Origin of the sequence: Alsobacter ponti, assembly GCF_024294805.1 — a bacterium.
GTDB lineage: Bacteria > Pseudomonadota > Alphaproteobacteria > Rhizobiales > Beijerinckiaceae > Alsobacter > Alsobacter ponti.
The window spans coordinates 51807-108945 of sequence record NZ_JANCLU010000009.1 but is presented as its reverse complement, the minus strand read 5'-3'; the positions used below and the strand labels follow the sequence as shown (position 1 = coordinate 108945).

Genomic DNA, 57139 nt, shown 5'->3' with positions numbered 1-57139 from the left:
CGCTGCGCCCGCCACGTCACCTGCGCGTGGAAGCGGTCCTCGATCATGCCGATGACGAAGAAGAGATCGTGGATGCCGATCCCGGCGGCGAGGCCGACGAGGCGGCGCACCCCGGCTTCCAGGTCGCCGTCGCCCGCGCGGGCGACGGGCTCGCCCCGGATCGGCAGGGCCGGGTTGACGACGCCGAGGCTGGCGGAGATGCGCAGCCCGAGCCGGTCCGCCTCCGCCCTCGCCTCGCGCAGCTCGCCCGCGTCCAGCGTCGGGCTGAGTTCCCACAGCGAGTTGAAGAGCACGCCGGCGAGGCCGAGGTCGGCCGCCGCGCGCAGCGCCTGCGCCGCGCCCATCTCGCGCCCGCCGGGCAGTGAGCTCTTGACGATCCCGATCATGCTTCGGCCTCCAGAAGCGTGCGACGCGGCGGCTGCAACAACTTCGTGTATCAGAAATTGCTTGTCAATGGATACAATCTTTGCGACACACGGAACCTGCCGGACGGCCCCGCGGTCGCGTTCGCCTGCGCCGCGCAATCAGCGCTGGGATGCGCGTGCGACCGCCGGTAAGCTGGCGGCAACACCGGCCCGGCCCCGCGCCGGCCCCTTTCGTGCGAGGAACGCCTGGAATGACCACCGATCGTTACGACTCCATCGCCGGCCTGCGCGTGCATCCCGCGCTGCGCGCCTTCGTCGAGCAGGAGGTGCTGCCCAGCGCCCGCATCGCGCCGGCCTCCTTCTGGGAGGGCTTCGCCGCCATCGTGCGCGACCTCGCGCCGAAGCATCGCGAACTTCTCGCCCTGCGCGACGAGATGCAGGCCAGGATCGACGCGTGGCACCGCGAGCGCCGGGGCCAGCCGCACGACGCCGCCGCCTACGAGAGTTTCCTGCGCGAGATCGACTATCTGCGCCCCGCCCCGGCCGCCGACGCCTACAAGGTGGCGACGAAGAACGTCGACGCCGAGATCGGCACGCTTGCCGGCCCGCAGCTCGTCGTGCCCGTCTCGAACGCGCGCTACGCCCTCAACGCCGCCAACGCGCGCTGGGGCAGCCTCTACGACGCGCTCTACGGCTCGGACGCCATCCCCGAGGACGGCGGCGCCGAGCGCGGCCGCGGCTACAACCCCGAGCGCGGCCGCCGCGTGGTGGCGCGCGCCCGCGCCTTCCTCGACCAGGCCGCGCCGCTGGCGGCGGCAAGCCACGCCGAAGCCGCCGGCTACACCATCGAGCGCGGAAGGCTGGAGGTTTCGCTCGCCAATGGCGGGCGCTGCGGCCTGAAGGACCCGCGCCAGCTCGCGGGCTTCCTGGGCCCGCGCCACGCGCCCACCTCGGTGCTGCTGGTCGACAACGGGCTGCACGTCGAGATCGTCATCGACCGCGACAGCCCCATCGGCAAGGGCGACGCCGCCGGCGTGGCGGACGTCGTCGTCGAGGCCGCCGTGTCGACGATCATGGACCTCGAGGACGCCGTCTCCGCCGTCGACGCCGAGGACAAGATCGTCGCCTACCGCAACTGGCTGGGGCTGATGAGCGGCGCGCTCACCGCGCCGGTGGAGAAGGCGGGCGGCACATTCGAACGCAAGCTGGCCGAGGACCGCGTGTTCACCACGCCCTCCGGCGGCACGCTGACGCTGCACGGGCGCTCGCTGATGCTGGTGCGCAATGTCGGCCACCACATGTTCACCGACGCCGTGCTCGACGAGAGCGGCCAGGAGATTCCGGAGGCGATCCTCGACGCCGCCGTCACCGTCGCCAGCGCGCTGCAGGATATCCGCGGCGAGAACCGCCTGCGCAACAGCCGCACCGGCTCGATCTACGTGGTCAAGCCCAAGATGCATGGGCCGGACGAGGTCGGCCTCGCCGACGCGCTGTTCAAGCGCATCGAGGAACTGCTGGGCCTGCCCAGGTACACGATGAAGATCGGCGTCATGGACGAGGAGCGCCGCACGACGCTGAACCTCGCCGCCTGCCTGTCGCGCGTGCGCGACCGGACGGTGTTCATCAACACCGGCTTCCTCGACCGCACCGGCGACGAGATCCACACCTCGATGGAAGCCGGCCCGATGGTGCGCAAGGGCGAGATGAAGGGCACGGCGTGGATCCGGGCCTACGAGGCCAACAACGTCGACGTCGGCATCGCCCGCAACCTTCCGGGCCGCGCGCAGATCGGCAAGGGCATGTGGGCGGCGCCGGACCGCATGGCGGAGCTGCTGGCCGAGAAGATCGGCCATCCCCGGTCCGGCGCGACGACGGCCTGGGTGCCCACCCCCACCGCCGCGACGCTGCACGCGCTGCACTACCACGCCGTCGACGTCGCCGCCGTGCAGGACGCGCTGCGCGGGCGCGGCGGCGACGCGCTCGCCGAGCTGCTGACCATCCCGCTGGCGACGCGCGCCTATTCCGCCTCCGAGATCCAGGACGAGCTGGACAACAACCTCCAGGGCCTGCTCGGCTACGTCGTGCGCTGGGTCGACCAAGGCGTCGGCTGCTCGACGGTGCCGGACATCCACGACGTCCGGCTGATGGAGGACCGCGCCACGCTGCGCATCTCCAGCCAGCACGTCGCCAACTGGCTGCACCACGGCGTGGTGTCGGAAGCGCAGGTGCGCGACACGATGCGGCGCATGGCCGAGGTGGTGGACCGCCAGAACGAGGGCATGCCGGGCTATCGCCCGATGGCCCCGGGCTTCGACGGCCCGGCGTTCAAGGCGGCGGAGGACCTGGTGTTCAAGGGCCGCGAGCAGGCCAACGGCTACACCGAGCCGACCCTGCACACACGCCGCCGCGAGGCCAAGGCGGCGCGGACGAACTGAGCCGCAGAGGCCCGCCTTCCAGCGGGCCGTCCCAACCTCGGGGCCCGCCTTCCGGCGGGCCGTTTCCCGACTCCGGGCCCGCCCTTCGGCGGGCCCTTCGTCTTCTCCCGCGTCACGGCGCGTCGCCCGCGCCCGTTCCGTCGAACCGCGCCAGCAGGGCGTTGATGCGGATCAGCGTGTCCGCCGCCCCGTCGTCGCGCGCCGCGCGCCAGGCGTTCCGGCCGCCGTCCTCGCGCCGGTAGAGTTCGCTCGCCACCAGTCCCTCCCCGCGATGGCAGATGAACTGGTAGGCGCGTCCGTCGATCACCGCGAAACCGCGCCGTCTTCCGTTCGGCGGCTCGGGGACCGTAAGGTGAATGATGCGATCTTCCAACATAGCCAAGTACAAACGCCGGCCCGTGACTTCGGTTGCGCTTGCGATTGGCGGACGGGATTGCAGGCGGCGCGCTGCGCCGCCGAAGATGCTGCATCAGCTAGCGAATCATCTTGTGCCGGCTGCTCGCATTTTAGGCACGCACGCGCCAGCCCGGGCGGAAAGTCCGGCGCGCAACCCTTCGGGCGGACGCGCGTTTTCGTACGATCGAGGAGCGAGGTCCTCGACTCCGGTGTGACTTGCGGCGACGTCGATACGCCCCCCTCCGGCGTCGCCGCTCTCCTCCCGTCTCCCCGTTCAGCCGAACGTCATCATCACCGGGCGCGCATGGCGCGTGTGGCGGGTCTGCGTGTGGTCGAACACCGACACCCAGACATAGAGCGTCTTGCCGGTGGTGAAGTCGACGTCGAACTTCGAGCCGGTCTTCAGCCGCCGCTTCACCTCCAGCGTCCAGTGCCCCTCCTCCCAGTGCGCGCCGACGCTGAGGTCGCCGCGGTCGCCCTCGTTCGTGCCGGAGAGCACGACGCCGGGGATCACCGTGCCGACCGGGATGGTGGCGTCGGCCTCGCGTGAGTACGGGACCGAATTGGTGTCGTCGAGCCACCACACGCTGTTCTGCTCGTTGCTGGCGTCGGGGTCGGCCATGTCGACCTTGCCCATGGCGGCCTGCATGGCCTTCACGTCCCTGGGCAGGCGCTGCGGCTGGAACGGCCCCTGGTAGCCGCCCGGCCCGTCGAACGGGAAGTTATAGGTGTAGATGCCGTGCCCCGGGTCCGGCCAGTAGCCGCCCTGGTAGCGGGCGCGGCGCGCCGCCTGGTCCGGCGTGGGCTCCTGGGGCGCGCCGATATACATGTCGTCCATCAGCCCCAGCACGCCGCCGCGCGAGGACTTCCACTGCCACATGTCGATGATCGCGCCGTCGGTGGTGTAGTGCAGGCCGCGGTCGTTCAGCGACGGCGGCTTGTCCTTCACCGGCCTCGGCCCGAGATGGGAGACGCCCCCGGAGCCGAAATCATCTCGCTCGGCGAAGATCACCGCGAACTTGTCCTCGTAGAAGTCGACCACGTCGGCGTTGCCGGCGTCGTGGCCGATCATGCGCCAGCCGTCCGCCTCCTTCCTGATGGGCAGCCGCCGCAGCGACAGGCTCGGGTCCTCCCATTGGAAGGCGAGGTAGATGTTGGCGTCGTCGCGCACGGCGCGCATCTCGACCAGCGACTCGCCGGTCCCGCCCAGGTTCGCGCCCTGCATGGTGTGGATGAAGACCGGGCGCGCCGCCTGCCAGGCCTTGTCGTCGAGCCGCCCGTCCAGCTTCGGCGGGACCGCGACGAGGTTGACGCGCAGCGTGTCGCGGGTGGCGTAGTCGGTCAGCGCCACGGCGCAGGCCGCCCCCACCCCGACGAGCAGGCCGACGGTGAGCGGCTGGCGCATCCGCGCCGCGTCCGGCAGGCCCGTCGGCCTGAACAGGCGCAGCAACTGGTCGAGCCCACCATAGAGGAAATGCACGGCCACGTGGGCGACGACATAGGAGAGCATGGTGTAGGCGAGCACCGTGTGCAGCCAGGTCAGCCAGCTTCCATAGCCGAGATAGAGCGCGACGCCGGTCGCCGTCATTAGCGCGATCAGCAGGTAGCTCGCCCAGTGCAGCGCCACGTTGACGGCGTTCCAGCGCGCCTTGGTCGGCCCCGCATAGGCGATCACGGCGACGCGCCGGGGCGAGACGCGCGCGCCCAGCCGGGCGCGGATCATGTAGAGCGCGTAGGCGAGCGCGGAGACGATCAGCGTCATGCCCGCCACGAAGTGCCACGTCCACACCTCGCCCTGCGGCAGGATGGGCGACAGCCACTTCGAGAAGGTCGAGTCCCGTTCGTCGGCGGCGATGCGCAGCCCGGTGAACAGGCTGCCGAACACCGCCGCCACGCACAGCCAGTGCAGCACGATGGTGCCGGTGTCGGAGCGCGAATGGCGCGGCTGGTCGGCGCGCGTCGCGTCGACGTCCCGCGCGGGTTCCGGCTGTGTCCGCGCCGGAACGGACTGCTTGTCGTAGGCCAGGCTCATGGCGCACCGCTCGCGTCGATGGAGGATGCGTCACCGTGCGCAGCGTTGCCTTAACATTAAGTTATTGATTAAATTACAATAAATTTCTGCGAATAAAACGGATGTACTCTCCGGGCCCGGCCCTTTGAGGGAGGCTGCATTGGTCGGGGCCGTCGCCCGCCCTCAGCCTTTGTCGCGCGAGCGCGCCCGCGCCAGCGCGTCGGCGAGCGCGCCGCCCGTCGGCTCGCGGCGCTCCGGCTTGCGTTGCTGGCCCGCCTCCGGCCGCCCGCCGCGCTCCGGGGCGTGCCCCTGTCCGCGTCCCTGCCCGCGCTCCTGCGAAACCTTCGCGTTCGCCTCGTCGTCGAGACGCATGCTGAGGCCGATGCGCTTGCGCGGCTTGTCGACGGAGACCACCTTCACCCGCACCACGTCGCCGGGCTTTACCACGTCGCGCGGGTCCTTCACGAAGGTCTTCGACAGCGCCGAGACGTGGACGAGCCCGTCCTGATGGACGCCGATATCGACGAACGCCCCGAAGGCGGCGACGTTGGTGACGACGCCTTCCAGCACCATGCCGGCGCGCAGATCGTCGATCTTCTCCACGCCCTCCCGGAAGCTGGCCGTCTTGAACGCCGGTCGCGGATCGCGGCCGGGCTTCTCCAGCTCCCGCAGGATGTCGGTGACGGTCGGCAGGCCGAAGCGCTCGTCGGTGAACGCCTTGGGCTGCAAGCCGCGCAGCAGCGTGGCGTCGCCGATCAGCGCCCCGATGTCGCGCTTCGTCGCGGCCATGATGCGCCGCACGACCGGATAGGCTTCCGGATGCACGCCGGAGCGGTCGAGCGGATCGTCGCCCTGCGCGATGCGCAGGAAGCCGGCGCACTGCTCGAACGCCTTGGGGCCGAGCCGCGGCACGTCGCGCAGCGCCGAGCGCTTGCGGAACGGACCGTTGACGTCGCGGTGCGCGACGATCTGCTCGGCCAGCGACGACCCCACGCCCGACACCCGCGACAGCAGCGGCGCGGAGGCGGTGTTGACGTCAACGCCCACCGCGTTGACGCAGTCCTCGACCACCGCGTCCAGCGCCCGCGACAATTTGTGCTCCATGATGTCGTGCTGGTACTGCCCGACGCCGATCGACTTGGGGTCGATCTTGACCAGCTCGGCAAGCGGGTCCTGGAGGCGGCGGGCGATCGACACCGCCCCGCGCAGCGTCACGTCGAGCCCCGGCAGCTCCTGCGAGGCATAGGCCGAGGCCGAATAGACCGACGCGCCCGACTCCGACACCATCGCCTTGGTCAGCTTCAGCTCGGGGTGGCGCTTCTGCGTGTCCATGACGAGCCGGTCCGTCTCGCGCGAGGCGGTGCCGTTGCCGACCGCCACCAGCTCCACCCCGTGCCGGCGGCACAGGGCGGCGATGACGGCGATGGATTCGTCCCACTGGTTGCGCGGCTCGTGCGGGTAGATGGTGGCGGTGTCGAGCACCTTGCCGGTGCTGTCCACCACCGCCGCCTTGACGCCGGTGCGAAAGCCCGGGTCGAGCCCCAGCGTCGGCCGCATCCCGGCCGGCGGGGCCAGCAGCAGGTCGCGCAGATTGGCCGCGAACACGCGCACCGCCTCGGTCTCGGCGGCCTCGATCAGCCGCATCCGCAGATCGAGCTGCAAATTGGGCTGGATGCGGGTGCGCCACGCCCAGCGCGCGGCGTCGAGCAGCCAGCGGTCGCCCTTGCGGCCCTGGTCGGCGATGCCGAAGCGGGCGGCGACGCGGCCCTCGTAGAGGCTCGGCGCGCCGGGCTCCAGCGGCGCGGGCTCGGGCGAGAACTCCAGTTGCAGCGCCTCCTCCTTCTCGCCGCGCAGCATGGCGAGGATGCGGTGCGACGGCAGCTTCTGGAAGGGCTCGGCGAAGTCGAAATAGTCCTTGAACTTGGCGCCCTGCTCCTTCTTGCCGTCGCGCACGGTGGAGACCAGCCGGCCGCGCGACCAGTAGGTCTCGCGCAGCTCGCCGACCAGCCCGGCATCCTCCGAGAAGCGCTCGACGACGATGGCGCGCGCGCCCTCCAGCGCGTCGGCCGGCGTGGCGACGCCCTTGTCGGCGTCCACGAACGGCGCGGCGCGCTCCGCCGGGTCCATCGAGGGATCGGCCAGCAGCGCCTCGGCGAGGGGGGCCAGACCGGCCTCGCGGGCGATCTGCGCCTTGGTGCGGCGCTTCGGCTTGAAGGGAAGATAGAGGTCCTCTAGCCGCGCCTTGGTGTCGGCGGCCTCGATGGCCGCGCGGGTGGCGTCGTCCAGCTTGCCCTGCTCCGCGATGCTGTCGAGGATGGCGGCGCGCCGCGCCTCCAGCTCGCGCAGATAGCGCAGCCGCTCGTCCAGCAGGCGCAATTGCGCGTCGTCCAGCCCGCCCGTCGCCTCCTTGCGGTAGCGGGCGATGAACGGCACGGTCGAGCCCGCATCGAGCAGCTCCACCGCCGCGACCACCTGGGCTTCGCGGCATTGCAGGTCGTTGGCGAGACGCGCGCTGATCGAATCCATGGTCCCTCGGAAGCAGCCAATCTGACCCCGATGCATGGCCCACTCCGCCCGCCGGGGCAATTGCCTCCCGCCCTCAATCCCCAGCAAGCCCGCGCGGCCGATCGGCCCGCCCCCGGCCCCTGCGCCCTCGCCTGCCCGCTTGACGGCGCGCCGGCCGGGACAGCACAAAGGACCGCCGCGCGAGGCCGGGCTGAGGCAGATCAACGCTTCCGGCGTCGCCGCGCGCGAAAAAATGCGAGAACTCCAGCGCGCAAGCGACACAGGGAAGGACGAGTATGACCGCGCCCCAGACTCCCCGCCGCCAGTTCCTCAAGACCGCCGGGCTCGCCGCCGCGGGCTCCGTGGTCGCCGCCCCGGCGATCGCCCAGAGCGCGCCGGAGATCAGCTGGCGGTTGACCTCGAGCTTCCCGAAGTCGCTCGACACCATCTACGGCACCGCCGAGACGCTGTCGAAATACGTCTCCGAGGCGACCGGCGGGAAGTTCAAGATCCAGACCTTCTCGGCCGGCGAGATCGTGCCCGGGCTGCAGGCGCTCGACGCGGTGCAGACGGGCTCCGTCGAGTGCGCCCATACGCCGACCTACTTCTATATCGGCAAGGACCCGGCGCTGGCCTTCGGCACCGGCGTGCCGTTCGGCCTCAACGCCCGCCAGCAGCACTCCTGGTGGCACTTCATGCAGGGCCGCGAGATGATCAACGCGGTGCTGGAGCGCTACAACGCCGTGGCCTATGCCTGCGGCAACTCGGGCGCGCAGATGGGCGGCTTCTTCCGCAAGGAGATCAAGGACGTCGCCGATCTCAACGGCCTCAAGTTCCGCGTCGGCGGACTAGCCGGCCAGATCCTCGCCAAGCTCGGCGTCGTGCCGCAGCAGATCGCGCCCGGCGACGTCTACCCGGCGTTGGAGCGCGGCACGCTGGACGCGGCCGAGTTCGTCGGCCCCTACGACGACGAGAAGCTCGGCTTCCTGCAGGTCGCCAAGTACTACTACGCGCCCGGATGGTGGGAGGGCGGCGCCATGCTGCACCTCGTCGTCAACAAGCAAAAGCACGACGAGCTGCCGGCCACCTACAAGGCCATCCTCGCCAATGCCTGCGAGGCCGCCAACAACTGGATGCTGGCCAAGTACGACGCCGTCAACGGCCCGGCGCTGCGGCGCATGGTCGAGAAGGGCGCGGAGCTGCGCTTCTTCTCGCCCGCGATCATGGACGCGGCGCTGAAGGCCTCCAACGAGGTCTACGCCGAACTCTCCGCCAAGAGCCCCGACTTCAAGAAGGCGTGGGACTCGGTGCAGGCCTACCGCAACGAGGTGCTGCCCTGGTGGCAGCTCAACGAGTTCCAGTACGACAGCTTCATGGTGCGCACCCGCGGTCGCTCCTGACGCCCTGGGCGGAGCGCGGCGCGGCCGCCCTCCGCCCTGCCCTCCCTCGCCGCGCTGGGCCGCCGGCGCGGCCGGCCCGGTCAGCCCTGGAACGGCAGGGCCACCTTGGCCTTGATCTCCTTGAGCACCACGTTGGTGCGGACGTTGCGGATGCCCGGCAGCCGGAACATGAACCGGTCCAGGAACTCGTTGTAGGCGTGCATGTCGCGCACCACCACGCGCAGGTGGTAGTCGGCGTCGCCGGTCGTGGCGAAGCACTCCAGCACCTCCGGCCTTGCGCTGACCCGCGACACGAACTCGTCGACGAACTGGGCGTCGTGCCGCTCCAGCGAGACGTGCAGGATCGCCGACATGGCGAAGCCCGCCTTCTCGCGGTCGACCAGCGCCGCGTAGCCGGTGATGACGCCCGCCTCCTCCAGCGCCCGCACCCGCCGCCAGCACGCCGAACCGGACATGCCGACCTGCTCCGCCAGCAGCTGGTTGGTGGCGCGCCCGTCCTGCTGCAACCGCGCCAGGATGCGCTCGTCCTGCCGTTCCATGTCGCCCTCCGCCGGCGGTGGAATTTGCCGAGTTCCGCTCTATTCCGGTCAGAATAACCAGACCGCCCAGCCGCCGTCGAACAATTAGAAAAATCCTGCCGGGCGGCCGCGCTAGACTCGCCGGACGCGAGGTTTGGAATCCGACGCGAATTCGCGAATGGCGGAACCGCAATCGCGATCGCGGCGGTCTTCCAGGCCGAACACGGCGCGGAACGGCTCGGTTTCGAGGCCAGTTCCAGTGGAAGACAAAGAGGACGGGAGGGTCGGCATGAACGCCCATTCGGGTCTGGACGACTACCGCCTGGAGGACCGCTACACGCGCACCGAAGGCCGCGTCTACCTCACCGGCACCCAGGCCATCGTCCGCATCCTCCTCGACCAGGCCCGCCGCGACCGCGCCGCCGGCCTCGACACCGGCGGCTTCGTCTCGGGCTATCGCGGCTCCCCCCTGGGAGGGGTCGACCTCGAGCTGTGGCGGGTCCGCGAGGCGCTCGCCCGCGACCGGATCGAGTTCCTCCCCGCCGTCAACGAGGACCTCGCCGCCACCGCCGTTCTGGGCTCCCAGCAGGTGGAGACGAACCCGGCGCGCCGGGTCCAGGGCGTCTTCGGGATGTGGTACGGCAAGGGCCCCGGCGTCGACCGCTCCGGCGACGCCCTGAAGCACGGCAACGCCTACGGCTCCTCCCGCCATGGCGGCGTGCTGGTGGTCGCCGGCGACGACCACGGCTGCGTCTCCTCCTCGATGCCGCACCAGTCCGACGTCGCCTTCATGAGCTGGTTCATGCCGACCCTGCACCCTGCCAGCGTCGCCGAATACCTCGCCTTCGGCGAATACGGCTACGCGCTGAGCCGCTTCTCCGGCATGTGGGTGGGCTTCAAGGCGGTCTCGGAGATCGTCGAGTCGGCCATGTCGGTGCCGCTCGCCCCCGACCGGGCGTTCGCCGCGCCGGACTTCACCCCGCCGCCGGGCGGCCTGCACTATCGCTGGCCGGACCTGCCCGGCCCTCAGATCGAGGAGCGGCTGGAGGCCAAGAAGCACGCCGTCTACGCCTTCGCCCGCGCCAACCCCATCGACCGCCGCCTCTACGACGTCCCCGGCGCGCGCTACGGCATCGTCACCAGCGGCAAGGCCCATCTCGACACGATGGAGGCGCTGCGCCTGCTCGGCCTCGACGAGGCGGCCTGCCGCGCCCACGGCATCGACATCTACAAGGTGGGGATGGTCTGGCCGCTGCCGCTGCACGACGCGCTGGAATTCGTGACCGGAAAGCAGGAAATCCTCGTCGTCGAGGAGAAGCGCGGCATCATCGAGAGCCAGTTCAAGGAATATTTCTACGACTATCCCGGCTCCAAGCCCGAGCGCATGGTCGGCAAGCACGACGAGACCGGCGAGCGGCTGACGCCGTGGACGGGCGAGCTCTCGCCGCGGCTGCTGGCCCCCATCCTGGCGCGACGGCTCGACCCCTTCGCGCCGGACCTGCGGCTGCCCGAGCGGGCGCAGGCGCTTCTCCCCGCCGCCGAGCGGGCCATCTCCATCGCCGGGGCGACCCGCACCCCCTATTTCTGCTCCGGCTGCCCCCACAACACCTCGACGCGGGTGCCGGAGGGCTCCCAGGCGCTGGCCGGCATCGGCTGCCACTTCATGGCGAGCTGGATGGACCGCGACACCTCCTCGCTGATCCAGATGGGCGGCGAAGGCGTCAACTGGGCGGCGTCGTCGCGCTTCACCGGCGGCGGGCACGTGTTCCAGAACCTCGGCGAAGGCACCTGGTATCACTCCGGATCGATGGCGATCCGCCAGGCCATCGCCGCCGGCGCGAACATCACCTACAAGATCCTCTACAACGATGCCGTGGCGATGACCGGCGGCCAGCCCGTCGACGGGCCGATCAGCGTCGAGGCCATCGCGCAAAGCGCGCGCGCCGAGGGCGTCGAGCGCATCGCCGTGGTGTCGGACGACCCCGACAAGTTCGCGCCCTCCTCCTTCCCGCACGGGACCACGTTCCACCCCCGCGACCGGCTGGACGACGTGCAGCGCGAACTGCGCGAGCGGCGCGGCGTCACGGTGCTGATCTACGAGCAGACCTGCGCCACCGAAAAGCGGCGGCGGCGCAAGCGCGGCCTGATGCCCGATCCCGCCCGTTTCGCGGTGATCAACGACCTCGTCTGCGAGGGATGCGGCGATTGCTCGGTGGCGTCCAACTGCCTCAGCGTCGAGCCCGTCGAGACGCCGTTCGGGCGCAAGCGGCGGATCAACCTGTCGAGCTGCAACAAGGACTTCTCCTGCCTCGAAGGGTTCTGCCCGAGTTTCGTGACGGTCGAGGGTGGCCGCCGCCGCGCCCGCGACGCCGCGCCGCCCGCCGAAGCGAACACGCTGCCCCACCCGGTCCTGCCCGCGCCCGACAAGCCGTTCGACCTGCTGATCACGGGCGTCGGCGGCACCGGCGTGGTCACCGTCGGCGCGCTCGTCGGCATGGCCGCGCATCTCGAACGCCGGGGCGTCGTGGTGCTGGATTTCACCGGCTTCGCGCAGAAGTTCGGCCCCGTGCTGAGCTTCGTGCGGATCGCTCCGACCCCGGCGGCCCTCAACCAGCCGCGCATCGACCAGGGAGCCGCGGACGCGCTGATCGGGTGCGACGTGGTGGTCAGCTCGTCGCCCAAGGCCTCGGGAACCTACCGGCGCGGCACGCGAGCCGTGGTCAACACCGCCGAGATGCCGACGGGAGACGTCGTCCGCCGGCGCGACGCCGACCTGAAGACAGGCGAGCGCCTTTCGGCCATCGCGGCGGTGATCGGCGCGGAGAACCTCGCCGCCTTCGACGCCAACGCCGCCGCCGAGGCGCTGATGGGCGACGCCGTCTACGCCAACATGATGATGCTGGGCCATGCGTGGCAGAGCGGGCTGGTGCCGGTGAGCCTCGAAGCGCTGATGCGCGCCATCGACCTCAACGGCGTGGCCGTGGAGCGCAATCGCCACGCCTTCACCTGGGGCCGCGTCGCCGCGGCGCGCCCGCAGGACCTGGCAAAGGAAATGGCCGGGGAGCGGGGCCCTGCCCCGGCCGCGGCCGACACCACCGACGAGGCCATCGCCCGGCGGGTCGCGTTCCTGACGCAGTACCAGGACGAAGCCTACGCCAGGCGCTACGCGGCGCTGGTGGAGACGGTGCGCCGGGCCGAGGCGCGCTTCGGCGGCGAGGCGCTGACCGACGCCGTGGCGCGCGCCCTGTTCAAGCTGATGGCCTACAAGGACGAGTACGAGGTCGCCCGCCTCCACATGGAAACGGGCTTCCGGGAACGCATCGCGCGGGAGTTCGAGGGCGATTTCCGCATCGTCCACCATCTCGCGCCGCCCTTCCTCCCGTCGGAGCCGGACGCGCGGGGACGGCCGGGCAAGCGCGCCTTCGGGCCATGGATCGCCACGCCGATGCGGATCCTCGCGCGGATGAAGCGGTTGCGCGGCACGCCCTTCGACCCGTTCGGCCGCACGCGGGAGCGGCGCGAGGAGCGAGCGCTGATCGGCTGGTACGAGGGGCTCGTGGCGGAGATCGTGGGCAGGCGCGGCGCGGCCCCGCCGGACGCCCTGCTGGCGCTCGCCCGGTTGCCGCTCGACATTCGCGGCTACGGCCCGGTGAAGGACGAGGCGATCGCGCGGGCGCGCGCCGAGGCGGCGCGGCTCCTCGCCGAGATCCGCGCCGACGCCCGGCCCCCGCTCGCGGCGGAATGACCAGCCTCAGCGGTAGAGGACGACGATGTCCTTCATGATCTGGTTCGACGTGTTGCTGGGGGTGGAGAGCCCCTGGAACTCGCCGTAGATCGTGTTGTCGCTGCCCTGCGACGCGGCCGGGCGGGTGATGAAAAACTTCGCCGTGGCCACCACGGGAACGTTAGACTGGTTGCCGTTGAGGCCACCGGCCGGGCAGGTGACGATCGCCATGTAGATCGTGCGCCGGTCGTCATAGAGGTCGGGGTTGACGCTCGTGTTGCCGCATTCCGGCCTGGCGAGTTCGCCGTTGATCTTCGGGCTGGACAGGGGATCGCCCGGCGACCGCAGGTCGGTCGCCGCGAGGGCCTCGGCCTTCTCCTTCAGGTAAACGTCGTGGCGCGTCGGCGGCGTCGTGGTCGACCAGCCGTAGGAGGATGGCGGGGCGGCCCCGCCGTGTCCCACTTTCCAGTAGTTCAGCCAGTCCCAGCCGCTCGTTCCGTCGCCGCCCATGGCGAGCGCTTGCTGCGCGGCGGTGGCGTTCACAGTGTCCTGCGCCGGGTTGGCGTTGCACGCCTGCCCGCCGGTATAGGTGTAACCCTTGCGGACAACGCGCGCCGGCGGGTAGCTCGCGTTGTTGTTCATGCTGGCGTAGGGCGGATTGTAGACGCCGAAGCGGAAATTCACCGCCGCCACGACCGGACTGGGATTTCCCGTGCGCAAATCGACGCCGCGCGTCGAGAAGCACACGTTCGGATTGAGCCCGCCGATCTGCTTGGCGACGCTCTTGGTTCCGTTGGCCGACGTGTCGGTGGTGTCGACCGCGTCGAGGAAGCCGAAATTGCCCGAGTTGAAGGTGTTGCCGGACGGGTATTTGAGAATGACCTCCTTGCCCACCGCGACCGAGCCGTTCGTGTAGCCGTCATCGCACGCGAAAAGCGGCACGACGCGACAGAACACGTTGCCGAAGCCGGCCACCGCGACGCCGCCCGTTCCCATCGCCGTTCCGTTCAGGCCGACGAGTTCGAGCGGGAACACGGTGGTGAGGTTCGCCTGGGTCCGCACCTCAATGAAGCGCGCCTGCGCTTGCGCCGTCTCCGCCAGCGCGGTGGACGTATCGAGATCGGTATCGTCCGCCGGAAGGCTCGAATAGAAGCGGATGGCCGAGGGCGTGACCGCCACGCCGTCAACCGTGTTCTGGGACGCCATCAACCCGTTGACGGCGAGCTTGGCGCGGTCGATCGAATCGGCGGACCCGTCGAGTTCCGCCGCGCCGGCGAGCGCGAAGGCGTCCGCCGCCTTCTGGAGGCTGCTCTGCGTCGCGTAGAAGCGGCTGATGTCGATGGCCAGCGCCGCGCCGCCGATCAGAACCACGATGGACATGGCGACCAGCGGGAGCACGACCCCCGTTTCGTCGGAGCGGAAACGCCGCAGCATCGTATTGTCGTCGATCATGGAGCACAGGTCCTGCCCGGACAGCGACTGTGACATTGGCAATTGACAATGTAAAGGTATACTGAAAGTTAATGATGTTACTCAATCGGAGCGCTGACTTCGATGAGTTCGCTTTTTTGGAACCGTTGAACACATTGCGTCTCCAGCACTATCGATCGGACTGGATACGGCCTTCTCGGGACGATGGCGTCTACCTACGGTCAACTTGAGCGGAGCCATTTGGTGCAGGCGCACCTCGACATGATCGAGGGATTGCGAGGCACGGTAGGCGCGCTCGCGCACCATTTCGTCCCAAAGAAAGGGCCGCCCCGTATTTCTACGTGGCGGCCGGATGAACTGAGGCTTTGAATACTGACCTACGGCAAAACCGCATCCTTGAAACAAAGACAATTTCGCACCTCTGCTGAGCCCAAGTCAATAAATTCGGGGTACGGCCTAATACAGAGGTCTCTATCTTAGCAATCTGCTCCGCCTGAGTTGACTATTGTCATGATAAATACCAGCGAACGCCGAATTTGTCCTCTCAGGCATCCCCGATTTGCTGATTCGGAACGAATCGGAACCGCCACGTCCGCCGGGCATTGCCCCGACGGGGCGGAAGCAGGAGATGACCATGAGCATGAGCGAACGAACCGGCGCGCGAACCGGCAAGCCCCTCATCGAAAGCGACCGCGTCGAGGGTACGGACGTCTACAGCCCCGACGGAACGAGCATCGGCTCGATCAAGCGCCTGATGATCGACAAGGTGAGCGGAAAAGTCGCCTACGCGGTGATGGGCTTCGGCGGCTTCCTCGGCATGGGCGAGGAAGAATATACGGTGCCCTGGAGCAAGCTGGACTACGACACCTCGCTCGGCGGCTACCGGACCGACATCACCGAGTCGCAGTTGCGCGGCTCCCCGACGTTCTATCGCTCCGGAGACTACGACTGGAGCGACCGCAATCGGGAACGCGAGCTGCACGACTACTGGGGCGTGCCGTTCTACTGGGGCGGCGTGTGACGCGCGCGGCGAGGGCTGGCGCAAAAGCCCGCGTCCGCCCTCGCCCCACCGCGGATCGAACAGGCTGACCGGATCGCCGCGGCGGCGCGACGGAACGCACGGTCCCGGCGATGCGTTGGGCCAACCGGGACAAGGAACGGAGCGCCATGGCGGACCAACACGACGCGCACGATGCGGACGGCAACGGGATCAGGAACGGCGTGATCATCTCGATCACGCTCGCGGCGATCGTCATCGTCCTGCTGTTCCGGATGATCCCGGGCTGACGCGGACGCGAAAAGGGCGGAGCCGAAGCCCCGCCCCTGACGTTTTCGGTGGACGGTCCAGGTTCACCCAAACATGCGCAGAACGGCCTGATCGGCCTGGTTCGACAGCGACAGCGCGGTCTGCGACAGCTGCTGGCGGGTCTGCAGCGCGAGCAGGGTCGCCCCCTCCTCGTTCTGGTCGGCCAGCGTCAGCGCGTCCGAACCGGTCGTCAGCGTCGAAATCAAGCCCTTCGTGAAGTCCTGACGGTTCTGCACCACCGAGAGGTTGGCGCCGAACGTCGAGGCCTGCGCGCGCAGCGTGTTGGACGCCGTCGTCAGCTTGTCCAGGAACGACTGCACGTTGGCGTCGCGCTGGAAGCCGTTGGTGGCGCTGCTTGAGGCGGACAGGCCGAGGCCGGCGGAGTCGAAGGTCACGCCGGTGATGGTCAGCGACGAGCTGCCGTCCTCGTTGAACGTCACCTTCAGAGCGTTGCCGCCGAGCAGATTGACGCCGTTATAGCTGGCGTCCTTCTGCAGCTGGTCGATCTGCGTGAGCAGCTGGTCGAACTGGCCGGCCAGCGTCGTGCGGGTGGTGTTCTCCTGCGCGACGGTGCCCGAAGAGCCGATCAGGTTCTTCACCGTAGCCGTGCTGCCGGACGCAGCGGTGACGGACAGCTCGTACTTCTTGTTGTCCATCGACTCGATTTCGATCTTGCCGTCCGAATTCAGGGACGCCTTGACCGAAGCGCCAGCGGTGGCGTTGAGGGTCGCGTTGTTGTTGATGCCGTCGATCACGTCCTGGACCGTGTCGCCGGCCGCGATGGTAATCGCCGTCACCGCGGTGCCCCCGTCGACGGCCACTTCGATCTTGTCGCCGGCCGTGAACTTGAGGTCGGTGATCAGGTCGTCGGCCGCCGCGACCGTCTTGTTGCCGACGATCTTGTTGGTCGCCGCGGACTGCAGAACCTGGCGCAGCGTGCCCTGGGCGGTCTCGATCAGCTTCTTGATCGCGGTGATGCCCTTGTCGGCGGCTTCGAGCACCTTGGTGCCCTGGCCCATGTCGTCGAGCAGGCGGCCGAGGTCGCCGGCGCGGTTCTGAAGGCCCGCGGCCACGAAGAAGGACGCCGGGTTGTCCATAGCCGAGTTGACCTTCTTGCCAGTGGCAAGACGGTTCTGAATCGTCTGGGACATAGCGGCGGTGTTCTGGAGAGAAGTCAGCGCATTACGAACGCCGACAGAGAGAGAAACGGAAGACATGGCGCTAACCTTCTGGTTGGCTAATGAAACGACAGCTTGTTCTGCTGTACGGTCGCAATCTGCGCGCGAAGTTGTGAACGGATCGTTGCAACCGCCGTTATTTTTGCCCGGCGGACGACACGTTATCCGCGCAGTTAACGCTTCCTTGTCGCGCGCTGGCCCGGAAACAGGTGCGGAAGGGGTCTTTTTCGGCGGGCTTCGCCTTCCCATATGAACCTTCGCGCGCCTCGGGCGCGCACCAGGCAAAGGATGACGATGACCGTGTTCTCCCTCTCCCGTACGCGCCGCGCGGTGATCGTGGCGACCGCCGTCCTGGCGCTCGGCGCCGGCATCGCCGACGCGCGCCCGGCGGGCGGCGGCAGCTTCGGCAGCCGGGGAGCGCGCACGTACAGCGCGCCGCCGCCGACCAGCACCGCCCCGCGCACCGCCGCGCCGATCGAGCGCTCCATCACCCAGCCCGGCCAGCCTGGCATCGGGATGCAGCGCCCGGCCCAGCCCGCCCAGACGGGCGGCTTCCGGCCCGGCTTCGGCACCGGCCTGTTGGGCGGCCTGCTCGGCGCGGGCCTGTTCGGGATGCTGTTCGGACACGGCATGTTCGGCGGGCTCGGCGGCATCGCCTCGCTGTTCGGCCTGCTGTTGCAGCTCGGCCTGATCGCCGGCCTCGTGATGCTGGCGATGCGCTTCTTCCGCAATCGCAACGCGCCGGCCTATGCCGGCCCGGGCGGCCAGCTCGGCGACCCGGCCTCGCCTGTGCAGCGTTCGGCCCTCGGCGGCGGCCTCGCGGGCGCGCTCAGCGGCGGACTTGGCGGCCTCGGCGGGTCTCGCGCCTCCAATTCGGGCGAGCGCGCGGACGACGTGGGCATCGGCCCGGCCGACTACGAGGCGTTCGAGCGCAACCTGAAGGCCGTCAACGCGGCCTGGGACAGCGAGGACCTCGGCGCGCTGCGCGGCCTCGCGACCCCGGAGATGGTGTCCTATTTCGGCGAGGAGCTGGCGGGCCATGCCGGCCGCGGGCTGCACGACCGCGTGTCGGACGTGAAGCTCCTGCAGGGCGACCTCGCCGAAGCGTGGCGCGAGGGCGGCACCGACTACGCCACCGTGGCGATGCGCTTCTCGCTGGTGAACGCGCTCACCGAACGCGCCACCGGCCGCGTGATCGAGGGCGACGCCCAGCGGCCGCAGGAGGCCACGGAAGTGTGGACCTTCCGCCGCGAGCGCGGCGGCCCGTGGATGCTCTCAGCCATCCAGCAAAGCTGACCTCGCTGACATCGTCGGCATGGAAAAACCCCGCCTCCCGGCGGGGTTTTTTGCACCGTCAGGGCGCTTCGGCCGGCGCCTCGCGCGCCGGGACGGCGGGCGGCAGCGCCCGCTGCACGGAGCGCGCGGAGGCGACGACGCCCTTCTCGGCATAGGCCTCGTGGTTCGCCTCGATGTCGTCGAGGTCGTAGCAGTAGTTCACCATCAGGCCATGCGACTGGCGGAGCCCCTTGGGCGACACGTCGCCGAGCGGGTTCAGCCGATCGAGCCGCGCGCCGTTGCCGAGGTGGAAGCGCGCGACCGGGTCGAGCGGCCGCCCGTTGCGCCCCTTGGCCCGCAGGAAATAGGCCGCGGCGGCCGGCAGCACGGCGCGCCGCGCGTCCTCCGCCCTGGCCGGGTCCTCGTGCCAGCCAGGCTCGTCGAGCGCCGCGAGGCCCGCCAGCGTCTCTGCGTCGAGCGTCGTCGGGTTGTCGCGCTCCCGCCTGAGCCAGCTCGCGAAGCCCGGCACGGGCGACAGGGTGACGAAGGTCTTCAGGTTCGGCAGTTCGCGCTGCAGGTCCTCGGCCACTTGCTTGATGAGGAAGTGGCCGAACGACACGCCCGCCAGCCCCTTCTGTGTGTTGGAAATGGAATAGAACACCGCCGTCGTGGCGTCCTTGGCGGGCAGCGGCGTCCGCTCGGCGGCCAGCAGGGGCGCGATGGCGGCCGGCGAGGTCGCCGTCAGCGCCACCTCCACGAAGATCAGCGGCTCGTCGACGAGCTGCGGGTGGAAGAAGGCGAAGCAGCGCCGGTCGGTCGGCTCCAGCCGATTGCGCAGGTCGTTCCAGTCGCGGATCTCGTGCACCGCCTCGTAGCGGATGATCTTCTCGAGGATGTTGGCGGGCGTCGTCCAGTCGATCGGCCGCAGCACGAGGAAGCCGCGGTTGAACCACGACGAAAAGAGATGGCGGAAATCGGCATCGACGACCTTGAGGCGCGGCTCCTCCGGCAGCATCTCCAGCAGGTCCTCACGCATCCGCACCAGCGCCGCCGTGCCGCCGGGCGCGAGATTGAGCCGGCGGATCAGCTCCTGCCGGCGCGATTCCGCCGCTTCCGAGAGGGCCGCCACCGTCGCCACGTCGGGATCCTGCCGCCAGGCCTCCACCGCCTGGGCCAGACGTACCGGATCGGGGCCGAAACTCTCGGCCAGATCGAGCAGGAAGGCGCGCCGCGCCTCGACGGAGGCCGCGCGGTAGGTGTCGAGGATCGAACGCGCCAGCGCCACGCCTGAGGCCTCGCCTCGCCGCGACAGCAATTGGTGGGCGAGCGCCGGCAACTGGCCGCCCGCCAGCGCCCCGCGCGGCAGGCCGAGCAGGGACCGGCTGCGCTCCGTCAGGGTCTGCAGCATGTCGTTGAAGAACGATGACGGCATGTGGTGTTCGTCTCCCGACCCGAATGGCGTCGCATGCCCCCGGTCATTGTCGCCGGGGCCGGCTTGGCGGATCAAGCCCTGCTTGCGGGCGAACGACGCGGGGCGCGCGTCGGTTCACGCCCGCCCGTGGTTGATTTTTCGGCAGGCTCCGTGCCAGCGTCCACCGCCGAGGAGACCCGCATGGACCTGCTGACGCGCCCCGCCACCGAAATCCTCTCCGCGCTGGCGCGCCGGGAGGTGTCGGCGGTCGAGTTGCTTGACGCCACGCTGGCGCGCATCGACGCCGTGAACCCGGCGCTGAACGCCGTCGTCGCCATGGACGCCGACGCCGCGCGCGCCGCCGCCGCGGCCTCGGACCGCCGGCGCGCGGGCGGCCAGGACGGCCTGCTCGAAGGCCTGCCGATGACGATCAAGGACGCCTTCGACACGGCCGGGCTCGTCACCGTCGGCGGCGCGCCGGCGTGGCGCGACCGCGTGCCGGAGAGCGACGCGGCTCCCGTGGCGCGTCTGCGGGCCGCCGGCGCGGTCATCCTCGGAAAGACCAACGTGCCGCCCTACTCGGGCGACTGGATCGCCGACAACCCGATCTATGGCCGCACCAACAATCCGTGGGATCTCTCCCGCAGCCCCGGCGGCTCCTCCGGCGGCGCTGCGACCGCCGTGGCGACGGGAATGAGCGCGCTGGAGCTCGGCTCCGATCTCGGCGGGTCGATCCGCTGGCCGGCCCACGCCTGCGGTGTGTTCGGGTTCAAGCCGACCTGGGGGCTGGTGTCGACGCGCGGGCATCGGCCGCCGCCGCCGGGCATCGACATCGAGGCGGATTTGTCGGTCGCCGGCCCCCTCGCCCGCTCGGCGCGCGACCTCGACCTGATGCTGTCGGTCATCAGCGGCCCGTCCGCCCTCGACGGGGTCAAGCCGCGCCTCGATCCGCCGCGGCGGACCACGGCGAAAGGGCTGCGCGTCGCCGTCTGGCTCGACGAGCGTTTCGCGCCGGTGGACCACGAGGTCGCCGCCGGCGTGCGGCGCGCCGCCGCCCTTCTCGCTTCCGCCAGGGCGGACGTCGACGAGGAGGCGCGCCCGGCGTTTCGGTTCGAGGAGAGCTTCGAGGTCTACGCCCTGCTCAACCACGCCATCGTGGCGGCGGGCCTGCCGGAGAAGATCCGCGACAGGCTCGCGGCGGAGGCCGCCGCCTACGCGCCCGGAGACCTGTCCCACCGGGCGCTGCAGACCCGCGGCGCGCGGCTCGACGTCGCCAGCTTCCGGTCGCTGCAGGAGCGCCGGGCCGCGCTGAAGCGGGCCTGGGCCGCCTTTTTCACCCGCTTCGACGTCGTGCTCGCGCCGCCCGCCCCGGTCGTCGCCGTGCCGCACCCGCCGGCCGACATGCAGGCGCGCCGCCTCTCGGTCGACGGGCGGGAGCGGCCGTGGTTCGATTTGCTGCTCTGGTCGGGGCTGGCCACCGTGTCGCACCTCCCGGCCGCCGTCGCGCCCGTCATGCGCGCGGAGAGCGGCCTGCCCGTCGGCGTCCAGATCATCGCCGCCGAAGGCGGGGACCGCACCGCCATCGGCGTGGCGGGCATCCTGGAGGCGCTGGGCTGCCGTTTCGTCGCCCCACCCCTGCCAAATGCGAAAGGCTGACGCGCCCTTTTCGCTTTGACGCGGCGGGGGCGCTTCACCAAACTGCCGGACTTTCCCGAACCCCTTTCCCTGATCGGATCGCCATGCTCACCAATCTGCAGACCCGCGACGTCGAGACGCTCGTCCACCCCTACACGAACCTCGACACGTTCCGCTCGACTGGTCCGCTGGTGCTCGAAAGCGGCAAGGGCGTGTGGGTCTACGACAGCGACGGCAAGGCCTACATCGAGGGCATGGCCGGCCTGTGGTGCACGGCGCTGGGATACGACAACGAGGAGATCGTCGAGACGGCACGGATCCAGATGTCCAAGATGCCCTACACGCATCTGTTCGGCGCCAAGAGCAACGACCCGGCCATCGAGCTTGCCGAAAAGCTGAAGGAGATGGCGCCGATGCCGGTCTCCAAGGTGTTCTTCGGCCTGTCCGGCTCCGACGCCAACGACACCCAGGTCAAGCTCGTCTGGTACTACAACAACGCGCTCGGCCGCCCGAAGAAGAAGAAGATCATCGCCCGCCTGAAGGGCTATCACGGCGTCACCGTCGCCTCCGCCTCGCTCACGGGCCTGCCGAACAACCACATCGACTTCGACCTGCCCATCGCCAACATCCTGCACACGTCCTGCCCGCACCATTACCGCTTCGGGCTGGAGGGCGAGAGCGAGGAGGATTTCGCGACCCGTCTCGCCAACGAGCTGGAGGAGCTGATCCTGCGCGAGGGGCCGGACACGGTGGCCGCCTACATCGCCGAGCCGGTGGGCGGCGCGGGCGGCGTGATCGTCCCGCCGGCGACCTACTACGAGAAGATTCAGGCCGTGCTGAAGCGCCACGACGTGCTGTTCATCGCCGACGAGGTGATCTGCGGCTTCGGACGCCTCGGCACGCCGTTCGGCTCGACCGCGATGGGCATGACGCCCGACACGATGTCGCTCGCCAAGGCGATCACCTCCGCCTATTTCCCGCTCTCGGCCGTGCTGATCCCCGAGGCGATCCATCAGGCCATGATCGACGAGAGCCGCAAGATCGGCGTGTTCGGCCACGGCTACACCTATTCCGGCCACCCGGTGGGCGCGGCGATCGGCGTCAAGACGTTGGAGATCTACGAGCGCGACGACGTCTTCGGCCACGCCGCGCGCATGTCGCCGCGCTTCTGGAAGCACCTCGACGCGCTGCGCGACCATCCGCTCGTCGGCGAGGTCCGCGGCAAGGGCCTGGTGGCCGGGCTCGAACTCGTCGCCGACAAGGCGACCAAGCGGGCCTTCGAGCCGCGTCGCGGCGTCGGCGCCAAGGCGATGGCGCTGGCGCAGGAGGAAGGCCTGATCCTGCGCGCGATGGGCGACACGCTGGCGCTGTGCCCGCCCTTGATCATCAAGGAGGCGGAGATCGACGACCTGTTCGACCGCTTCGGCCGCGCGCTCAACCGCGCCGAGGAGCTCGTGCGCAAGGACGGGCTGCGCGACTGACGTCCCCACCTCCGAAAGTTCGACGGCCGGGCCCTGCCCGGCCGTTTTCGTTTTGCGCTGCGCAAAGACGCGGCAGCGATTCGCCATTAAGATCGTGTTGACGCTAACGGCCGAGAATGGATGGCCCCGAAGCAGCGTGGCGGACGCCCGCGTGGCGGCCGCGAAAACTCCACGGGCCCGCCCAGCTTCGGTTGAAAAATGGCGTCACTGAAAGGCGACCCGCCTCAATGTCGCGGGTCTGTCGTGAGGAAACATCATGAAACCCGACCAACGTGCCGAGCACGAAAGTCACTCCAAACCGCGCCACGGCGATTCCGCCCCGTTCCGCCCCATCGGCATCCAGTCGGTGAACGCGGCCGCGCGCCAGATGCACGACGCCAAGAAAGACGAGGCGCGCCGCAAGGCGGAGCGCAACTGCGAGACGCCCGGCATCCTGCGGGACGCCCACGACAACGACTGATCGGCGGCCGCGCCCGAGGGCGGCCGCGTCAGCGCACGATGACGGTCGCCCCCACCGGCACGCGGTTGTAGAGGTCGATCACGTCGATGTTCCGCATCCGGATGCAGCCGGACGAGGCCGCGCGGCCGATCGTTTCGGGCTCGTTCGTGCCATGGATGCGGTACAGCGTGTCGTGGCCGTGATCGTAGAGATAGAGGGCGCGCGCGCCGAGCGGATTGTCGGGCCCGCCCTTGGTCGGGTGAACGTGCGGCCAGCGCTTCACCATCTCGGCCGGCGGCGTCCAGTTCGGCCACTCGGCCTTGCGCGCCACGGTCGCGACGCCGGTCCAGCCATAGGCTTCATCGCCCGTCGCCACGCCGTAGCGCAGCGCCTTGCCGCCCGGTTCGACGAGATAGAGAAACTTCGCCTTCGTATCGACGACGATGGTCCCGGGCTTCTCGCCGGTGGGGTCGTCGACGCGGTAGCGCTCGAACGGCAGATGCATCTCGATGGTCGGAACCAGCGCGAGATATTCGGTGTCGCGCGCGTTGAGGCTCGGCTCGGCGACCGGCTCGTAGCGGCAAGCGGCCAGAACGCCGGCGGCGGCGAGCGCCAGCGCGGTGCGCGGCAGCAGGCGGGCGAGGCCCCGGATCGAATCGAGAGCGTTTGTCATAGATCCCAAAATGTTTGTTGAACCTTAACCGTCGGTTGCCGGCGCGGGATTCGGCGCGAGTTTTTGCAGCGCGATACCCCGGATGCGTTGCAAAATCCACCATGATTTGTGTCAAGCGGGCTCTCAGGCGATTGCCCAATGGACGCGCGCCCCTCCCGGGTTATGAATAAAGGCAACAAACACTCCGGGAGGCGCCGTGAGCACCCTTTACGTGACCCATCCGTGCTTCGTGCGGCACCTCACCCCTCCCGGTCACCCCGAGCGGCCGGACCGCATGCGCGTGGTCGAGCGCATCCTGGAGCACGAGCGCTTCCAGCCGCTCGAGCGCGAGTCCGCGCCGGTGGCCGACACGGCCGACCTGCTGCTCGCCCATCCCGAGCACTACGTGAAGGCGCTGGAGGACGCGGCCCCTGAAGAGGGAATGCTGCAGCTCGACAACGACACCACCATGTCGCCCGGCACGCTCGAAGCCGCATTGCGCGCCGCCGGCGGCGCCGTGCTGGCGGTCGACGAGGTCGTCACCCGCAAGGTCCGCAACGCGTTCGTGGGCGCGCGTCCGCCCGGCCACCACGCCGAGAAGGCGAACGCGATGGGGTTCTGCTTCTTCAACAACGCAGCGGTGGCGGCCCGCCACGCGCGCAAGGCGCACGGGCTCGACCGCGTCGCCATCGTCGACTGGGACGTCCACCACGGCAACGGCACGCAGGACATCCTGTGGGACGACCCGAACATCATGTACTGCTCGACGCACGAGATGCCGCTCTACCCCGGCACCGGCGCGGCCAACGAGCGCGGCGAGCACGACACCATCGTCAACGTGCCGCTGCGCGCCGGCGATGGCGGGCCGGAATTCCGGGAGGCGTTCGAAGTCGCAATCCTGCCGCGCATCGAGACATTCCGGCCGGACCTGATCATCATCTCGGCGGGCTTCGACGCCCATGTGCGCGACCCGCTCGCCAACATCAACCTGCTGGAGGCCGACTTCGGTTGGGCCACGGCGAAGCTGATGGACCTGGCCGACCAGTTCGCGGACGGGCGGGTCGTGTCGCTGATGGAAGGCGGCTACGACCTCGAGGGCCTGGCCCGCTCGGTCGCCGCCCACGTCATGACGCTGATGCGCGGGACCTGAGCCCCGCCGCCGTCTCAGCCCTCGAGCGGCTCCGTCGCGACGATCTCGATGTCGAAGCCGCCGAGGCCGACATAGGAGCGCGCGGTCGACGACAGGTTGACGATCGATGACACGCCGAGGTCGCGCAGGATCTGCGCGCCGAGCCCCACCTCGCGCCACTGCTTCTGGCGCGCCGCCTCGGACGCCGACACCTCGCCATCCAGCGCCTGCACCGGGACGCCCGCCGTGCCGTCGCGCAGATAGACGAGCACGCCCGCTCCCGCCTGCTTGAAGCGCTCCAGCGACAGGTGGATCGTCCGCCCTCCCCCGAACGTGTCGGCGATGACGTTGGCGCGGTGCAGCCGCGTGACGACGCGCTTGCCGTCGCCGATCTCGCCCATCACGAAAGCGAAGTGGTAGACCGGATCGAAAGGCGTCGAATAGGCGTAGCCGGTGAGCTCCCCGAACTCGGTCTTCACCGGGAACGTGGCGACGCGCTCGACGATCTTCTCGCGCACCTGCCGGTAGGCGATCAGGTCGGCGACCGAAATCCGCTTCAGCCCGTGCTCCGCCGCGAATGCGTCGATCTGCTCGCCGCGCTTCACCGTGCCGTCGTCGTTGGCGAGCTCGCAGATGACGCCGACCGGGGGCAGCCCCGCCAGCCGGCACAAATCGACGGCCGCCTCGGTATGGCCGGAGCGCATCAGAACGCCGCCCTCGCGGGCGATCAGCGGGAAGACGTGGCCGGGGCGAACGAAATCCGCCGCGCCCATGTTGCCGTTGGCGAGCGCCCGCACGGTGTTCGAGCGCTGCTCGGCCGAGATGCCGGTGGTGAGGCCGTGGCGCACGTCGACCGAGACGGTGAAGGCCGTCCCGAGCGGCGCGTCGTTGGCCGCCACCATCGGCGCGAGGTTGAGCCGCCTCGCCTCCCCCAGCGTGAGCGGCGCGCAGACGATGCCGCAGGTGTGGCGGACGATGAACGCCATCTTTTCCGGCGTGCAGAGCGAGGCCGCGCAGATGAGGTCGCCCTCGTTCTCGCGATCGTCGTCGTCGGTGACGATGATGATTTCACCGCGCTTCAGAGCCTCGATGGCCTCGGTGACCGAATGCACGTCCGCATCCTCCTGCGTGAGCGCCAGGAAGTCGTTGGGCGTCACCGCCCCGCGCGTCTCGCGGGCGATCAGCGCCGCTGTGTCGCGCGACATCCAGGCCGAATCCGAATTGCAGAGCTGGGTGATGGCCCCGGGGCTGACGCCGATCCGGCGGGCGAAATCCACCCGCCGCACGCCGTTCTGCCTGAGCCATTCCGCCAGCCGCATGGTCGGAACCTACGCCAGCGGCGATTTTTGTGAAACTAAAATCAGCGCAAAGACACGATTTCCGTTTTGCTCAAATCCTGGGAAACGGCCACGGCGAGCTTTGCCCCACCTGCCCGCGATGGCGCAGAAACTGGTCGGCGACGACGCAGGCCACCATCGCCTCGCCCACCGGCACCGCCCTTATGCCGACGCACGGGTCATGACGGCCCTTGGTCTGCACGTCCACGTCGTGCCCGAAGCGGTCGACGGACCGCCGCTCCGTCAGAATCGACGAGGTAGGCTTCACCGCGAAGCGGGCGACGATGGCCTGGCCGGTCGAGATGCCGCCGAGGATCCCGCCGGCGTGGTTGGAGAGGAACAGCGGCGTCCCGTCGTTCGACAGGCGGATTTCGTCGGCGTTCTCCTCGCCGGTCAGCTCCGCCGCGCCGAAGCCCGCTCCGATCTCGACGCCCTTGACGGCGTTGATGCTCATCAGCGCCGCGGCGATCTCCGAGTCCACCTTGGCGTAGATCGGCGCGCCCAGGCCCGCCGGCACGCCTTCGGCGACCACTTCGATGACGGCGCCGATCGAGGAGCCCTTCTTGCGGACGCCGTCGAGATAGTCGGCGAACAGCGCGGCGGCCTTGGCGTCCGGGCAGAAGAACGGGTTGCGGCCCACCTCGTCCCAGTCCCAGTTCGCGCGGTCGATCCTGTGCGGGCCGATCTGCACCAGCGCGCCGCGCACGAGCAGCCCCGGCACGACCTTGCGGGCGATGGCCCCGGCGGCGACGCGGGCCGCCGTCTCGCGCGCCGAGGAGCGACCGCCGCCGCGATAGTCGCGCACGCCATATTTGATGTCGTAGGTGAAGTCGGCGTGGCCGGGCCGATACTTGTCGCGGATCTCGCCGTAGTCCTTGGAGCGCTGGTCGACGTTCTCGATGAGAAGGGCGATCGGGGTCCCGGTCGTCACCTGCCCTCCGGTGCGCTCGTCCTCGAACACGCCGGAGAGAATGCGCACCTCGTCGGGCTCGCGCCGCTGCGTCGTGAAGCGGGACTGGCCCGGCTTGCGGCGGTCGAGCTCGGCCTGGATGTCGGCCGCAGTGAGCGGAATGCGCGGCGGGCAGCCGTCCACCACGCAGCCCAGCGCCGGACCGTGGCTCTCGCCGAAAGTGGTGACCCGGAAGAGGTGGCCGAAGCTGTTGTGGGACATGGGATACCCGCGCAAGTGCCTGCGCGGGTTTAAGGGCAAAGCGCGGCGCGGGTCAAACCGCGCCGCGCGCCTTCCATCAGGCCGCGATGAGGACGGAAGCCGCGGCCTCGACCCGCGCCGGGGCATCGCCCTGCGGCACGGCCGGCGCACCCGCCCATCGCGTATGGGCGGGGATGAACTCGCCCTTCATCACCACGGTGAGCTGGTCGAGCTGCGCGAACTCGCCGACATGCGTGTCGTAGAGCACCGTCGTGTCCCAGCCCACGTGCACGCCGCGCTCGACGTGAACCCGGCCCACCTTCATCACGCGGTCCTCGTAGAGGTGCGTCTGCAGGCACGCGCCCATGTTGAGGGTGCAGAAGTCGCCGATCTCCACGCAGTCGAACTCGGTGAGGTCGGTCAGGTCCATCCACACGCCCTTGCCGATCTTGGTGCCGTACAGGCGCAGGATCCAGGGCAGGAACGGCGTGCCGCGCAGGAACTCGATCGACGCCTTGCCGACGAGCCCGCCGTAGAGCACCGCGACCGCTTCCGTCCGCATCGCCCAGAACGACCACATCGGCTTCATGATGGGCTTGTACTTGCCGATCAGCAGCCACTTGGCGGCGACCGACACGACCACTAGCGCGAGCGCGATGACGACGCCGGCGGAGAGGAAGATGGCGAGCGCCGTCCAGTAGGAGCCCTCGGTGAGCGGCGCTTCGATGATGTCCGCCGTCATGTAGCCGGCGGTGATGAAGGTCGCCGTCGGCAGCGAGGTGTGCAGCGCCTCGAACACGGTGCGCACCCACAGCATCCACTTCGGCGGATCGTAGGTCCACTGGCTCGACGCCTCGACCTTCTGGCGGGCCGGCAGGATCATCGCCGGGCTGCCGAACGAGATCTCGCCCGCCCGCAGCCGCAGGTCGTTCGGGATCGTCGACTTGACGCCGACCAGCGAGCCGTCCTCCAGCAGCGAGCCGGGAGGCACGACCGAGCTGTTGCCCATGAACACGCGGTCGCCGGTCTTCAGCTTCTCCAGGATCATCCAGCCGCGCCGGATTTCCTCGTCGCCCAGCACCGTCTCGTCGCCGACGAAGTTCTGCGCGCCCAGCTCCACGAGGTCGTAGCGACCGGAGAGATTGGTCGAGATTTCCGTGCCCTTGCCGACGCGGGTGCCGAGCATGCGGTACCAGCCGCGCATGAACACCGTGGCGTAGAGGCCCGACAGCGTCTCGAGCGTGACCTCGGTGGCGAGGCCGACGACCCATTTGCGGACGTAGAACCAGCTGTGGATCGAGTAGCGCCCCGGCTGCACGCGCGTCGGCAGCACGGTCCAGCGGATCGCGACGATGACCACGATGGACACCAGGATCAGCACCATCGCGGTCGGCCAGGCGAGCCACGGCAGCGTCGACCACGCGACGATGTAGTCGAGCTGCCCGTCGAGCAGCGCGTCCATGTTGTAGAGCAGGTAGAAGGCCGGGAAGATCGGCAGCAGGCCGAGCATCAGCATGACGACGTAGGACGCCGCGTAGGTCGCGTTCTGCAGCGCGCGGGTCACCGGCGACACGGTCGGGAACGCGTCGAGCGTCGCCGGGTCGATGTCCTCCACCTTCTTGGCCGGCGAGCCGACCCAGCGCTCGAAGCGCGGCACCGTCGTCCCGGCCGGCAATGCGGTCAGGTCGCCCAGCTCCGCGCCCTCCTCCAGCACCGTGTCGGGGCCGAGCGAGCAGGAGGTGCCGGTGGTCACGTCGTCGCCGATCGCGATCGTGCCGATGATCATCTCGTTGCCGATAACGACCCGGTTGGCGAAGCGGGTGCGCAAGCCGAGGCTGGCGCGGTCACCGATCGTAACGAGGTCGATGGCGCCGGCCTCGAAGTCCGAGACCATGGCGTCGCGGCCCACCTTCGCGCCCAGCATGCGCAGGTAGACGCGCATCAAGGGCGAATTCTGCAGGAACTTGATGGTCGTGACCTGGATCAGGCGCTCGACCAGCCAGACGCGGAAGTAGTACGCGCCCCACAGCGGATAGCGGCCGGGCTTCGTGCGCCCGATGATGGCCCATTTCAGCGCCACCACCAGCAGCTTGGTGCCGAGGTTCAGCAGCACGTAGATGCCGAGCAGGACCGGGATTTCGCCGAGCACGCCCGCGTCGTCCTGGAGCAGGTAGACCGAGGCGAGGAACAGGCCCAACCACTGCAGAGTCACGAGGCCGAGGATGAACGGCATGGCGACGGCCTGCGCCGCGCCGCACAGGAAGCGGCGCATGAACGGCGGCGGCGCGAAGCCGAGGTCGCGCGGGACGTGCGGACCGGCCGGGGCGCGCCCGTCGATTAGCGCCGCCATGCCGCGCAGCGTGCGCGCGCCGTAGATGTCTTGCAGCATCATGCCCGACAGAGCCGGCGTCTCGCGAACCGCCGACACGAAGCGCGCGGCGATGAGCGAGTGGCCGCCGAGATCGGTGAAGAAGTCGGCGTCGAACGGCAGGGTCTGCCCCGGGAAGACGCGCTGGGCGGCCGCCAGCAGCGCCGCCTCGGTGGGCGTGCGCGCCGCTTCCTGTTCGTCGGAGCGCTCCTGGCCGGAGGAAAGCGGCGCGGCGCGCAGCGCCTTGCGGTCGATCTTGCCGGAGATCAGGCGCGGCAGGCTGTCCAGCATCTCGAAGCGGGACGGCACCATGTAGGAGGGCAGCCGCTCCGCCAGCGCGACGCGGATCTGCATGCGATCCACGTCCGTACCCGGCTCGGCCACGATGAAGGCGATCAGCCGATCGAGGCCGTCGTCGTTGCGCAGCACCACGGCGGCCTGGGCGACGCCCGGCAGCTCGTCGAGCTTCGCCTCGATCTCGCCGAGTTCCACGCGGAAACCGCGGATCTTCACCTGGTCGTCGATGCGGCCGTGAAACAGGATGCGGCCCTGCTCGTCGAGCGACACGGCGTCGCCCGAGCGGTAGAGCACCGGGTCGAGCCCGTCCGAGGCGAACGGGTTGGCGATGAACTTCTCTTCCGTCAGCTCGGGGCGCTGGAGGTAGCCGCGCGCCACGCCCGGCCCGCCGATCAGCAGCTCGCCCTGCACGCCCGGGGGCAGCAGTGTCATGCTCTCGGCGACGACGTAGCAGGAATAGTTCGGGATCGGGCCGCCGATGGAGACCGTCTCGCCGGGCCGCGCTTCGCACGCCGTGGCGACGACGGTCGCCTCGGTGGGGCCGTAGGTGTTGAAGATGCGCCGGCCCTCGCGCGCCCAGCGTTGCACGACGGAGGCCGGCAGCGCCTCGCCCCCGAGCAGGATCAGGCGCAGCGTCGGCACGTCCTGCGACAGGATCGAGAGCAGCGTCGGAACCGTGTCGATGGCGGTGACGCCGGCCGAGGTCAGCACGTCGGCGAGCGTGTCCGTCTCCGCCATCATCTCGGGCGTGGCGACGAACAGCGTCGCGCCGACGAGATACGGAATCCAGATCTCCTCCATCGACAGGTCAAACGCGACGGAGGCGCTCTGGAACATCACGTCGTCGGGGCCGAGCCCGTACAGCGCGTTCCCCGCCCGCAGGTAGTGGCAGATGTTGCGATGGGTGACGACGATGCCCTTGGGTGTGCCGGTCGAGCCGGAGGTATAGATGAGATAGGCCGGGTGGTCGGGCGTCAGGCCCCGGCCGCGCGGATCGACCGCCGACGAATCCGCCGGGTCGCACAGCAGCGCAGCGGTGAGGGCGACGAGGCCGTGGGCCTCGGCGCGCGGCGCGAAGGCGTCGCTGGTCAGCACCGCCTTGGCGGAGGCGTCGGCGAGGCAGGTGGCGATTCGCTCGACCGGCGCGTCGGCGTCGAAGGGCAGCCAGGCCGCGCCGGACTTGGCGATGCCGATCTGCGCGACGAGAAGGTCGACACCCCGGCTCATCCAGAGGCCGACCACGTCGCCCGGCCCGACGCCGCGCCGCTCCAGCCCCCGGGCGATGGCGTCGGAGGCGGCGTCGACATCCGCGTAGCTCAGCGTCCGCTCGCCGCAGATCATCGCGGGATGCGCGGCGCGCTCACGCGCCGTCGCGGTGAAGATGTCCGAAAGCACCTCGTCGCGGAGGAGGTCGGGACGCCGCTCTCCTCGCAGCACGCCCTGCTCCGGCAGCACGGTCGCGGTCGCGGCGACGAGAGTCTTGTGAGCCCAATCCATTTGTCCCTCCGCCACACGCGGTCGCGTGATCGCGCGCCCGGACTCCGGTCCGAACGGTTCGCGACCTTCGCGAAGCGTCTGCGCCAATCCTCGTCAGGCCGCGTGGGGGGCGCGGCCGGCCGGGTTTACCGACCAGACACAGCTATGCCGTGCGGCGGCTGAACCGTGGATGAACATGGGATTCAGGAAGCGGACGGGAAACTACCTAGGGGCGCCGGGCCTACGCCCAGAAGCAGCCGCCCTTCTCGAACACCAGCAGGCGGCCCTGCCAGATGTCGACGCTCGCGGCCCTCGGGCCGGGCGTCCCGGCGAGCAGGTACATCAGCGCGCGCGCCACGCCGCCATGCGCGACCACGACATAGTCGCCGGAGAGCCCGGCGGTCCACGGCCGCACCCTCTCCGAGAGCATGGCGTAGCTCTCGCCGCCGGGCGGCACGAAACCCCACTTGCCGCCCTCGCGGCCGCGCGCCGCCTCCGGCTCGGCCTTGCGCACCTCGCGCCAGGTCATGCCCTCCCAGCGGCCGAAGGAGATCTCCTTCAGGCGGTCCTCGACCGCGTAGCCGTCGGGGGACAGGCCCAGCGTGGCGCGGGCGATCTCCGCCGTCTCGCGCGTGCGCCCCAGCGGGCTGACGATCCACGGCAGGCTGCCGGCGTCCGGCCGGAGCCGGCGCAGACGATCGGCCACCTCGGCGGCCTGCTGGCGGCCGCGCGCGTTGATGGGGATGTCCTTCTGCCCCTGCAGGCGGCCCTCGGCGTTCCAGTCCGTCTCGCCGTGGCGAACGAAGAACAGCCGCAGGCCGGCCGCCGGCGCGGCGTCGGCCGAGAGGTCCCCGTCGGGCATGAGGTCAGGCCTTGTCGAGGCTCAGGTCCGGCGCTTCCGGATTCTTCATGCCGACGACGTGATAGCCGGCGTCGACGTGCAGGATCTCGCCGGTCATGCCGCGCGCCATGTCGGAGACCAGGTAGGCGGCGGTGTCGCCGACCTCCTCGATGGTCACGGTGCGGCGCAGCGGCGAGTTGTACTCGTTCCAGCGCAGAATGTAGCGGAAATCGCCGATCCCGGAGGCGGCCAGCGTCTTGATCGGCCCCGCCGAGATGGCGTTGACGCGGATGTTGCGCGGGCCGAGGTCGGCCGCCAGATAGCGCACCGAGGCTTCGAGCGCGGCCTTGGCGACGCCCATGACATTGTAATGGGGCATCCACTTCTCGGCGCCGTAATAGGTCAGCGTGAGCATGGATCCGCCGTTGCTCATCAGCTTCTCGGCGCGCTGGGCGATGGCCGTGAAGGAGTAGCAGGAGATCAGCAGCGACTTGCTGAAATTCGCTTCGGTGGTGTCGACGTAGCGGCCGGTCAGCTCGTCCTTGTCCGAGAACGCGATGCAGTGGACGACGAAGTCGAGCCCGCCCCACAGGCGGTTCACCTCCTCGAACACGGCGTCGATGGTGGCCGGGTCGGTGACGTCGCAATGCCCCACCACCTGCGCGCCGAGTTCGGCCGCGAGCGGACGCACCCGCTTCTCCAGCGCCTCGCCCTGATAGGTGAACGCCAGTTCCGCGCCATGCAGATGGGCGGCGCGCGCGATCCCCCAGGCGATCGAGCGGTTGTTGGCGACGCCCATGACGAGCCCACGCTTGCCGGCGAGCAGGTTCGAGGTCTGCGACTGAGGTTCTGACATCTTCACCGTCGGGGGTTCGTCCTTCGATTGGGCTGCATCAATAACCGAAGGCCGAGGCTTGCGGAAGGTCTCGTTCTCGGCTCGTCACAGGCGGCGACGCCGCCGCCCCGGCCCCCTCCCCCGACCGAAGGGGAAGGTGTCAACCCTCACGGGCGGTGCTATAAGCCCGCGGGCGGGACCGACCCGCAGGTCAACCGGCAGTACGCATGGCAAGTCCCGACGAGTCCAATCCCGGTTCCCCGCCCCCCACCTCCGGCTCAGCCGCCCCAGCCGCCTCCCGGCCGGCGGGTTCCGAGCCCTCAGCGGCGACGGCGGAGCCGGCGGGCGACGGGCACGGTCACCACGGATCGCTCTGGGCTTTGACCCTGGGCAGCATCGGCGTCGTCTACGGCGACATCGGCACGAGCCCCCTCTACGCCTTCCGCGAAGCGCTGATCGCCGCCTCCGGCGCGCACGGCCACGCGAGCGACCATATCGGCGTCGTGCCGCGCGAAATCGTGCTCGGCGTGCTGTCGCTGATCGTGTGGGCACTCGTGCTGGTCGTCACCATCAAGTACGTGCTGATCCTGCTGCGCGCCGACAACAACGGCGAAGGCGGCACGCTCTCCCTGATGGCGCTGGCGCAGCGCGTGCTGGGGCGCGGCAGAGGCTACATCGTCATGTTCGGCGTGGTCGGCGCCTCGATGTTCTACGGCGACTCCGTCATCACGCCGGCCATTTCGGTGCTGTCGGCGGTCGAAGGCCTGAAACTCGTGACGCCGGGCATGGAGCCCTACGTCATCCCGCTCACCGTCTTCATCCTCGTCGTGCTGTTCGCCGTTCAGAGCCGCGGCACGGCCAAGGTCGCCGCCTTCTTCGGCCCGGTGATGGTTGCCTGGTTCCTGCTGCTGGCCGGCGGGGGCGTCGCGCACGTCTCCGACGACCCCGGCGTGGCGCTGGCGCTCAACCCCTATTACGGCATCGTCTTCCTCGCCCAGCACAAGCTGATCGGCCTGGTGACGCTGGGGGCGGTGTTCCTGGCCGTCACCGGCGGCGAGGCGCTCTACGCCGATCTCGGCCATTTCGGCCGCCGGCCCATCCAGATCGCCTGGCTGGGCCTCGTGCTGCCGTCGCTGATCCTCAACTATTTCGGCCAGGGCGCGCTGGTGCTGTCGCATCCCGGCGAGATCAACAACCCGTTCTTCCAGCTCTACCCCGATTGGGCCCTGGTGCCCGTCGTCATCATGGCGACTTTGGCCACCGTCATCGCCAGCCAGGCGGTGATCACGGGGGCATTCTCGCTGACCCGCCAGGCCATCCAGCTCGGCCTGCTGCCGCGCATGGAGATCCGCTTCACCTCCGAGACGCACTCGGGACAGATCTACATCCCCCGCATCAATACCCTGCTGCTGATCGGCGTGCTGATGCTGGTGTTCCTGTTCCGCTCCTCCGGCTCGCTGGCCTCCGCCTACGGCATCGCCGTGACGACGACCATGGTGGTCGACGCGACGCTCGCCTTCATCGTCATCTGGCGGCTGTGGAACTGGCAGCCCTGGGCCGCGGCCCTGATGGTGGCGCCGTTCCTCGTCATCGACACGACGTTCCTGGTGGCCAACCTGCTCAAACTGCTGGAAGGGGCGTGGGCTCCGCTGCTCTTCGCCTCCGGCCTGATCCTGCTGATGATCACCTGGCGCAAGGGCACGCGCATCCTCGCCGACAAGACCCGCCGGTCCGAGGTGCCGCTCGACATGCTCGTCAGCAACCTCGAGAAGAAGCCCCCGCACCGCGTGCCCGGCACGGCGGTGTTCCTGACCAGCGACCCCGACTACGCGCCGACCGCGCTCCTGCACAACCTGAAGCACAACAAGGTTCTGCACCAGAAGAACGTCATCATGACGGTGGCGACCGCCGACACGCCGCGCGTGCCGGAGGAGGAACGCATCACCATCATGCCGGTCAGCGAGCACTTCTCGCGGGTGAAGATGAAGTACGGCTACATGGAATCGCCCAACGTGCCGCGCGGGCTGGCCATCGCGCGCAAGCTGGGCTGGTCCTACGACATCATGTCGACGTCGTTCTTCGTGTCCCGCAGGTCGATCAAGCCGGCCGCGCAGTCGGGCATGCCGCTGTGGCAGGACAAGCTGTTCATCGCGCTCGCCCGCAACGCCAGCGACGCGACGGACTTCTTCCAGATCCCGACAGGCCGGGTCGTGGAAGTCGGCACGCAGGTCACGGTCTAGCCGGGCGTGGCGGTCCGCCGGGCCGCCTCCCCCTTCAACGGGTCCGGGGTTGAATCAACTCCGGAGCGCCTGTCGCCAAGCGCCTGATCCGACTCGGCATTCTTCCTGAAATCGCCCCGCGCACGCGGTTGTCGCCGCGGGCGAGCGGATCGGCGCAACCGATTCCAGGGACTCAGAAATCCTTGCGGGGATCGAAGCTCGAGGTCTCGCGCTGCTTGCGCATCAGCTCCTCGAGCTCCGGGTCGGCCTGCGGCGGCAGCACGATCTCCAGCGTGACGAGGAGGTCGCCGGGCGAATCGCCGCCGGGCATGCCCTTGCCGCGCAGGCGGAAGGTCCGCCCGCTGGACGAATTGGCCGGAACGGTCATTTCCACCGCCCCGTCGATGGTGGGCACGCGCACCTTGCCGCCCAGCACCGCCTCGTGAAGGCTCACCGGCACGCGGATGCGCAGGTCCTTGCCCTCCACGGCGAAGCGCTTGTCGGGGCGCACCTTCACCGTCACCAGCAGGTCACCATGAGCGCCGCCGCTCGGGCTCGGCTGGCCCTTGCCCTTGAGGCGGATGACCTTGCCGTCGGTGATGCCGGCGGGGACCTTCACCTCCAGGTCGCGCCCGTTCGGCATCGCGACGTGCAGCATGGTCCCCTTCACCGCCTCCTGGAGCGAGATCGTGGCCTCGGAGGTCACGTCCGCGCCCTGGCGGGGGCGGCGTCCCACGCCGCGCGGGCCGCCCGCGCCGAACAGTTCGGAGAAGATGTCGCCGGCGTCGAACCCGCCCGCGCCGCCGGTGCGGGCGCGGAAACCGCCGGGCTCGGTGTCGAATCCGAAGTTGAACCCCTCGAAGCCGCCGCGCTGCTGGCCGCCGCGCTGGCCGAAGCCTTCGAAGCCGTGGAACCGGGGCTTGCCCTCGGCGTCGATCTCGCCGGCGTCGAACTTCTTGCGCTTGTCGGCGTCGCCGACGATCTCGTAAGCGTTGTTGATCTCCGCGAATTTCTCGCGGGCCTTCGGGTCGTTCTGGTTGCGGTCGGGATGCCACTGCTTGGCGAGCTTGCGGAACGCCTTTTTGACGTCAGCCTCGCTGGCTGTCCGGGCGACCCCCAGGACGTCGTACGGATCTCGCATGCCTCAAGAACCTCTTCGTCGTGCAGGATTGGCGCGGCCGCGACGCCGCGCTGCACTCTCATCATTCCCGCAGGATGTGGGAACTCTGTTGCCGATTCGCAACGTTCCGGCGGTCAGCCCTGCGGCGGTTCGGCCTGCTCGACGTGCCGGATCGTCCACGAGCCGCCGCCGACGCGGCAGGCATAGCCTGTCACGCGGGAGGGCTTCTGCGCCAGCGCGGCCTCGGCCTTGCCGGACGTGACAGTCGCCGCGAACCAGCGGCACACCTGGTCCTCGGTGACGAACGCCTCGCCCGTCGGCGACACCACGCCCTTGAGGCCGGAGAACGGGTTGGACCACGGCACGGGCCCGCCGGCGCGGCGGGGGTCCAGCGCCGCGTCGAGCGCGCTCATGGCGAGCTTGCGGTCGTTGGTGTCGAAATCGCGCGAGAGCTGGACCGGCTCGATGGAGCCCGTGCTCTCGGGCTCGCTCCCGCCGACCAGCGACATCATGGGAAAATTGATCGAGCACGCGGACAGAAGCGCGGCGGTCGCGGACGCGGCCAGAAGGCGGCCAATCAGAAGGCGGCCAATTCGGACAAAGACGCTTTCTTCCACCCGGGCGAGTCCCATATATCCTCGAGCGTCGTCTTGGCGGGCCGATCCTGCCGCCGCAACCTACCGAAGGTTGCATCAGGCAGGCCGGGATTAAGCAGGTGAAAGCGTTAATGGCTGGTGACTTCACGGAATCGGGCGAACCCTTCGCCCTTTTCGCCGCCTGGATGGAGGAGGCCAAGGCCTCCGAGCCCAACGACGCCAACGCCATGGCGCTGGCGACGGTCGACGAAGACGGCCTTCCCGACGTGCGCATGGTGCTGCTGAAGGGCGCGGACCCGGCCGGCTTCGTGTTCTACACCAACACGGAATCGGCCAAGGGGCGCGAGCTGGCCGGCCAGCCCAAGGCCGCGCTGGTGTTCCACTGGAAGAGCCTGCGCCGGCAGATTCGGGTGCGCGGCCCGGTGGAGCGGGTGAGCGACGCGGAGGCCGACGCCTATTTCGCCAGCCGCGCGCGCGACAGCCGCATCGGCGCGTGGGCGAGCCAGCAGTCGCGCCCGCTGGAGAGCCGCTTCGCGCTGGAGAAGGCGGTGGCCTTCTACGCAGCGAAGCACGCCATCGGCGAGGTGCCGCGCCCGGCCTACTGGACGGGGTTCCGCATCCGGCCGGTCTCCATGGAGTTCTGGCAGGACAGGCCGTTCCGCCTACACGACAGGGTCGCCTTCCGCCGCCCGACGCCGGAGGGCGACTGGACGCGCCAGCGCCTCTATCCCTAGTGCCGCCCGGCGCGCCGACCTTGGCCCGCGCCGCGCCTTGACGCTCCTTCACCGACCTGCGCACATCGAGACATGACGACCACCAAGGACAACGCGCCCCGGCGCACCATGCTGCTCACCGGCGCCAGCCGGGGCATCGGCCACGCCACGGTGAAGCGGTTCTCCGCCGCCGGATGGCGCGTGATCACCTGCTCCCGCCACCCCTTCCCCGAGAACTGCCCGTGGGAGATGGGCCCCGAGGACCACATCCAGGTGGACCTGTCGGACGCCGGCAACACGGCCGAGGCCATCGACGAGATCAAGGGGCGGCTCGATGCCGGCACGCTGGACGCGCTGGTCAACAACGCCGCCATCTCGCCCAAGGGTCCGGGCGGCTCGCGCATGGGCACGATCGAAACCGCGATCGCCGACTGGCAGTGGGTGTTCCAGGTCAATTTCTTTGCGCCGGTCATGCTGGCGCGCGGACTGATGAACGAGCTGAAGGCGGCCAAGGGCTCGGTCGTGAACGTGACCTCCATCGCCGGCTCGCGCGTCCACCCCTTCGCGGGGGCGGCCTACGCGACGTCCAAGGCGGCGCTGGCGGCGCTGACCCGCGAGATGGCGGCCGATTTCGGCCCTCACGGCATCCGCGTCAACGCCATCTCGCCGGGCGAGATCGACACCTCGATTCTCTCTCCCGGCACCGAGAAGATCGTCGCGCAGATCCCGATGCGGCGGCTCGGCACACCGGAGGAGGTCGCCAAGGCGATCTACTTCCTGTGCACCGACCAGTCGAGCTACGTGCATGGGGCGGAAATCCACATCAATGGCGGCCAGCACGTCTGAGGTCGGCCGCCCTTCGGGCGACGACCGGCTCTACCCCGCCCGGCCGATCATGGCGGCGAGCGTGGCGGTGTTCCGCGACGGCCGGGTTCTGCTCGCCACGCGGACGAAGCCTCCCGCCGCCGACCTGTGGTCGCTGCCCGGCGGACTCGTCGAGCCCGGCGAAACGCTGGAGGAGGCGGCCTTGCGTGAGCTGCGCGAGGAAGTCGGCGTCGAGGCCCGCATCGTCGGCTTCGCCGGCCACAGCGAGGTGATCGAGCGCGACGCCAGCGACCGGGTTCGCGTGCATTTCGTCGTCAACGCATTCGCGGCGAGGTGGACCGGGGGCGAGCCGGCGACGGGTCCGGAGGCCGGCGCGGTGCGCTTCGTGCCGCCCGAGGCGGTCGCCGGGCTGCGGACCACCAAGGGACTCGCAGGCATCGTGGCGCGCGCCGCCGCCCTCGTCCGCGCCTCGGAACCCCGCGCATGAGCCGCCTTGTTCGCCTGGCGATGGCGGGCGCGGCGTGCCTCGCTTTGGCGGCGTCGCCCTGGCCCGCGCAGGCGCAGTTCCGCTGGCCGTGGGAATCGCCGCCCCCACCCCCACCCCTACCGGCTCCGCCCGTCCAGCCGCCGCGACCGCGGCCCGCGGCGCCGAAGCCCGCGCCGAAGCCGGCCGAGGGCAAGGCCGGCCAGCAGGCGGACCAGCCCGAGCCGCCGCCGCCGCCCTACGAGCCGCAATTGATGCGCCTCTCCGAGATCATGGGCGCGCTCGCCTTCCTGCGGCCGCTGTGCGGCGGCAAGGACGAGGAGGAATGGCGCGGGCGCATGACGTCCCTGATCGCCGCCGAGGCCGCGACCCAGGCCCGGCGCGAGCGACTCGCGGGCTCCTACAACCGAGGCTACCGCAACTACGCGCAGACCTACCGCACCTGCACCCCGGCGGCGCAGACCATCATCTCGCGCTATCTCGACGAGGGCGGCCGGCTGGCCCGCGAACTGTCCAGCCGCTACGGCGGCTAGACGCCTACAGCGTCTCGACGAAGCGGACGGCGCGGCCGGTCGAGGGGGTCGCCAGCTCGCCGTCCCACATCACGCGGCGTCCGCGCACGATCGTGCCCACCGGCCATCCCGTCACCTGCACGCCGTCATAGGGGGTCCAGCCGCAGCGCGACGCGATCCAGCGATTGGAGATGGTCTCGCGCCGCTTCAGGTCGACGACCGTGAAGTCGGCGTCGTAGCCCACCGCGATCCGCCCCTTGCCGGCGATGCCGAAGATGCGCGCGGGGCCGGCGCTCGTCAGGTCGACGAAGCGGGCGAGCGACAGCTTGCCGGCGTTGACGTGGTCCAGCATCACCGGCACCAGCGTCTGCACGCCCGTCATGCCTGAGGGCGAGTCGGGATAGGGCTTGGCCTTCTCCTCCAGCGTGTGCGGGGCGTGGTCCGAGCCGAGCACGTCGACGACGCCCTGCTCCAGCCCCCACCACACGCCGGCGCGGTGGCGCGCGTCGCGCACGGGCGGGTTCATCTGCGCCAACGTGCCCAGCCGGTCGTAGGCGTCCGGGGCGGCGAGCGTCAGGTGGTGCGGCGTCACCTCCACCGTCGCCACGTCCTTGTGGTCGGCGAGGAACACCATCTCCTCGGCGGTCGAGACGTGCAGAACGTGGATGCGCGCGCCGGTTTCGTGCGCGATTCGCACCAGCCGCCGCGTGCATTCCATCGCCGCCTCGGCCGAGCGCCACACCGGATGCGAGGAGGGATCGCCCTTCACCCGCAGGTCCTTGCGGGCGCGCAGCATCTCCTCGTCCTCGGAGTGGAAGGCGGCGCGGCGGCGGGTCTGGCGCAGCACCTGCGCGACGCCGGCGTCGTCCTCGACCAGCAGCGAGCCCGTCGAAGAGCCCATGAACACCTTGATTCCGGCCGCGCCGGGCAGCCGCTCCAGGTCGCGCAGCTCGCCCACGTTGTCGTGCGTGCCGCCCACCCAGAAGGCGAAGTCGCAGTGCATGCGGTCCGTGCCGCGCCGGATCTTGTCGGCCAGCGCCTCGGCCGTGGTCGTCTCGGGCTTGGTGTTCGGCATCTCGAACACCGCCGTCACCCCGCCCATCACGGCGGCGCGGGAGCCGGTCTCGAGGTCTTCCTTGTGCTCCAGGCCGGGCTCGCGGAAATGGACCTGCGTGTCGATGACGCCCGGCAGGACGTGCAGGCCCGTGCAGTCGATGCGCTCGCCGGCCGAGGCCTGGGAGAGGTCGCCGATCATGGCGACGCGCCCCTGGCTGACGCCGATGTCGCGCACCGCCGCGCCGTCCTGATTGACGACCGTGCCGCCGGCCAGCACAACGTCGTAGGTCCGTGCCATCGCGAAGCTCCTTGATGCCTTTGCATGGCGGCTTACGTAAGGTCGTCGCCGAGCGCAAGCCGAGGCCCGCCGGGACGAGGGAGTTATCGCATATGGCATCCGCCTTTCTCGAGGATCGCGGCGTCGTCCGGGTGACGGGAGAGGACGCGCGCGGCTTTCTCGACGGACTCGTCACCAGCGACATGGACAAGGTGGCGGTGGACCGCGCCCGCCACGCCGCCCTGCTGACCCCGCAGGGCAAGATCCTGTTCGACTTCATCGTCGCGGAGGCGGACGGCGAGCAGGGCGGCGGGTTCTATCTCGACGTGCCGCGCGCGCTCGCGGCCGACCTCGCGCGCCGGCTGGGATTCTACAAGCTGCGCGCCCGCGTCTCGATCGAGGACCTGTCGGAGACGGCCGGCGTGGTGGCGTTCTGGGACGGCGAGCGGGCCGACGAGGGCCTGGGCGTCGTCTACGCCGACCCGCGCCTGCCCGAGCTGGGCGACCGTGTCATCGCGCCCCGCAGCACCTGCCCCGACCTCGCCAGCGAGCCGGCCGAAGCGTGGCATGCCCATCGCGTCGCGCTCGGCGTGCCGGAGGGCGGGCGAGACTTCGCCTATGGCGACGCCTTCCCGCACGAGGCGGACATGGACCAGCTGGGCGGCGTCGACTTCGACAAGGGCTGCTATGTCGGGCAGGAGGTGGTGTCGCGCATGCAGCATCGCGGCACCGCGCGCACGCGGATCGTGCCGGTCCGGTTCCGAGGCGGCGTCGGCGCGGGCGAAGGCGCCGAGGCGCATGCAGGCGGCAGGGCGGCGGGACGGATCGGCTCCGTGACGGCGGACGGCCGCGCCTTGGCGATGCTGCGCCTCGACCGCGTCGAGGACGCGCTGGCGAGCGGCGGCGCGCTGGAGGCGGACGGGCTCGCCTTCGATCTGGTCAAACCAGCCTTCGCCCGCTTCCCCTGGCCCGGCGAGGGAGGCGGCGCGTGAGCGGGCTCATTCTTCACCCCGACGGCAAGTCCCGCTGCTCCTGGCCGGGCACGGACCCGCTCTACGTCGCCTACCACGACACGGAATGGGGCGTGCCGGAGTTCGACGACAGGGCGCTGTTCGAGAAGCTGTTGCTCGACGGCTTCCAGGCCGGATTGTCGTGGATCACCATCCTGCGCAAGCGCGACGCCTTCCGCGCCGCCTTCGACGGTTTCGACCCCGAGGCGATGGCGCGCTACACGCCCGAGAAGCTGCAGGCGCTGATGGCGGACCCCGGCATCGTGCGCAACCGCGCCAAGATCGAATCGTCCGTGCGCAGCGCGCGGGCGTGGATCGACATCATGGAGCGCGGCTCCTTCTCCGCCTTCCTGTGGGACGAGCTGGGCGGGCGGCCGCTCCAGAACGACCCCGCCGCCCGGAGCGACATTCCGGCCGAGACCGACCTGTCGCGCAAAATGTCGAAGAAGCTGAAGCAGGCCGGGTTCAACTTCGTCGGCCCCACCATCGTCTACGCGTTCATGCAGGCGGTGGGGATGGTCAACGATCACCTCGTCGGCTGCTTCCGGCACGAAGAGGTGAAGGCGCTGGGCCGCGCGCTCTGATGGTCCGGGATCGGTTCTCCGCATGACCCGCAACGCCCCTCCCCGCGCCTGGCAGCGCATGTTGTCGGGCCGCCGGCTCGACCTGCTCGACCCCTCGCCGCTGGACGTCGAAATCGAGGACATCGCCCACGGCCTCGCCCGCGTGGCGCGCTGGAACGGCCAGACGCGCGGCGCGCACATCTTCTCGGTGGCGCAGCACTCGCTGCTCGTGGAGGAGATCGCCCGCCTCGCCCGGCCCGGCCTGTCGCGCCAGTGGCGGCGCGCCATCCTGCTGCACGACGCGCCGGAATACGTCATCGGCGACATGATCTCGCCGTTCAAGGCGGTGCTGGGCGGCAGCTACAAGGACGTCGAGAAGCGGCTGCTCGCCGCCATCCACGTGCGCTTCGGCCTGCCCGTCGCGCCGCCCCGCCCGCTCACGACGCTCACCAAGACCGCCGACCACGCCTCGGCCTTCCTGGAGGCGACGCGGCTGGCGGGCTTCTCGAGCGACGAGGCCATGCGGTTCTTCGGCCGGCCGGTCGCGGTGCCGCACGCCATCGACGACTGGATCGAGCCGTGGAGCGCCGACGTCGCTCAGACGCGCTTCCTCGCCCGCTTCGCCGAACTGGACGAGGCCGCGCCCCCGATGCAGGCGCGCCCGGCCTGACCTATATAGGTTGCGGGAGACCCTGCATGCCCGCGATTCACGTCACGCCTTTGTCCCGCCTGCACGACACCGTCGAGGCCATCGGCGCGAGCCACGTCGTGACGCTGATCAACGCGGCGACGTCGGTGGCGCGCCCCGCCTCGATCCCCGCCGAGCGCCACCTGTTTCTCGGCGTCAGCGACATCACCGCCGCCACTGACGGCCACATCCTGCCGGGCGAGGAGCATGTGCGCCGCCTGCTCGACTTCACGCGCAAGTGGGACGCCGAGCGCCCCCTGCTGATCCACTGCTGGGCCGGCGTCAGCCGCTCCACCGCCGCCGCCTTCATCGCGCTTTGTGCGCTGCGCCCGACGCGGGACGAAGCCGAGATCGCGCTGCGGCTGCGCGCCGCCTCCCCCTCCGCCACGCCCAATGCAAGGCTGGTCGCCGTGGCCGACAACATGCTCGGCCGCCAAGGCCGCATGGTCGACGCCGTCGCCGCCATCGGGCGCGGGGCGGATTGCTTCGAGAACACACCCTTCCACCTGAAGCTCGACGAATGAGGCCGGCGCGCGCCCATCCCGAAACGCCCATCGAGATTGGCCTCGCCGCCGCCGTGGTGGCGGTCGACGCGGGCACGCCCCGCATCCTGATGGCGCGGACCGACGCCGACGGCCTCGGCGGCCTGCCGTCCGGCAGCTTCGATCCGCTGCGCCACCGCACGCTGGAAATCGGCCTGCGCGACTTCGTCTCCGAGCAGACCGGGCTGTCGCTGGGCTATGTCGAGCAGCTCTACACGTTCGGCGACCGGGGGCGGAACGCCATGCCGGGCGACGAAGTCCCCCATGTCGTCTCGATCGGCTATCTCGCGCTGACCCGCGTCGGCTCCGGCGGCTCGGGCGCGCCGAAGGGCGCGCGGTTCCGCGGCTGGTACGAGTTCTACCCCTGGGAGGACTGGCGCGGAGGCCGCCCGCTCATCCTGGAACGCGCCATCTGGCCGGCCCTCGCCGAATGGGCGTCGGACCGCGACGCGGAGGCGGCCGAGGGTGCGCGCCGCCCGCTGTCGCGCTTCGAGCGCGTGCGCCTGTGCTTCGGCTTCAACCCGCGCTCCGGCGACGCCGAGGTGTGGGACGAGGAAAAGGTACTGGAGCGCTACGAACTGCTCTACGAGGCCGGCCTGCTGGAGGAGGCGCGGCGCGACGGTCGCGAGGCCGCGCTCGCCCGCCCGAGCCTCCCCCCGCTCGGCGAGCCCATGCGCTTCGATCACCGGCGCATCCTCGCCACGGCGATGGGCCGGCTGCGCGGCAAGCTGAAATACCGCCCGGTGGTGTTCGAGCTGCTGCCCTCCGCCTTCACGCTCACCACGCTGCAGCAGACGGTGGAGGCCATCTCCGGCCGGCACCTGCACAAGCAGAATTTCCGCCGGCTGGTCGAGAGCACCGCGCTGGTCGAGTCGACCGGCGAGATGGTCAACACCGGCGGGCGGCCGGCGGCGCAGTTCCGCTTCCGCCGCGAAGTGGTGCAGGAACGCCCCGCCCCCGGCCTGCGGCTCGGGGCCCGCGGGTGACGGATTTCACAACTCGGCGTAGCCGCGCTCTGGCTCCGCCAGCACCGGGCCGCTAAAGTCGCCGCCGTTGGCACACGGCGGGGGCCGCTTCGATGGAATTCATGGTCGTCCTGGTCTTGATCGCGTTGGCGATCCCGATCCTGGGCCTGGTCGGCTTCTTCCGCACGCTCCGCCTGTCCGCCCGCGCCGACATGCTGGAGGCGCGGGTGCGCGACCTCGAATGGCGTCTCGCCGGCGTCGCCGGCCCCGCGCCCGCGGTCGAGACGCCCGAAACGCCTATCACGAGCCCCGAGGCTGCCGCCGCTCCCGAAGACGAGGAAGAGGAAGCGCCCGTCGTCCCGGGGCCGCCCGAGGCGGAGACGCCGCCGGCCGGCGCGCCGGGCGAGCCGGTTCCCCCATCGCCCGAGACGTTCGCGCCGGGCGAGGCCCCCGAGCCGCTGCGGCCGGCGGCGCGCGCGGCGAGCTTCGAGGAACTGGCCGGAACGCGCTGGGCCGTGTGGCTGGGCGGCGTCGCGCTCGGCCTCGGCGGGCTGTTCCTGGTGCGCTACTCGATCGAGCAGGGCTGGTTCGGCCCCGGCGCGCGCATCGCCGCCGGCGTGCTGTTCGCCCTGGCCCTGCTCGCCGGCGGCGAGTGGATGCGCCGGCGGGAGGGCCGCGACGGCACGCTGGTCGGCATTCCCGAAGCGCATATCCCCTCGGTGCTCACGGCCGCCGGCACGCTCACCGCCTTCGGCACGGTCTACGCCGCCCATGCGCTCTACGACATGATCGGCCCGGCGACGGCGTTCGTGCTGCTCGGCGCCATCGGACTGGGAACGATGGCGGCGGCGGCCCTGCACGGGCCGGCGCTGGCCGGCTTCGGTCTCCTCGGCGCGTATGTGTCGCCGCTGCTCGTCTCTTCGGCGGAACCGCGCGTCTGGCCGGTTGCGCTGTATCTGCTCGTTGTGACGGCGAGCGCCGACGCCCTGGCGCGCCTGCGCGGCTGGCTGTGGCTGGCGCTCGCGGCGGTGGGAGGCGCGGCCTTCTGGGCGCTGGCGATGACCGCCTTCGACTACGGCGAGATCGGCGCGCGGATGACGTACCTCGTCGCCCAGGCGGCGCTCGCCGCCGCCACGCTCGGCGTGCTGCCCTATCGGGGCGTCGAGGACCGCGACAGCATGAGGCCGGACGTTCCGGCGCTCGTCTGCCTGCTCGTCTTCGCCCTGCTCGCGGCGGGTCTGCTGGCGGATCTCGGCCTCGGCGCGGGCCGCGCGCCGTTCACCTTCGCGATGGCCGGCGTCCTGTTCGGCGCGGCGCTCGTCTCCGCTCCGGTCGCCGGCGCGGCGCCGATGGCGGCCGGGGTCGCGGCGGCGGCGCTGGTGTTCTGGCCGGTGGCGCGGCAGGCCGCCATGGAAGGGCCGCTGGTGCTGCCCGGACCGGTGGCGACGCCGCCGCTGCCCGACGCCGTGTTCCTGTTCATCGCCGTCGCAACCGCCCTCGCCGCCGCGTTCGCCGGCGGCGTGCTCGTGCGGCTGGCGCGCGGCCCGCGCCTCGGCGTGTTCGCCGCCTGCTTCTACGCCGCGGCCGGCGTCGTCGGCCCGCTCGCCATCTTGGTGGCGTCCTGGTGGCGGATTTCCGATTTCGACCGCAGCCTGCCCTTCGGGCTCGTCGCCGGGGCGACGGCCATCGCCTTCACCGTGGCGGCGGGCTGGCTGCGCCCGCGCGCGCTGGAGCAGAACGCCCTGCCCGCCTGGCTCGGCTTCGAATCCTACGCGGCCGGCGCGCTGGCGGCGCTGGCGCTCGGCCTCACCATGGTGCTCGACAAGGGCATGCTGACGGTGGCGCTCGCGCTGGCGGCGCTCGGCGCGGCCTGGGTGACGACGCGCCAGCCCCTCGGCCTGCTGCGCTATGCCGTGGGCGCGACCGGCGTCGTCGTCATCGTGCGGCTGCTGTGGAACACGTTGCTGATCCGCGTCGACGTCGGCTCGACGCCGATCTTCAACTGGCTGCTCTTCGCCTATGGCGTGCCGGCCTTCGCCTTCGCGGCTTCCAGCGTGCTGCTGCGCCGGCAACGGGACGACGAGGTCGTGAAGCTGTGCGAGGGACTGGCCATCGCGCTCACCTCCCTGCTGGTGCTGTTCGAGATCCGCCACGCGGTCACCGGCTCGGTGATCTCGGTTCGCGCCGGGCATGTCGAGGTCGGCATGGAGGTCGCGGCCGGCCTGCTGCTGTCGCTGGCGCTGGCGCGGCTCGAGACGGTGCGCCGGAGCGTCGTGCTGCGCGGCGGCGGCTACGTGCTCGCCGGTCTGTCCATGCTCGGCGGACTGGCGCTGATCGGACCCGCGGTGAACCCCCTGCTGGCGCGCTCGGATGTCGTGGCCGGCGGCGCGCTCGTGAACTCGCTGCTGCTCGGCTACCTCGCGCCGGCGCTGTGCGCCTTCGCCCTCGCCGCGACGGCTCGGGAGCGGTGGTCGCCCACGCTGGTCCAGGCCGCGACGGCGCTGGGCGGGATTTTGCAGTTCGTGTGGACGGTGGCGGAGATCCGCCGGCTGTTCCAGGGCGAGAGAATCGGCATCAGGTGGCCCACCGGCGACGCCGAGCTCTATACCTACTCGGCCGTGTTCCTGCTGATCGGCCTCGTCCTGCTCGGCTGGGGCATCGTCCGGCGGTCGCGCACGGCGCGGCTTGTCTCGGCCGCCTACGTCGTGCTCGCCATCGTCAAGGTGTTCCTGGTCGACATGCAGGGCCTGGCCGGGGTCTACCGGGCCCTGTCCTTCATCGGGCTCGGGCTCGTTCTGGTCGCCATCGGCCTCGTCTACCAGAAGCTGATCTTCGCCCGCGCCCCGGCGGCGGACGCGCCGCCGCCGGAAACGGCCTGACGATCAGAGCCCGAGCACGCTTTCGGCGCTGACATAGGGAAGGCCCTGCGCGTCGGCGACCGGCTGGCAGGTGATCTTGCCGTCGGTGACGTTGAGGCCGTTGCGCAGGTGCTTGTCGTCCTTCAGCGCCTGCCGCCAGCCCTTGTCGGCCAGCGCCAGGGTGAAGGGCAGCGTCACGTTGTTGAGCGCGAAGGTGGAGGTGCGCGCCACCGCGCCGGGCATGTTGGCGACGCAGTAATGCACCACGTTGTCGACCACGTAGGTGGGGTCCTCATGGGTGGTCGCGTGCGAGGTCTCGCAGCAGCCGCCCTGGTCGATGGCGACGTCGACGATGACCGAGCCCGGCTTCATCGTCTTCAGCATGTCGCGGGTGACGAGCTTGGGCGCGGCCGCGCCCGGGATCAGAACGCAGCCGATCAGCAGGTCGGCGCGCTTGACGATCTCGCGCACCGCGTCGCGGGTGGAGAAGATGGTGCGCACGCCGGTGCCGAACTGGGTGGCGAGCCGCCGCAGCACGTCGGCCGAGCGGTCGACCACCGTGACGTTCGCGCCCATGCCGAGCGCGATGGTGGCCGCGTGGGTGCCCGAGACGCCGCCGCCGAGGATCACCACCTCGGCCGCCGGCACGCCCGGCACGCCGCCGAGCAGGATGCCGCGTCCGCCGGCCGCCTTCTCGAGGCAGTGCGCGCCGACCTGCGGCGCGAGGCGTCCCGCGACCTCCGACATCGGGGTCAGCAGCGGCAGGCCGCCGGTGGGCGACGTCACCGTCTCGTAGGCGATGCAGGTCGCGCCGGACTTGACGAGGTCCTGCGTCTGCTCCGGATCGGGCGCGAGGTGGAGATAGGTGAAGAGCACCTGGCCGGGGCGCAGGCGGGCGCGCTCGTCGGCCTGCGGCTCCTTCACCTTGACGATCATCTCGGCGCGGTCGAACACCGCGTCCGTGCTGTCGACCAGCGTCGCGCCAGCCGCCGAGTAGTCGGCGTCGGGAATGCCCGAGCCGAGGCCCGCGCCGGTTTCCACCAGCACTTCGTGCCCGTGATGGATAAGCTCGGCCACCGACGACGGCACGAGGCCGACCCGGTATTCATGGTTCTTGATTTCCTTCGGCACACCGACGCGCATGGATCCCCTCCGTCAGACAGCGATGTGGCGGAAAGTGTAGCGGCGGCGCGCGGCGCTTCCCGCGAAATCGGCCTTCGCAAAAGGCAATTCTTCGCATATAATGCGTCCCCTCAGGGCCGGGGGCGGCGATTGATGCGAAAAATCGAACTCGACGCGCGAGATCGTGCGATCCTGTCGGTGCTGCAGAAGGACGGCAGCATCACGAACGCCGACCTCGCCGAGCGCGTCAACCTCTCGCCCTCCGCCTGCCTGCGCCGGGTCAAGCTGCTGGAAGACTCCGGCCTGGTGAAGGGCACCGTGATGCTGCTCGACGAGGCGGCGGCGGGGTTGCCGGGCGCGGCCTTCGTGTTCGTGACGCTGGACCAGCAGGGCCGGCAGAGCCTGGACGCCTTCGAGGCCGCCGTGGCCCGCCACCCCGAGATCCTGGAATGCTACCTGCTGGCGGGCACTGCGGACTACCTGCTCAAGGTGGTCTTCGCCGACACGGCGGATTTCGAGCGCATCCACCGCAACGCGCTCACCACCCTGCCCGGCGTGGTGCGCGTGCAGTCGACGCTGGCGCTGCGCACCGTCAAGCGCACCACCGTGCTGCCGGTGTGACCCGCCCTTGCATCGCGCGCCGCGCCGCCCGATAACACCCCCGAGTTGCACAGCATGAGGAGAGGCCGCGTGAGCGACGCGCCCGCCCAGGACGAAGCGGCGCTGGCCGCCGAAATCGACGCCATGCCCTTCGAGAAGGCGCTGGCCGAGCTCGAGCAGATCGTCAATAAGCTCGAGCGCGGCGACGTGGCGCTGGAGGAGTCGCTGGCGATCTATTCCCGCGGAGAGAAATTGAAGATCCGCTGCGAGGCGCTACTGCGCCAGGCCGAGAGCCGCGTCGAGAAGATCACGCTGGGGGCCAACGGCCAGCCCAAGCGCGTCGAGCCTCTCGACGTGGACCGCTGAGGGGGCCTTTCGCCGCACGTTTGCGCCCCGGCCACGTTTGCCCGGGCCGGCCGAGTGGTGTAACGGTGCGCGCGACTTGATGGACGGGGCAACCGTCCGAAACGGGCCGCGATGACCACGACCAAGACGCCACTGCTCGACACGATCCACGACCCGGCCGATCTGCGCCGGCTGGACCCCGCGCAGCTGCGGCAGGTCGCCGACGAGCTGCGCACCGAGACCGTCGACACCGTGTCGGTGACCGGCGGCCACCTCGGCGCGGGCCTCGGCGTGGTCGAGCTCACGGTGGCGCTGCACTACGTGTTCGACACGCCGCGCGACCGGCTGATCTGGGACGTCGGCCACCAGGCCTATCCCCACAAGATCCTCACCGGCCGGCGCGAGCGCATCCGCACGCTGCGCCAGGGCGGCGGCCTGTCCGGCTTCACCAAGCGCAGCGAGAGCGAGTACGACCCGTTCGGCGCGGCGCATTCCTCCACGTCGATTTCCGCCGGGCTCGGCATGGCGGTGGCGCGCGACCTCGACGCGCGCGACAACAACGTCATCGCCGTCATCGGCGACGGGGCGATGTCCGCCGGCATGGCCTACGAGGCGATGAACAACGCCGGCGCGCTGGACTCCCGCCTCATCGTCATCCTCAACGACAACGACATGTCGATCGCCCCGCCCGTGGGCGCGATGTCGGCCTATTTGTCGCGGCTGCTCTCCGGACGCGCCTACCTGACGCTGCGCGACATCGGCAAGCAGGTCTCCGGCCACCTGCCGAAGCGGCTCGACACCGCCATCACCCGCGCCGTCGAGCACGCGCGCGGCTTCGTCACCGGCGGCACGCTGTTCGAGGAGCTGGGCTTCTACTATGTCGGCCCCATCGACGGCCACAATCTGGACCACCTGCTGCCGGTGCTGCGCAACGTGCGCGACGCGCATGCCGGGCCGATCCTGATCCACGTCGTCACGCAGAAGGGCAAGGGCTACCCGCCGGCCGAGGCGTCCGACGACAAGTATCACGGCGTCAACACGTTCGACGTCATCACCGGCGCGCAGTCCCGGCCGAAGGCGAACTTCCCCACCTACACCAAGGTGTTCGGGGACAGCCTGATCCGCGAGGCGCGCGAGGACGACAAGATCGTTGCGATCACCGCCGCCATGCCGTCGGGGACGGGCGTCGACATGTTCGGCCGCGAGTTTCCGGGCCGCACCTTCGATGTCGGCATCGCCGAACAGCACGCCGTGACTTTCGCGGCCGGGCTGGCGACCGAGGGCTACAAGCCGTTCGTCGCCATCTACTCCACCTTCCTGCAGCGCGCCTACGACCAGGTGGTCCACGACGTCGCCATCCAGAACCTGCCGGTGCGCTTCGCGCTCGACCGCGCGGGGCTGGTCGGGGCGGACGGCGCGACGCACGCGGGCTCGTTCGACATCGCCTATCTGGGCTGCCTGCCCAACATGGTCGTCATGGCCGCCGCCGACGAGGCGGAGCTGATGCACATGGTCGCCACCGCCGCCGCCCACCAGTCCGGCCCCATCGCGTTCCGCTACCCGCGCGGCGAAGGCGTCGGCGCGGAGCTGCCGGACCGCGGCGTGCCGCTGCCCATCGGCAAGGGCCGGGTTCTGCGCGAGGGCTCGCGCATCGCGCTCCTGTCGCTCGGCACGCGGCTGGCGGAATGCCTCAAGGCGGCCGACGACCTCGCCGCGCGCGGCCTCTCCACCACCGTCGCCGACGCCCGCTTCGCCAAGCCGCTCGACACCGAGCTGGTGGAGCGGCTGGCGCGCGGGCACGAGGTGCTGATCACCGTCGAGGAAGGCTCGGTGGGCGGCTTCGGCTCGTTCGTCATGCAGCACCTCGCCGAGGCCGGGCTGCTGGACGGCGGCCTGCGCGTGCGCGCCATGACGCTGCCCGACGTCTTCCAGGACCAGGACAAGCCCGACCGCATGTACGCCGCCGCCGGGCTCGACGCGAAAGGCATCGTCGCCAAGGTGCTGGCCACGCTCGACGCCGCCCCCGCCGCCGGCGCGGCCACGGGCCGGATCGCCTGACCGCCCCCGGTCGCTTCCCATGAGCACCGAGCGCGCGGACCTCGCCCTCGTCCGCCGCGGCCTGTTCGAGAGCCGCGCCAAGGCGCAGGAAGCCATCGCCGCCGGCCTCGTCAGCGTCGACGGCGTCGCCGTGCGCAAGCCCTCCGAGCCGGTCGCCGACGACGCCGCCATGGAGGCGCGCCCGGCCTATCCGTGGGTGTCGCGCGGGGGCCTGAAGCTCGCCGCCGCGCTCGACGAATTCGGCTACGACCCCGCCGGCCGCCAATGCCTCGACATCGGCGCGTCGACGGGCGGCTTCTGCCACGTGCTGCTGGCGCGCGGCGCGGCGCGCGTGCTCGCCGTCGATGTCGGCCACGGCCAGCTCCACCGCAGCCTCGCCGGAGAGCCCCGCCTCGTCTCGATGGAAGGGCGCGACGCGCGGTCGCTGACGGCGGCGGAGCTGGGCGCGCCGCCCTCCCTCGTCACGTTCGACGTCAGCTTCATCCCGCTCGGCTTCGTGCTGCCGCACGTGCTGGCGCTGGCCGCGCCCGACGCGGCTTTGTGCGCGCTGGTCAAGCCGCAGTTCGAGGCCGGTCGCGGGCAGGTCCGCAAGGGCATCGTCCGCGACGAGGCCGTGCGGCGCGCGGCCTGCGAGCGCGTGGCCCGGCAGGTCGAGGAGCAGGGCTGGCGCGTCGACGGCGTCATCGTCTCGCCCATTGCCGGCGGAGACGGCAATATCGAGTACCTGATCGGCGCGCGCCGGGGCGCGTTTCCCGCCGCGCCGCGAGAGCACGCCTCATGACCGAACGCCTCCTCATCACCCGTCTCGGCCAGCGCGGCGACGGCGTCGCGGACGGTCCCGGCGGCCCGGTCTTCGTGGCCGGCGCGCTGCCCGGCGAGACCGTCGAGGCGGAGGTCGAGGGCGAGCGCGGCCGCCTCGTCGCGGTGGAGACGCCCTCGCCTTCCCGCGTCGCGCCGTTCTGCCCGCATTACGGGCGCTGCGGCGGCTGCGTCATGCAGCACGCCGACCCGGCGACCTACGCCGCCTGGAAGCGCGAGGGCGTGGTGGCGGCGCTGCGCCACGCGCGGCTCGACGCGCCGGTGGAGCCTTTGGTGGCGGCGCACGGCGAAGGCCGCCGGCGCGCCACCTTCCACGTGCGCCGCGCGCCGGGCGAGGGCCGCCCCGTGGCGATCGCCGGCTTCATGGCGGCGCGCTCGCACGAGGTCGTGCCGCTCGACGCCTGCCCGCTGCTCGTCCCGGCGCTGGCCGACGCCCCCGCCCTGGCTCGCGCCCTGGGCGAGGCGCTGGGCGGAGCGGGCAAGCCGCTCGACGTGCAGCTCACGGCCACCGCCGGCGGCATCGACGTCGACGTGCGCGGCCATGGCCCGGCTTCGCCCTCGCAGCGGCGCTCGCTGGCGCTGCTCGCCGAGCGGCTCGACCTCGCGCGCCTCTCGCTGCACGGCGACGTCGTCGTCGAGCGCCGGCCGCCGCTCGTCACCATGGGCAAGGCGATTGTCGCTCCGCCGCCGGGCGGCTTCCTGCAGGCGACCGCCCAGGGCGAAGAAGCGCTGGCGCGCCTCGTCGTCGAGGCGGTCGGCAAGGCCAAAATCGTCGCCGACCTGTTCGCCGGCGTCGGGCCCTTCGCGCTGCGTCTCGCCGAGCGGGCGTCGGTCCATGCCGTCGAGAGCGACGGCGCGGCCATGCTGGCGCTCGACCGCGCGGCGCGGCAGACGCCCGGCCTGAAACCGATCGGCGTCGAGACGCGCGACCTGTTCCGCCGGCCGCTGCTCGGGCCTGAACTCGCCCGCTTCGACGCCGTGGCGTTCGACCCGCCCCGCGCCGGGGCGGAGGCGCAGGCGCGCCAGCTTGCCGGCTCCGCCGTGCCCGTCGTCGTCGCGGTGTCGTGCAACGCCGCCAGCTTCGCGCGCGACGCGGCCCTGCTGGTCGCCGGCGGCTATACGCTTGCGCGCGTGACGCCGGTGGACCAGTTTTGGCAGTCCGCCCACGTCGAGTTGGTGGGCGTGTTCGAAAAGAAGCGGCCCGGCCAACGACGCCGCACCCTGGGATGACGACGATGGACGGCCCGCGCCCCCCCGCCCGCCCGCCTCTGCCCGCCGACCTCGCCGCGCGGCTCGCCGCCATCGTGGGCGACCGCTACGTCGTCACCGACGCGAACGACATGGCGGGATATCTGGTCGAATGGCGCGGCCTGTTCCGCGGGCGCGCCGCCGCCGTCGTGCGTCCCGGCTCGACGCGCGAGGTCGCCGAGGTGCTGGCCTACGCCAACCGGGAAGGCGTCGCCGTGGTGCCGCAGGGCGGAAACACCAGCCTGGTGGGCGGCAGCATCCCGTTCGAGCGTGGCGACGAGATCGTTCTGTCGCTGACGCGTCTCGACCGCGTCCGCGAGGTCGACCCGCTCTCCGACACGATGACGGTGGAGGCCGGCGTCACGCTGCTGCGCGCGCAGCAGGCGGCCGAGTCGGCCGACCGGCTGTTCCCGCTGTCGCTCGCCTCGGAGGGCGCCTGCACCATCGGCGGCAATCTCGGCAGCAATGCCGGCGGCACCGCCGTGCTCGCCTACGGCAACGCCCGCGAGCTGGTGCTGGGGCTGGAAGTCGTCCTCGCCGACGGGCGGGTGTGGAACGGGCTGGGCAAGCTGCGCAAGGACAATACCGGCTACGACCTGCGCCACCTCTTCATCGGCTCGGAAGGCACGCTGGGCGTCATCACCGCCGCCGTGCTGAAGCTGTTCCCGCGGCCCCGATCGGTCGTCACCAGCTTCTGCGGCGTGCCCTCCCCGCGCGCCGCGCTGGACCTGCTCGCCGCCGCCAAGGCGCACGTGGGAAGCGCGGTGACGACCTTCGAGCTGATCCCCCGCTTCGGCGTCGACACGGTGGTGACGCACATGGGCTGCCGCGACCCGCTCGCCGGCCGGCACGCATGGTACGTGCTGATGGAATGGTCGTCCCCGTCAGACCCGGGATTGCAGGAGCGCTGCGAAACGCTGCTCGCCGCCTCCATCGAGGCCGGCACGGTTGAGGACGCCACCGTCGCCGTGTCGCTCGACCAGCGCGACGCGCTGTGGCGCGTGCGCGAGGCGCTGTCGGAGGCGCAGGGCTTCGAGGGCGGCTCGATCAAGCACGACATCTCGCTGCCTGTGGCGCGCGTGCCGGAGTTCATCGAGGAGGTCAACGAGGCGCTGTCCCGCCTCGTGCCCGGCTGCCGGCCGATGCCGTTCGGCCATCTCGGCGACGGCAACCTGCATTTCAACGTCACGCAGCCGGTGGGCGCGGACAAGGCGGCGTTCCTGGCCCGCTGGGGCGAGGTCAACGAGCTCGTCCACGGCTACGTGGCGCGCTATGGCGGCTCCATCTCCGCCGAGCACGGGATCGGCCGCCTGAAGCGCGACCTGCTGCCGCGCTTCAAGGACCCCGTCGCGATGGACCTGATGCGCGCGCTCAAGGCGACGCTCGACCCGAACTCCATCCTCAACCCGGGCAAGGTGCTGTAGCGGGCCGAGCCTAGAACAGGCTCTGCTGCCCGCCGTCGTCGCCGCCTTTGGCCTTTCGCGGCTTCGCCGGCGCGGCCGGCTCGGGGCGCGGGGCCGAAAAACGGACGCGTTCGGAGAGCGGCAGGCGCGGATCGCACGGCGTCATCGCCAGCACGTCGTCGGCCGCCGGGCGCACCAGCTTCATCGCCTCGCGCAAATCCTCGTCCGACGTGTCGAGCCAGGTGTCGAAGTCGGCCTCCTCCAGGATCACCGGCATGCGGTCGTGCAGCGCGCTGACGGGCCCGTTGGCGTCGGTGGTCACCACCAGCGCGGTGTCGATCTCGCCGCCCTCGCGGTCGACATAGGTCTCCCACAGCCCGGCCATCGCCATCGGCTTGCCGTCGCGCCGCGTCACCAGCCAGGGCTGCTTGCCCTTCGCCTCGCGCCGCCACTCGTAGAACCCGTCCGCCGGGACGATGCAGCGCCGCCGTCGCGCGGCGTGGCGGAAGGCCGGCTTGTCGGCGATGGTCTCGCCTCGCGCGTTGAAGAGCAGCGGAAACTCGGACGGGTCCTTCACCCAGGCGGGGATGAAGCCCCACCGCATGAGCTGGAACCGCCGCGCCGTGCCGCGCCCCAGGATGACGCCGATCGGCTCGGTGGGCGACACGTTGGTGCGCGCCGGGAAATTCGGCTGGTCCTCGTAGCGGAAGAAGGCGCGCAGATCCTGCGGCGTGACGCTGAGGGAAAACCGCCCGCACATCGCCTAGAGCCAGCGCTTCCAGCGGAAGAACAGGTAGGGCAGCAGGCCCGCCAGCACCATGATGCCGACCGCCATCGGGTAGCCCAGAGTCCAGTCCAGCTCCGGCATGGTCCGGAAGTTCATGCCGTAGATCGAGGCGACCAGCGTCGGCGGCATGAAGATCACCGCCACCACCGAGAACAGCTTGATGATGTTGTTCTGCTCGAGGTTGACGAGGCCGAGCGTGGCGTCGAGCAGGAACTGGATCTTCTGCGACTGGAAGGTCGCGTGCTCCTCGAGCGATTGCAGGTCGCGCAAGGTCGTCTTCACCGCCTCGCGCAGCTCCAGCGGCACGCGCGCGGTGCGGTAGCTGACGGAGAGGAACAGCAGCACGCGCTCCAGAGAGACGAGGCTTTCGCGGATCTTGGAGATGATGTCGCCGTGCCGGCCGAGCGCGCGCAGCGTCTCCTGGAACTCGGCGCTGCGGCCCTTGGGGTCGGACTTGCTCTCGAACACCTTGTCGCCCAGCCGGTCGAGCCGTGCGCCGGTCGCCTGCAGCACGTCGGCGGCGCGGTCGATGATCGTCTCGAACAGGCCGGACATGATCGCCTCCGCCGTCGGCGCGCAGCCGTCGGGGCGGGAGATGCGGTTGGTGAACATCTGGAACGCCTTGGGGTCGGAATAGCGCACCGTCACCAACACCCTGTCGCGCAGGATGAAGGTGATGCCGTTCACCTCCGGGTCGACGTCTACGTTGTGGACCACGCGCGCCGTCATGTAGC

General features: G+C 70.5%; 46 protein-coding genes (2 of these 46 only partly in view). 26 read left to right on the top strand and 20 right to left on the bottom strand.

Annotated features, from left to right (window positions below):
* On the bottom strand, positions 1–386 hold the 5' portion of the coding sequence (locus NK718_RS11220; RefSeq protein ID WP_254741889.1) for a sugar phosphate isomerase/epimerase family protein. It extends 547 nt beyond the left edge of the window; the window shows 386 of its 933 coding nt (coding positions 1–386); the start codon lies at positions 384–386; its stop codon lies off the left edge, out of view.
* Between the two features lie 230 nt (positions 387–616).
* On the opposite strand from NK718_RS11220, the gene NK718_RS11215 reads away from it, so the two are divergent.
* On the top strand, positions 617–2800 hold the full coding sequence (locus NK718_RS11215; RefSeq protein ID WP_254741886.1) for a malate synthase G: 2184 nt from the start codon (positions 617–619) through the stop codon (positions 2798–2800).
* 112 nt (positions 2801–2912) lie between these two features.
* Here the strand turns inward: NK718_RS11215 and NK718_RS11210 are convergent, their stop codons facing one another.
* The 3 genes from NK718_RS11210 to NK718_RS11200 form a co-directional block, all read right to left on the bottom strand.
* Positions 2913–3107, bottom strand: coding sequence for a hypothetical protein (locus NK718_RS11210; protein ID WP_254741883.1), 195 nt, complete (start codon positions 3105–3107; stop codon positions 2913–2915).
* Between the two features lie 363 nt (positions 3108–3470).
* The gene (locus NK718_RS11205; protein WP_254741880.1) at positions 3471–5228 is read right to left on the bottom strand and encodes an ethylbenzene dehydrogenase-related protein; all 1758 of its coding nucleotides are present in this window, start codon (positions 5226–5228) and stop codon (positions 3471–3473) included.
* Positions 5229–5390: 162 nt separating this feature from the next.
* The gene (locus tag NK718_RS11200; protein ID WP_254741877.1) at positions 5391–7733 is read right to left on the bottom strand and encodes a Tex family protein; all 2343 of its coding nucleotides are present in this window, start codon (positions 7731–7733) and stop codon (positions 5391–5393) included.
* A gap of 275 nt (positions 7734–8008) precedes the next feature.
* On the opposite strand from NK718_RS11200, the gene NK718_RS11195 reads away from it, so the two are divergent.
* Positions 8009–9112 (top strand): TRAP transporter substrate-binding protein, encoded by a 1104-nt coding sequence (locus tag NK718_RS11195; protein WP_254741874.1) that lies wholly within the window; start codon positions 8009–8011, stop codon positions 9110–9112.
* Between the two features lie 80 nt (positions 9113–9192).
* Here NK718_RS11195 and NK718_RS11190 read toward each other — a convergent pair whose 3' ends face one another.
* Positions 9193–9651 carry an Lrp/AsnC family transcriptional regulator gene (locus NK718_RS11190; RefSeq protein WP_254741871.1) on the bottom strand — a complete coding sequence of 153 codons (459 nt, stop codon included), beginning with the start codon at positions 9649–9651 and terminating at the stop codon, positions 9193–9195.
* 268 nt (positions 9652–9919) lie between these two features.
* Here NK718_RS11190 and NK718_RS11185 point away from each other — a divergent pair, with 268 nt between their 5' ends.
* Positions 9920–13375 (top strand): indolepyruvate ferredoxin oxidoreductase family protein, encoded by a 3456-nt coding sequence (locus tag NK718_RS11185; protein WP_254741869.1) that lies wholly within the window; start codon positions 9920–9922, stop codon positions 13373–13375.
* Positions 13376–13381: 6 nt separating this feature from the next.
* On the opposite strand, the gene NK718_RS11180 is transcribed toward NK718_RS11185, so the two are convergent.
* Entirely contained in the window at positions 13382–14806 is a 1425-nt protein-coding gene (locus NK718_RS11180; RefSeq protein WP_254741867.1) for a pilus assembly protein TadG-related protein, read from the bottom strand.
* A 613-nt stretch (positions 14807–15419) separates the two neighbouring features.
* On the opposite strand from NK718_RS11180, the gene NK718_RS11175 reads away from it, so the two are divergent.
* Positions 15420–15806 (top strand): PRC-barrel domain-containing protein, encoded by a 387-nt coding sequence (locus NK718_RS11175; protein WP_254741865.1) that lies wholly within the window; start codon positions 15420–15422, stop codon positions 15804–15806.
* Positions 15807–16135: 329 nt separating this feature from the next.
* On the opposite strand, the gene NK718_RS11170 is transcribed toward NK718_RS11175, so the two are convergent.
* A complete protein-coding gene (locus tag NK718_RS11170) occupies positions 16136–17308 on the bottom strand; it encodes a flagellin N-terminal helical domain-containing protein (protein ID WP_256515559.1) in 1173 nt (390 codons plus the stop codon).
* 255 nt (positions 17309–17563) lie between these two features.
* On the opposite strand from NK718_RS11170, the gene NK718_RS11165 reads away from it, so the two are divergent.
* Complete coding sequence (locus NK718_RS11165; RefSeq protein WP_254741861.1) at positions 17564–18565, top strand: Tim44 domain-containing protein; 1002 nt, start codon at positions 17564–17566, stop codon at positions 18563–18565.
* Between the two features lie 58 nt (positions 18566–18623).
* Here the strand turns inward: NK718_RS11165 and NK718_RS11160 are convergent, their stop codons facing one another.
* On the bottom strand, positions 18624–19976 hold the full coding sequence (locus tag NK718_RS11160) for a malonyl-CoA decarboxylase (protein ID WP_254741859.1): 1353 nt from the start codon (positions 19974–19976) through the stop codon (positions 18624–18626).
* Positions 19977–20156: 180 nt separating this feature from the next.
* Here NK718_RS11160 and NK718_RS11155 point away from each other — a divergent pair, with 180 nt between their 5' ends.
* From NK718_RS11155 to NK718_RS11145, 3 genes are all read left to right on the top strand, one after another.
* Positions 20157–21611: an amidase gene (locus tag NK718_RS11155; protein WP_254741857.1), complete on the top strand. Its 1455-nt coding sequence runs from the start codon at positions 20157–20159 to the stop codon at positions 21609–21611.
* Positions 21612–21694: 83 nt separating this feature from the next.
* Positions 21695–23071, top strand: coding sequence for an aspartate aminotransferase family protein (locus NK718_RS11150; protein WP_254741855.1), 1377 nt, complete (start codon positions 21695–21697; stop codon positions 23069–23071).
* Between the two features lie 256 nt (positions 23072–23327).
* Positions 23328–23531, top strand: coding sequence for a hypothetical protein (locus tag NK718_RS11145; RefSeq protein WP_254741853.1), 204 nt, complete (start codon positions 23328–23330; stop codon positions 23529–23531).
* Between the two features lie 28 nt (positions 23532–23559).
* Here NK718_RS11145 and NK718_RS11140 read toward each other — a convergent pair whose 3' ends face one another.
* Positions 23560–24183, bottom strand: coding sequence for a L,D-transpeptidase (locus NK718_RS11140; RefSeq protein ID WP_254741851.1), 624 nt, complete (start codon positions 24181–24183; stop codon positions 23560–23562).
* 196 nt (positions 24184–24379) lie between these two features.
* Here NK718_RS11140 and NK718_RS11135 point away from each other — a divergent pair, with 196 nt between their 5' ends.
* The gene (locus NK718_RS11135) at positions 24380–25312 is read left to right on the top strand and encodes a histone deacetylase family protein (protein ID WP_254741848.1); all 933 of its coding nucleotides are present in this window, start codon (positions 24380–24382) and stop codon (positions 25310–25312) included.
* A gap of 14 nt (positions 25313–25326) precedes the next feature.
* Here NK718_RS11135 and ribB read toward each other — a convergent pair whose 3' ends face one another.
* The 5 genes from ribB to fabI form a co-directional block, all read right to left on the bottom strand.
* Entirely contained in the window at positions 25327–26610 is a 1284-nt protein-coding gene (gene ribB / locus NK718_RS11130) for a 3,4-dihydroxy-2-butanone-4-phosphate synthase (RefSeq protein ID WP_254741845.1), read from the bottom strand.
* 70 nt (positions 26611–26680) lie between these two features.
* Complete coding sequence (aroC, locus tag NK718_RS11125) at positions 26681–27799, bottom strand: chorismate synthase (RefSeq protein WP_254741842.1); 1119 nt, start codon at positions 27797–27799, stop codon at positions 26681–26683.
* Positions 27800–27875: 76 nt separating this feature from the next.
* On the bottom strand, positions 27876–31940 hold the full coding sequence (locus NK718_RS11120) for a Pls/PosA family non-ribosomal peptide synthetase (RefSeq protein ID WP_254741840.1): 4065 nt from the start codon (positions 31938–31940) through the stop codon (positions 27876–27878).
* Positions 31941–32160: 220 nt separating this feature from the next.
* Positions 32161–32781 (bottom strand): histidine phosphatase family protein, encoded by a 621-nt coding sequence (locus tag NK718_RS11115; RefSeq protein ID WP_254741838.1) that lies wholly within the window; start codon positions 32779–32781, stop codon positions 32161–32163.
* A 4-nt stretch (positions 32782–32785) separates the two neighbouring features.
* Positions 32786–33616, bottom strand: coding sequence for an enoyl-ACP reductase FabI (gene fabI / locus NK718_RS11110; protein ID WP_254741836.1), 831 nt, complete (start codon positions 33614–33616; stop codon positions 32786–32788).
* Between the two features lie 206 nt (positions 33617–33822).
* Here fabI and NK718_RS11105 point away from each other — a divergent pair, with 206 nt between their 5' ends.
* On the top strand, positions 33823–35835 hold the full coding sequence (locus NK718_RS11105) for a potassium transporter Kup (protein WP_254741834.1): 2013 nt from the start codon (positions 33823–33825) through the stop codon (positions 35833–35835).
* 172 nt (positions 35836–36007) lie between these two features.
* Here the strand turns inward: NK718_RS11105 and NK718_RS11100 are convergent, their stop codons facing one another.
* The gene (locus tag NK718_RS11100) at positions 36008–36955 is read right to left on the bottom strand and encodes a DnaJ C-terminal domain-containing protein (protein WP_254741832.1); all 948 of its coding nucleotides are present in this window, start codon (positions 36953–36955) and stop codon (positions 36008–36010) included.
* Positions 36956–37068: 113 nt separating this feature from the next.
* A complete protein-coding gene (locus NK718_RS11095; protein ID WP_254741830.1) occupies positions 37069–37446 on the bottom strand; it encodes an RT0821/Lpp0805 family surface protein in 378 nt (125 codons plus the stop codon).
* A gap of 215 nt (positions 37447–37661) precedes the next feature.
* Between NK718_RS11095 and pdxH the strand changes: the two genes are divergently transcribed.
* The 4 genes from pdxH (at position 37662) to NK718_RS11075 (ending at position 40085) form a co-directional block, all read left to right on the top strand.
* Positions 37662–38264, top strand: a complete 603-nt coding sequence (gene pdxH / locus NK718_RS11090) for a pyridoxamine 5'-phosphate oxidase (RefSeq protein ID WP_254741828.1) — start codon at positions 37662–37664, stop codon at positions 38262–38264.
* Between the two features lie 72 nt (positions 38265–38336).
* Entirely contained in the window at positions 38337–39089 is a 753-nt protein-coding gene (locus tag NK718_RS11085; protein WP_254741825.1) for an SDR family NAD(P)-dependent oxidoreductase, read from the top strand.
* Entirely contained in the window at positions 39070–39555 is a 486-nt protein-coding gene (locus NK718_RS11080) for an NUDIX hydrolase (RefSeq protein ID WP_254741823.1), read from the top strand. The genes NK718_RS11085 and NK718_RS11080 overlap by 20 nt, the downstream gene beginning before the upstream one ends.
* Positions 39552–40085: a TIGR02301 family protein gene (locus tag NK718_RS11075; RefSeq protein ID WP_254741821.1), complete on the top strand. Its 534-nt coding sequence runs from the start codon at positions 39552–39554 to the stop codon at positions 40083–40085. The genes NK718_RS11080 and NK718_RS11075 overlap by 4 nt, the downstream gene beginning before the upstream one ends.
* Before the next feature lie 4 nt (positions 40086–40089).
* Here NK718_RS11075 and NK718_RS11070 read toward each other — a convergent pair whose 3' ends face one another.
* Positions 40090–41418 (bottom strand): dihydroorotase, encoded by a 1329-nt coding sequence (locus NK718_RS11070; protein WP_254741819.1) that lies wholly within the window; start codon positions 41416–41418, stop codon positions 40090–40092.
* A 92-nt stretch (positions 41419–41510) separates the two neighbouring features.
* Between NK718_RS11070 and ygfZ the strand changes: the two genes are divergently transcribed.
* The 6 genes from ygfZ to NK718_RS11040 all read left to right on the top strand — a co-directional run bounded on the left by ygfZ (position 41511) and on the right by NK718_RS11040 (position 48044).
* A complete protein-coding gene (gene ygfZ / locus NK718_RS11065) occupies positions 41511–42389 on the top strand; it encodes a CAF17-like 4Fe-4S cluster assembly/insertion protein YgfZ (RefSeq protein ID WP_254741817.1) in 879 nt (292 codons plus the stop codon).
* On the top strand, positions 42386–42991 hold the full coding sequence (locus NK718_RS11060) for a DNA-3-methyladenine glycosylase I (protein ID WP_254741815.1): 606 nt from the start codon (positions 42386–42388) through the stop codon (positions 42989–42991). The genes ygfZ and NK718_RS11060 overlap by 4 nt, the downstream gene beginning before the upstream one ends.
* A gap of 22 nt (positions 42992–43013) precedes the next feature.
* Positions 43014–43640, top strand: a complete 627-nt coding sequence (locus tag NK718_RS11055; RefSeq protein WP_254741813.1) for an HD domain-containing protein — start codon at positions 43014–43016, stop codon at positions 43638–43640.
* A 26-nt stretch (positions 43641–43666) separates the two neighbouring features.
* A complete protein-coding gene (locus NK718_RS11050) occupies positions 43667–44182 on the top strand; it encodes a tyrosine phosphatase family protein (protein WP_254741811.1) in 516 nt (171 codons plus the stop codon).
* The gene (locus NK718_RS11045; protein ID WP_254741809.1) at positions 44179–45186 is read left to right on the top strand and encodes an NUDIX hydrolase; all 1008 of its coding nucleotides are present in this window, start codon (positions 44179–44181) and stop codon (positions 45184–45186) included. Before NK718_RS11050 ends, NK718_RS11045 begins: the two co-directional genes overlap by 4 nt.
* A 101-nt stretch (positions 45187–45287) precedes the next feature.
* A complete protein-coding gene (locus NK718_RS11040) occupies positions 45288–48044 on the top strand; it encodes a DUF2339 domain-containing protein (protein WP_254741806.1) in 2757 nt (918 codons plus the stop codon).
* Positions 48045–48047: 3 nt separating this feature from the next.
* Here NK718_RS11040 and ald read toward each other — a convergent pair whose 3' ends face one another.
* Positions 48048–49166 carry an alanine dehydrogenase gene (ald, locus tag NK718_RS11035; protein WP_254741803.1) on the bottom strand — a complete coding sequence of 373 codons (1119 nt, stop codon included), beginning with the start codon at positions 49164–49166 and terminating at the stop codon, positions 48048–48050.
* A gap of 132 nt (positions 49167–49298) precedes the next feature.
* On the opposite strand from ald, the gene NK718_RS11030 reads away from it, so the two are divergent.
* From NK718_RS11030 to NK718_RS11005, 6 genes are all read left to right on the top strand, one after another.
* Complete coding sequence (locus NK718_RS11030) at positions 49299–49766, top strand: Lrp/AsnC family transcriptional regulator (RefSeq protein WP_254741800.1); 468 nt, start codon at positions 49299–49301, stop codon at positions 49764–49766.
* Positions 49767–49820: 54 nt separating this feature from the next.
* Positions 49821–50111: an exodeoxyribonuclease VII small subunit gene (locus NK718_RS11025; protein WP_371877268.1), complete on the top strand. Its 291-nt coding sequence runs from the start codon at positions 49821–49823 to the stop codon at positions 50109–50111.
* 111 nt (positions 50112–50222) lie between these two features.
* Positions 50223–52148 carry a 1-deoxy-D-xylulose-5-phosphate synthase gene (gene dxs / locus NK718_RS11020; protein ID WP_254741797.1) on the top strand — a complete coding sequence of 642 codons (1926 nt, stop codon included), beginning with the start codon at positions 50223–50225 and terminating at the stop codon, positions 52146–52148.
* A 19-nt stretch (positions 52149–52167) separates the two neighbouring features.
* The gene (locus NK718_RS11015) at positions 52168–52929 is read left to right on the top strand and encodes a TlyA family RNA methyltransferase (RefSeq protein ID WP_254741795.1); all 762 of its coding nucleotides are present in this window, start codon (positions 52168–52170) and stop codon (positions 52927–52929) included.
* On the top strand, positions 52926–54197 hold the full coding sequence (locus NK718_RS11010; RefSeq protein ID WP_254741793.1) for a class I SAM-dependent RNA methyltransferase: 1272 nt from the start codon (positions 52926–52928) through the stop codon (positions 54195–54197). Before NK718_RS11015 ends, NK718_RS11010 begins: the two co-directional genes overlap by 4 nt.
* A gap of 5 nt (positions 54198–54202) precedes the next feature.
* Complete coding sequence (locus NK718_RS11005) at positions 54203–55639, top strand: FAD-binding oxidoreductase (RefSeq protein WP_254741791.1); 1437 nt, start codon at positions 54203–54205, stop codon at positions 55637–55639.
* A 10-nt stretch (positions 55640–55649) separates the two neighbouring features.
* Here NK718_RS11005 and NK718_RS11000 read toward each other — a convergent pair whose 3' ends face one another.
* Both NK718_RS11000 and corA read right to left on the bottom strand, forming a co-directional pair.
* On the bottom strand, positions 55650–56378 hold the full coding sequence (locus tag NK718_RS11000; RefSeq protein ID WP_254741789.1) for an SOS response-associated peptidase: 729 nt from the start codon (positions 56376–56378) through the stop codon (positions 55650–55652).
* Between the two features lie 3 nt (positions 56379–56381).
* On the bottom strand, positions 56382–57139 hold the 3' portion of the coding sequence (gene corA / locus NK718_RS10995; RefSeq protein ID WP_254741787.1) for a magnesium/cobalt transporter CorA. It continues 232 nt past the right edge of the window; the window shows 758 of its 990 coding nt (coding positions 233–990); its start codon lies off the right edge, out of view; its stop codon occupies positions 56382–56384.

What these genes read in the sequence shown, in the direction of transcription:
- NK718_RS11215 (WP_254741886.1), top strand. Translation starts at nt 617, where the DNA reads ATGACCACCGATCGTTACGACTCCATCGCCGGCCTGCGCGTGCATCCC.
- NK718_RS11205 (WP_254741880.1), bottom strand. Translation starts at nt 5,228, where the DNA reads ATGAGCCTGGCCTACGACAAGCAGTCCGTTCCGGCGCGGACACAGCCG.
- NK718_RS11200 (WP_254741877.1), bottom strand. Translation starts at nt 7,733, where the DNA reads ATGGATTCGATCAGCGCGCGTCTCGCCAACGACCTGCAATGCCGCGAA.
- NK718_RS11195 (WP_254741874.1), top strand. Translation starts at nt 8,009, where the DNA reads ATGACCGCGCCCCAGACTCCCCGCCGCCAGTTCCTCAAGACCGCCGGG.
- NK718_RS11190 (WP_254741871.1), bottom strand. Translation starts at nt 9,651, where the DNA reads ATGGAACGGCAGGACGAGCGCATCCTGGCGCGGTTGCAGCAGGACGGG.
- NK718_RS11185 (WP_254741869.1), top strand. Translation starts at nt 9,920, where the DNA reads ATGAACGCCCATTCGGGTCTGGACGACTACCGCCTGGAGGACCGCTAC.
- NK718_RS11180 (WP_254741867.1), bottom strand. Translation starts at nt 14,806, where the DNA reads ATGATCGACGACAATACGATGCTGCGGCGTTTCCGCTCCGACGAAACG.
- NK718_RS11175 (WP_254741865.1), top strand. Translation starts at nt 15,420, where the DNA reads ATGAGCATGAGCGAACGAACCGGCGCGCGAACCGGCAAGCCCCTCATC.
- NK718_RS11170 (WP_256515559.1), bottom strand. Translation starts at nt 17,308, where the DNA reads ATGTCTTCCGTTTCTCTCTCTGTCGGCGTTCGTAATGCGCTGACTTCT.
- NK718_RS11165 (WP_254741861.1), top strand. Translation starts at nt 17,564, where the DNA reads ATGACCGTGTTCTCCCTCTCCCGTACGCGCCGCGCGGTGATCGTGGCG.
- NK718_RS11160 (WP_254741859.1), bottom strand. Translation starts at nt 19,976, where the DNA reads ATGCCGTCATCGTTCTTCAACGACATGCTGCAGACCCTGACGGAGCGC.
- NK718_RS11155 (WP_254741857.1), top strand. Translation starts at nt 20,157, where the DNA reads ATGGACCTGCTGACGCGCCCCGCCACCGAAATCCTCTCCGCGCTGGCG.
- NK718_RS11150 (WP_254741855.1), top strand. Translation starts at nt 21,695, where the DNA reads ATGCTCACCAATCTGCAGACCCGCGACGTCGAGACGCTCGTCCACCCC.
- NK718_RS11145 (WP_254741853.1), top strand. Translation starts at nt 23,328, where the DNA reads ATGAAACCCGACCAACGTGCCGAGCACGAAAGTCACTCCAAACCGCGC.
- NK718_RS11140 (WP_254741851.1), bottom strand. Translation starts at nt 24,183, where the DNA reads ATGACAAACGCTCTCGATTCGATCCGGGGCCTCGCCCGCCTGCTGCCG.
- ribB (WP_254741845.1), bottom strand. Translation starts at nt 26,610, where the DNA reads ATGCGGCTGGCGGAATGGCTCAGGCAGAACGGCGTGCGGCGGGTGGAT.
- aroC (WP_254741842.1), bottom strand. Translation starts at nt 27,799, where the DNA reads ATGTCCCACAACAGCTTCGGCCACCTCTTCCGGGTCACCACTTTCGGC.
- NK718_RS11120 (WP_254741840.1), bottom strand. Translation starts at nt 31,940, where the DNA reads ATGGATTGGGCTCACAAGACTCTCGTCGCCGCGACCGCGACCGTGCTG.
- NK718_RS11115 (WP_254741838.1), bottom strand. Translation starts at nt 32,781, where the DNA reads ATGCCCGACGGGGACCTCTCGGCCGACGCCGCGCCGGCGGCCGGCCTG.
- fabI (WP_254741836.1), bottom strand. Translation starts at nt 33,616, where the DNA reads ATGTCAGAACCTCAGTCGCAGACCTCGAACCTGCTCGCCGGCAAGCGT.
- NK718_RS11105 (WP_254741834.1), top strand. Translation starts at nt 33,823, where the DNA reads ATGGCAAGTCCCGACGAGTCCAATCCCGGTTCCCCGCCCCCCACCTCC.
- NK718_RS11100 (WP_254741832.1), bottom strand. Translation starts at nt 36,955, where the DNA reads ATGCGAGATCCGTACGACGTCCTGGGGGTCGCCCGGACAGCCAGCGAG.
- NK718_RS11095 (WP_254741830.1), bottom strand. Translation starts at nt 37,446, where the DNA reads ATGATGTCGCTGGTCGGCGGGAGCGAGCCCGAGAGCACGGGCTCCATC.
- pdxH (WP_254741828.1), top strand. Translation starts at nt 37,662, where the DNA reads ATGGCTGGTGACTTCACGGAATCGGGCGAACCCTTCGCCCTTTTCGCC.
- NK718_RS11085 (WP_254741825.1), top strand. Translation starts at nt 38,337, where the DNA reads ATGACGACCACCAAGGACAACGCGCCCCGGCGCACCATGCTGCTCACC.
- NK718_RS11080 (WP_254741823.1), top strand. Translation starts at nt 39,070, where the DNA reads ATGGCGGCCAGCACGTCTGAGGTCGGCCGCCCTTCGGGCGACGACCGG.
- NK718_RS11075 (WP_254741821.1), top strand. Translation starts at nt 39,552, where the DNA reads ATGAGCCGCCTTGTTCGCCTGGCGATGGCGGGCGCGGCGTGCCTCGCT.
- NK718_RS11070 (WP_254741819.1), bottom strand. Translation starts at nt 41,418, where the DNA reads ATGGCACGGACCTACGACGTTGTGCTGGCCGGCGGCACGGTCGTCAAT.
- ygfZ (WP_254741817.1), top strand. Translation starts at nt 41,511, where the DNA reads ATGGCATCCGCCTTTCTCGAGGATCGCGGCGTCGTCCGGGTGACGGGA.
- NK718_RS11055 (WP_254741813.1), top strand. Translation starts at nt 43,014, where the DNA reads ATGACCCGCAACGCCCCTCCCCGCGCCTGGCAGCGCATGTTGTCGGGC.
- NK718_RS11050 (WP_254741811.1), top strand. Translation starts at nt 43,667, where the DNA reads ATGCCCGCGATTCACGTCACGCCTTTGTCCCGCCTGCACGACACCGTC.
- NK718_RS11045 (WP_254741809.1), top strand. Translation starts at nt 44,179, where the DNA reads ATGAGGCCGGCGCGCGCCCATCCCGAAACGCCCATCGAGATTGGCCTC.
- NK718_RS11040 (WP_254741806.1), top strand. Translation starts at nt 45,288, where the DNA reads ATGGTCGTCCTGGTCTTGATCGCGTTGGCGATCCCGATCCTGGGCCTG.
- ald (WP_254741803.1), bottom strand. Translation starts at nt 49,166, where the DNA reads ATGCGCGTCGGTGTGCCGAAGGAAATCAAGAACCATGAATACCGGGTC.
- NK718_RS11030 (WP_254741800.1), top strand. Translation starts at nt 49,299, where the DNA reads ATGCGAAAAATCGAACTCGACGCGCGAGATCGTGCGATCCTGTCGGTG.
- NK718_RS11025 (WP_371877268.1), top strand. Translation starts at nt 49,821, where the DNA reads ATGAGGAGAGGCCGCGTGAGCGACGCGCCCGCCCAGGACGAAGCGGCG.
- dxs (WP_254741797.1), top strand. Translation starts at nt 50,223, where the DNA reads ATGACCACGACCAAGACGCCACTGCTCGACACGATCCACGACCCGGCC.
- NK718_RS11015 (WP_254741795.1), top strand. Translation starts at nt 52,168, where the DNA reads ATGAGCACCGAGCGCGCGGACCTCGCCCTCGTCCGCCGCGGCCTGTTC.
- NK718_RS11010 (WP_254741793.1), top strand. Translation starts at nt 52,926, where the DNA reads ATGACCGAACGCCTCCTCATCACCCGTCTCGGCCAGCGCGGCGACGGC.
- NK718_RS11005 (WP_254741791.1), top strand. Translation starts at nt 54,203, where the DNA reads ATGGACGGCCCGCGCCCCCCCGCCCGCCCGCCTCTGCCCGCCGACCTC.
- NK718_RS11000 (WP_254741789.1), bottom strand. Translation starts at nt 56,378, where the DNA reads ATGTGCGGGCGGTTTTCCCTCAGCGTCACGCCGCAGGATCTGCGCGCC.